Source organism: Pseudomonas sp. PA15(2017) (genome assembly GCF_001945395.1).
In the GTDB taxonomy this organism is placed as follows: domain Bacteria; phylum Pseudomonadota; class Gammaproteobacteria; order Pseudomonadales; family Pseudomonadaceae; genus Aquipseudomonas.
In genome coordinates this window covers 48,085-103,953 of sequence record NZ_MSXV01000032.1, presented here as the reverse complement: position 1 = coordinate 103,953, position 55,869 = coordinate 48,085, and the positions used below count along the sequence as shown (strand labels likewise).

Sequence of the window (55,869 nt, the reverse complement as noted above, 5' to 3'; positions counted from 1 at the left end):
CGTCTGGCTGGGCCCGGCCATCGGCCCCCAGGCATTCGAAGTCGGCGCCGAGGTGCGTGAGGCATTCGTCGATCAGCACGCCCAGGCTGCTGGCGCCTTCATGCCGAGCCACAACGCCGGGCGCTTCATGGCCGACATTTATCAGTTGGCGCGCATCCGCCTGGCGGCTCGTGGTGTTACCGCGGTGTATGGCGGCGGCTTCTGCACCGTCAACGATGCGCGCTTCTACTCCTATCGCCGCGCCGCGCAGACCGGGCGCTTCGCCTCGCTGATCTGGCTGGCTGATCGCTGAGCTCTGTCCTGAGTCGTGGGTAGCGATGCCGCGACTCATTGTGGGAGTCGCGGCCCGCGGCGAATCGTGATGGCGCTCCTGATCACCGTCTAACCCACTGCGCTTGAAACCCGCACAATCGGCCTCATCTATTCTCCATCTCGGCAGGTTCTAATCTCAGGCGCATGCACCGCGCCGGCCTGCCTCTAGAAGGAAGGATGACGCCATGCGAATCGACCGTTTGACCAGCAAGCTGCAACTTGCCCTTTCCGATGCCCAGTCCCTGGCCGTCGGCCACGACCATTCTGCCATCGAGCCGCTGCACCTGATGCAGGCGCTGCTCGACCAGCAGGGCGGTTCCATTCGCCCGTTGCTGATGCAGGTGGGCTTCGATGTGAACAGCCTGCGCCAGGCGTTGAGCAAAGAACTCGACCAACTGGCCAAGATCCAGAACCCTACCGGCGACGTCAGTCTGTCTCAGGATCTGGCGCGCCTGCTCAACCAGGCCGACCGCCTGTCGCAGCAGAAGGGTGACCAGTTCATTTCCAGTGAGCTGGTGCTGCTCGCCGCCATGGACGAGAACACCAAGCTCGGCAAACTGTTGCTTGCCCAGGGCGTGAGCCGCAAGGCGCTGGAAAACGCGGTGAACAACCTGCGTGGCGGCGATGCGGTCAACGACCCCAACATCGAGGAGTCGCGCCAGGCGCTCGACAAGTACACCGTCGACCTGACCAAGCGCGCCGAAGAGGGCAAGCTCGACCCGGTGATCGGCCGTGACGACGAGATCCGCCGCACCATTCAGGTCCTGCAACGCCGTACCAAGAACAATCCGGTACTGATCGGCGAGCCCGGCGTCGGCAAGACCGCCATAGCCGAGGGCCTGGCTCAGCGCATCGTCAACGGCGAAGTGCCGGACGGCCTCAAGGACAAGCGGCTTTTGTCATTGGACATGGGCGCGTTGATCGCCGGTGCCAAGTTCCGCGGCGAGTTCGAGGAGCGCCTCAAGGCGGTGCTCAATGAGCTGTCCAAGCAGGAAGGCCGGATCATTCTGTTCATCGACGAGCTGCACACCATGGTCGGCGCCGGCAAGGCCGAGGGTGCCATGGACGCGGGCAACATGCTCAAGCCGTCCCTGGCCCGCGGCGAGCTGCACTGCGTAGGCGCCACCACGCTGAACGAATACCGCCAGTTCATCGAAAAGGACGCCGCCCTGGAGCGCCGCTTCCAGAAGGTACTGGTCGACGAGCCGAGCGAGGAAGACACCATCGCCATCCTGCGCGGCCTGAAAGAGCGCTACGAGGTGCACCATAAGGTGGCCATCACCGATGGCGCGATCATCGCCGCGGCCAAGCTCAGCCACCGTTACATCACCGACCGCCAGTTGCCGGACAAGGCCATCGACCTGATCGACGAGGCCGCCAGCCGTATTCGCATGGAGATCGATTCCAAGCCCGAAGTGCTCGATCGCCTGGATCGCCGGTTGATTCAGCTCAAGGTCGAAGCCCAGGCGTTGAAGAAGGAGGAGGACGAGGCGGCCAAGAAGCGCTTCGTCAAACTGCAGGAAGACATCGCCAAGCTGGAGAAGGAATACGCCGACCTGGAAGAGATCTGGAAGTCGGAAAAAGCCGAAGTCCAGGGTTCGGCACAGATTCAGCAGCGTATCGAGCAGGCCAAGACCGAGCTCGAAGCGGCGCGCCGTAAAGGCGATCTCAACCGCATGGCCGAGCTGCAGTACGGGGTGATTCCCGACCTGGAGCGCAGCCTGCAGATGGTCGACCAGCACGGCACCACGGAAAACCAGTTGCTGCGCAGCAAGGTCACCGAAGAGGAAATCGCCGAGGTGGTTTCCAAGTGGACCGGTATTCCGGTGTCGAAGATGCTCGAGGGCGAGCGCGACAAGCTGCTGAAGATGGAAGGCCTGCTGCACCAGCGGGTGATCGGTCAGGACGAAGCCGTGGTGGCGGTCGCCAATGCCGTGCGCCGTTCGCGTGCCGGCCTGGCCGATCCGAATCGGCCGAGTGGCTCGTTCCTGTTCCTCGGCCCGACCGGCGTGGGCAAGACCGAACTGTGCAAGGCGCTGGCCGAGTTCCTGTTCGATACCGAAGACGCGCTGGTGCGCATCGACATGTCCGAGTTCATGGAGAAGCACTCGGTGGCCCGGTTGATCGGTGCACCGCCCGGTTACGTCGGCTACGAGGAGGGCGGTTACCTGACCGAGGCGGTGCGCCGCAAACCCTACTCGGTGGTATTGATGGACGAAGTTGAAAAGGCCCACCCGGACGTGTTCAACGTGCTGCTGCAGGTGCTCGAAGATGGTCGCCTGACCGACAGCCATGGCCGCACCGTGGACTTCAAGAACACCGTGATCGTGATGACCTCCAACCTAGGCTCGGCGCAGATTCAGGAACTGGTCGGCGACCGCGACGCGCAGCGCGCCGCGGTGATGGATGCAGTGAGTAACCACTTCCGTCCGGAGTTCGTGAACCGTATCGACGAAGTGGTGGTGTTCGAGCCCCTGGCCCGTGAGCAGATCGCCGGCATCGCGCGCATCCAGCTTTCGCGCCTGCTGCAGCGCCTGGCCGAGCGCGAGCTGAGCCTGGAGCTGTCCGACGAGGCGATGGACAAGCTGATCGCTGTCGGCTACGACCCTGTGTATGGCGCGCGCCCGTTGAAGCGAGCCATTCAGCGCTGGATCGAGAACCCGTTGGCGCAGTTGATTCTGTCCGGGCAGTTCAACCCGGGCAGTACGGTGACCGGTAAGGTCGAGAACGACGAGATCGTCTTCGCCTGACGCCCGCAACTGCAGCAAAACAAGCGGCCGGTGTGAGCGATCACACCGGCCGTTTTTATAGTGTTGTGCAGGCGCCATTTGCTGGAGTGCGATAGCAGGACGTAGCAGGGCACTGGCGAGTGCGGGTGGGGATGCCCGAGACTTTTTCGCGGGCATGGCCCGCTCCCACATTAGGGCGCTGAATGGCTGCTATTGAGCAGGGCGGACGACGTTTCGTACGTCCACCTACTGGTAGCCGCCGCGGTGGATGAAAACAGCGTCATCCACCCGACATGGCTGAAAGATCACACCGAGTCCATGCCCGTGATTTTCTTCGCGGGCATGGCCCGCTCCCACAGTAAGGTGCTGAATGGCTTCTAGCACCTGAAGACAAGCCGCCCTAATCAGGGCTTGCTGCTATCCGACGTATTACGCTGGCCTTCTTTCACCACCCAATCCATCAGTTGCCGTGAAAGCTGGTCGTTGGCGGTGCCGAAGGTCTTGACCACCGATTCCACCGCCGTGTCGCCGGCAACCTGGCGGACTTCGAAGCGGCGGCTGGCGAGGATGCGCTGGTTGCCGGCCTGTACCAGGCGCGCGTCGAGGAGGATATGCACTTCGGGCCGGCCGTTGCGGTACTCGCTCTGGAAGGCGCGCAGGTCGCTGCTCAGCTCCAGATCGGCCTGTAGCCGGCTGTCGTCGCTGCTGACGGCGCCGATGCGGCCGTCATCGAGAAAGGCGCCGATCAGCCGGTCGCGAAACAGTGCCGGCGCGCGGTCGCTCCAGCGGGCACCCTGGTAGGCGCTGATGCGGTCGCCTTGCGGCAGCACGACGATGCGCGGGCTGTCCAGCAACTGGCTGCTCTGCGGACGGTTGACCCGCAGCGACCAGCTTTCCCGTGGCGCATCGGCCGTGCGCACCGGCATATTGCTCGGCAGCAGGTACACGTCGAGAGCCTCACCCTGGGGAAGGATCGAGCAGGCGCTGAGCAGGCTGGTCAGTAGCAGGGCACCGGCAGTGGCGAATGCTTTCATGGTTGAAACTCCTTGATGCTGTCGCTGCGCAGCAGATAGCCGGCCGGGTCTTCCTCCAGACGCCGCGAGAACGAGCGCAGAGAACCCAGGGTGTCACGCAGCTCGTTGATGGCCGGGCCGAGCTCGCCGATGCCCTGCATGCCACCGTCGAGGGCGGCGCGGTTGTCCTGTAGCAGTTGTTCGATGTTGCTGCTGCTGCGCTCCAGCGAAGCGGCCAGGCGCTCGGCGCTCTGCAGGGTGTTCTGCGCCGGGCCGCTGAACAGCTTGTTGGCGTTGTTCATCAAAGCACTGGCCTCACGCCCAGCGGTGGACATTTGCGCGAGGGCCTCGCGCAGCTCCTCGCGCTGTTCGGAAACACTGGCGGTGATGTGTTCCAGGTTACGCAGGGTCTTGGCGATGTTCTCGGTGTTCTCGCGGGAGAACATGGCATTGGCGCGATCGAGCAGGCGGGTCACGCTGATCATCAGGTCTTCGCCATTGGCCATCAACTGCGACAGCGGCGAGCGATCGGCAACGATCACTGGCGTATGACCGTCTCTGGCTTTCAGTGCCGGGCTCTCGGGCGAGCCGCCGTGCAGCTGAATCACCGCACCACCGGTGATGCTGGTGACGGTCAGGCGCGCGCGGGTGTCTTCCTTGATCGGCGTGGTGCCGTTGATGCGGATAGTGGCGTGTACCTTGCGCGGATCTTGCGGGTCGAGGGTCAGGCTGATGACGTCGCCGACCCGGATGCCGCTGTACTGCACAGCGCTACCTTGGGACAGGCCGTTGACCGCTTCGGTGAAGATCACCTCGTAGTAGTTGAACTGCTTGTCGGCGCTGGTCTTGCCCAGCCACAGGGCGAACACCAGGATGGCGCTGACGATCGCCACCGTGAACATGCCGATCAAGACGTGATGGGCGCGTGGTTCCATTCAGCTAATCCTCGTTGCAGCCTGTTCGGCCGCGCGTCCGCGCGGGCCATGGAAATAGTCCTGTATCCAGGGATCGTCGGTGGCGGCGACCACGTCCAGGGTGTCAGCCACCAGCACCCGCTTCTGTGACAGCACGGCCACGCGGTCGCACAGGGTGTAAAGCGTATCCAGGTCGTGGGTGACCAGAAACACGCTGAGCCCGAGGGCGTCGCGCAGGGTGCGGATCAACTGGTCGAAGGCCGCCGCGCCGATCGGGTCTAGACCTGCGGTTGGCTCGTCGAGAAACAGGATGTCCGGCTCCAGCGCCATGGCGCGGGCCAAGGCGGCGCGCTTGACCATGCCGCCAGAAAGCTCGCTCGGATACTTGTTGCCGGCGTGGGGCGGCAGGCCGACCAGTGCCACTTTGGACTCGGCCAGGTGCTCGGCCTGGGAACGCGTCAGCCCGGCATGCTCGATCAGCGGCAGGGCGATGTTCTCCACCACGGTGAGCGACGAAAACAGCGCGCCGCGCTGGTAGAGCACGCCGAAGCGCCGCTCCAGCTCGGAACGCTGCTGCGAGGACAGCGTCAGCAAATCCTCGCCGAACACCCGCACCTTACCGGCGCTGGGCTCGCGCAGGCCGACGATGGTGCGCAGCAGCACCGATTTGCCGGTGCCCGAGCCGCCCACCACGCCGAGCACTTCGCCGCGATACAGATCCAGGTCCAGATGCTGGTGCACCACCTGGGGGCCGAACTGGTTGGTCAGGTCACGAACCTGAATGATCGCTTCGCCACTCACCAGCCCATCTCCATCAGAAACAGTGCCGCCACGGCGTCGACCACGATGACCACGAAGATCGACTGCACCACGGCGGAAGTGGTGCGTTCGCCGACTGACTGCGCGCTGCCGGTGACCTTGAAGCCTTCCAGGCAGCCGATTACCGCGATGAGAAAGGCAAAGATCGGTGCTTTGCCCATGCCGACCAGAAAATGGTTGAGCGGGATATTTTCCTGCAGCAGATACAGAAACATCGACGGCGAGATATCCAGTGTCAGCACGCACACCACGGCACCACCGAGCATGCCGCAGAGCATGGCGACAAAGGTCAGCAGTGGCAGGGCGATCAGCATGGCGAATACCCGCGGCAGCACCAGCAGCTCCATGGGATTGAGCCCCAGGGTGCGGATCGCGTCGATTTCCTCGTTGGCCTTCATCGAACCGATCTGCGCGGTAAAGGCGCTGGCGGTACGGCCGGCCATCAGGATGGCGGTGAGCAGCACCCCGAACTCGCGCAGGAACGAGAATGCCACCAGGTCGACCGTGTAGATGGTCGCGCCGAAGTCGCTGAGAATGGTCGCGCCGAGAAAAGCCACCACGGCACCGACCAGAAAAGTCAGCAGCGCAATGATCGGCACGGCGTTCAGGCCGATCTGTTCGAGGTGCGAGGCCAGCGACGTCAGCCGCCAGCGGCGTGGGTTGAGCAGAATCAGCAACAGGGTGCCGAGGGTAAGGCCGACGAAGCCCAACAAGCCGACCACCTTGTGCCAGATGCCTTCCACGACCTCGCCGATATGTCCGAAAAACTCGCGGTAGGTTGAGCGGCTTGGAGGCTCGCTCACCAGTTGTTGCTGCTGCATGGCCGTGGCAACGGTGTGCAGTAGAGCGCGGCGCTCATCACTGAGGCTGTCATCGGACAGCAAGGCGATCAGTCGCTGCGCACCGAGTAGTTCGACCAGCAGGCTCGCGCCTGCGGTGTCCAGTGCGTTCAGCTCGCTGAAATCGGCGCGGCTGTTTTCATCCAGTGCCGGTCTTGCCTCAGCGACCTGGGGCAGCAGCGCGCCGTAGTGGGCGAGTGTCCAGTCTCCACCTACCTTGAGCGCAGCGGCGTCGGCAGAGGACGTGGCGATGTAGGGCGAATTGGTCATGGGTAATAGCTTAACCCTCGAACGTTCGTTTGGAATAGCCTTGTTAGAGCCTCCAGTGTGTCTTCTGAGCCTTTATCGTTGCAAGAGGCGTCCGGTCTAGCAGCCCGTCAATGGCCGAGCATGAGCTCTGGCGAGACGGTTAGCCTTACCGGGCTGCGCTTCGAATAAATCGTTGCAGACGATGAATCGAATCGTAAAGGTCCCATGGTTTTGCCGGAGTGGCTTGTCTAGCATTGCAGCGAATCCTTCCATTGCCATCATCAGGAGCCAGCCCCATGCATGTTCACGAAGCCATCCGCACCCGCCGCGCCGTCAAAGGTTATGACGCCGGTTTCACCTTGAGCGCCGAAGAAAAGAACGAGTTGCTGCAACTGGCGCTGCTCGCGCCCACGGCCTTCAACCTGCAGCACGTTCGCTTGGTGGAAGTCAGCGACCCGGCGCTGCGTCAGCAGATTCGCGAGGTTGGCTGGGGGCAGGCGCAGATGACCGACGCCTCGATGTTGGTGGTGGTCTGTGCCCAGGTCGACAGCTGGGAAAAGAACGTCGGCCGCGTGTGGGATGGCGCGCCAGTCGAAGTGCAGCAGTTCATGGCGGGCGCCATCGATAACTACTACCGCGACAAACCACAGGTACAGCGCGACGAAACCATGCGCAGCTGCGGCCTGGTGGCGCAAACCCTTATGCTCGCCGCGCGCGGCAAGGGCCTGGATTCCTGCCCCATGGATGGCTTCGATTTCGACGCCGTGGCCAAGCTGATCAACCTGCCGGACAACCATGTGATCGCTCTGATGGTCGCCGTAGGCAAGAAAGCCATCGACGCCAAGCCTCGTATCGGCAAACTGCCATTCGATGAAGTGGTGATCCGCGACCGCTTCTGACGCGGTCTCGCTCGCCGCCGCCTTAATCGCCGGCGGCAGCGGCAATCAACAGGAACCTAGTCTCGCCCGATCGCCTCCAAGCTCCTAGACCCGTCGAAAGCGAGGAAGACCATGCAAGTTCATGTGAACAGCAACCATATCGAAGGCAGCGCACGGCTACAGGAATGGGTGAGCGGATCCGTGGCGGATCGTCTGGAGCGTTACGAGGAGTTCCTGTCGCGAGTGGAAGTGCATATCAGCGACGAGAACGGCGGCAAGAGCGGCGCGGACGACAAGCGCTGCCAGATCGAGGCTCGCCCCAAGGGCCATCAGCCGCTGTCCGTTACTCACAAGGCTGAATCGCTGGAGCAGGCCATCGACGGCGCCGCCGAGAAAATGCGTCATGCTCTGGAACACCTAGTGGGCAAGTTGGAAAGCAAGCCGGTTGGTACTGGTCATCTGCATCAGCAGTTGGAAGGTGACGAGGAAAATGCCGATGCGTTGCTGCAGGAAGAGTTTCTGCAACGCCAGGAGGCATTGGGCAAGGAGTGAAAGCGGAGGCGCTCACCTTGTGTAGTGGCGCTTTTTAAAACTCTCCGTTGAACAAGAGGCGGGCCCTGCATCAGATCATCGATCTGATGCAGGGCCCGCTTTTTTGCGGCTATTTCAGCGCCGGTCAGGCGACCAGGCTACGACCGATGAAGTCCGGGGACGCCGTTTGGCGATAAGCCGAAATGGCTTCAGCCGCCAAACGCGGACTCACCTGCGCAGCATCAGCTGCCGGCGGAGTAATTTCACTCTGTACCCGCTGCCTGGCAAGGCTTTCTGCGGACAGTGGATTGAGCACTTCCTGGCGTTGCTCCTGAAGTGTCTCAAGCCGCTGCTCGCGTAGCTGCTCGTCCAGCTCCTGGGCTGCATCCTGACGTTGCTGGCGCACCTGAAGGGCACGTTCTTGTTGCTGCTCCTGCTGCGCGATACGCTCTTCACGTGTCTCTTGCAGGCGATCCTGACGTTCCTGATCGATACGCCGACGTTCCAGCAACTGCTCTTGTGCATCGTTCAGACGCTGCGCCGCAGGCGTCGCGCGATCCAGAGCGTTGGTCTGCAGCCCATTGTTGGTAGTGCCAATTGGCCGATAGCTGTACTGGCCGATATTCATGCCGTCGATGGAAAGGGGCATGAGTCACCTCCGTCTTTCGATTCGATAAATTCAGTCTAAGTCGAGCGAGCGGAAGGCTTTAGGCAGATATGTCATAACCCCAAGAACTGGATGGACTAGCACTTTTTTTGTAGGCAATTGTCGGCTTCAGCGGCGATCCTCGTGGTTTCGAACGAAAGACGCGTGGTTACTGGGCTGGGTTGGAATCGCCTGGATACGGCGCCTGGCAGGCACACTGGGCGTGCCAGGCGCTAATCGTTGGTCAACTCAGCCAGTTAATCGACGAACGGCTGCCTTCGCGCGCTTTCCCGGGCGGATTCCGGCTCACGACCTACTATGAACAGAGGCCTTGCCGGGATGCTGCGATCTTTGCGTGACAGGGGCATGGTCTTTCGCGCGATATCGCGCTGCACAGAACGAGGAAAGCGCCATGCAGCCATTCAGCTTCGCTACAGCCGCCCATCTCATCTGCGAGCCCGGAGCCGTCCAGCGGCTTGTGCCGTTATGCCAGGCTTGGGGCGCGCGCTCCATAGCGCTGGTGACCGATGCCGGTGTTGCCCGGCAGGATTTCTTCGAAGATGTACGCAGCGCCTTTGCCAAGGGCGGCGTCGCGCTGCACGTGTTCGACGGGGTGCTGGCGGGTGCGCCGGAAGCCGTGGTCGGCAATGCCACACAGTTCGCCAAGGACGCCCAGGCCGAGCTGGTGATCGGCTTTGGCGGCGGCAGCTCGTTGGATGTAGCCAAGTTGGTCGCGCAGCTGGCGCATCCCGATTGCCGGCAGACGCTGGGCGATCTTTACGGCATCGACAAAGCAGCGGGGCATCGCTTGCCGCTGATTCAGGTGCCGACCACGGCTGGTAGCGGCTCCGAAGTGACGCCCATCGCCGTGATGACCACCCAGCATGCTACCCGGGTCGCGGTGGTGTCGGCGCGCCTGTTGCCGGACCTGGCACTGCTCGATGCCGAACTCACCCTGCAGTTGCCGGCGCCGGTCACCGCGGCCTGCGGCATGTTGGCCATGGGACACGCCGTCGAGGCCTATACCGGCGCGCGGCGCAAGAATCCGCTGTCCGACATGCTGGCGCGCGAAGCGCTGAGCCTGCTCGGTGCCAACCTGGACGAGGCCGTACACAATGGCGGCAATCGTGAGGCCCGCCAGGCCATGCTGCTGGGCGCCTGCCTGGCCGGGCAGGCTTATGCCAACGCGCCGCTGGCGGCGGTGCATGCGTTGGCTTATCCGCTGGGCGGACATTGCCAGGTGCCCCATGGTGTCAGCACGGCGGTGCTGCTGCCCCATGTGCTGGGCTTCAACGCCTCGGTGGCCGCGCCGCTCTACGAGGAATTGGCACCGCTGTTGTTAGGCGAGCGCCTGCGCAGCGGCGATGCCACGGATCACACCGAGCAATTCATCATCGAGCTGGCCGACCTTAGCGAGCGCAGCGGTTTACCCGCGCGCCTACGTGATATAGGCGTCGAGCAGGATTTGCTGCCGCGTCTGGCCGCCGACGCCATGCTGCATGACCGTCTGCTGGTCAACAATCCGCGAGAAATGACTCAGGCCCAAGCGCTGGCCATCTATCAGGTCGCATATTAACCGGGCGCAGTTGTCACTTTGGCAGGAGGCCGGCACCATGCCGGCTTGCGTTCTCATGCGAGGTGGCAACCCATGCAACAGTCGCAGCACCTGCGCGAGCATTATCTTCACTTCCAGCCGATCACCACGCGGTGGCACGACAACGACCTGTATGGCCACGTCAACAATGTCACCTACTACAGCTATTTCGACACGGCGGTGAATACCTATCTGATCGAATCAGGTGGTTTGGATATCCATCGCGGCGAGGTCGTGGGCTTCGTGGTGAGTTCAAGCTGCGATTACTTCGAGTCGATCGCTTTCCCCGAGCGCGTGGAGGTCGGCCTGCGGGTTGGCAAACTGGGCAACAGTTCGGTGCGGTATGAGCTCGCGGTGTTTCGCGAAGGGCAGATGCAGGCCTGCGCGGCGGGGCGTTTCGTGCATGTCTTCGTGGATCGCCAGAGCAACCAGCCGGTGTCGATTCCCCATGCATTGCGCCAGGCGATGGAGGTTTTGCTGGTGGCCTGAACGATCAAGGGCGCCGAGGCGCCCTTGATGCTGACTGGATGATCAACGGTGACGATGTTTGTGATGGCGCTTGTGGTGCTTTTTGCCGTGCCGATGGCCGTTGTCGCGATAGCGGGATTCATGGCGGTTGCTGTCCGCCACTTCGTTGGCCAAGGCACCACCGGCAGCGCCGCCCAGGCCGGCGCCAATGGTCGAGCCGGTACTGCCGCCGAACTGATTGCCCAACACCGAGCCGCCTGCTGCGCCCAGGCCACCGCCCAGCGCTGCCTCGGTCTTGTTGCGTGAGCTGATGGCACCACCGGCGGCGCCACCCAGGCCCGCGCCTATTGCAGCGCCCGTGCTACCTCCCAGTTGCTGGCCGACGATATTGCCCAGCGCGCCGCCGACTCCGCTGCCAATGGCAGTCTTGGTGGTATCGGCATAGGCCAGGGGAGAAATCATTGCACTGAAGGCCAGTGCGCTAAGGAATGTACGCATCGCGTAACCCTCGAAGATGACCCTTGCGGGCGTAGCCCATGGCTCTGCCATGGTTCCAGCGGCCACCGTGCAGTGCCGGTGACATCTCCTTAGAGCGGGCGCGCAGAGGAAATTCCCGAGAGGGGAATTAAAGATACGAGTATGAATGTATCAAGATGTGTTTTCGAGCGTTGCACTGATGCGTGCTGTTGTCCGGAAAGTGCCTAGAACAGCGATCTCGACGCCTTGATCGAGAACCAGCCCTCACACTCGGTGTTGTGCCCCGAATAGGCCGAGCAGGCCTCTCCACTCAGGCTCGAATCCGAGTACGAGAAATCGAAGTCGATACCTTTCCACGGGCGTGAGAGGCTCAGCGACCAGTCGTTGAACGAGCTGACCGTACCGCCGCCGGAAATCTGTTTGGGGTTGTCGAGCAGATGGTTGCCGTAACGCACGATTACCGCCATGCCCAGTAACTTCACGCGGCCGAGGTCGGCCAGCACGGTGCTGTTGAAACGGTTCGGGTCGTTGCTGAAGGAGAAACCGAAGCGGCGCGCGTCGTAGGTCAGGCCCGCGTACAGGTCCTGGCTGTCGAGGTGCGTATAGCCCGGGTGGCTGTAGCGGATGGTGCCGACTTCATAGCCGAGCGAGTCGACGAAGTGCCGGCGATAGCCCACGTAGCTGTTGAGTTCCATGCGGCTGCCCGGGCTGATACCCAGGTTGGGCGACCATTGGCCAAGGTACCAGCCACTGGGGTGGCTCAGGTCGAGCCCGCCGTGAAAGGCACCGCCACTCTCGGGCTTGACCAGCCCCTGCGCCATGCTGCGGCTTGGCGTGGTGCCCAGATTGAGTTCGTAGTCGCCCAGCTCACGCTCCATGATCGCTGCCTGGGCGTGGATGCTCAACAGAGCCGCCCCTAGCAGGACGACAGATGGAAACCGCATGGTATTCCCTCCCGTTGCAGGCCGATGACAGCGGAGCCAGGCGGCTTTTTCAGAAGCCTGGTAGTCAGTGGCACGGTTGTCGCTCGTTTGGCAGAAACCCGAAGGGCCACATCGTGGCTTGGGCGCAACTACGCGCTTCGATTGAGCGCTTCTGGACACGTTAACCGAGGCGGATAACGGCAAAGGGACATCAGAGGGTGATTTGAGGCGATAAGTGCCGTATTTCCGACGAACTGCAGTCTGATCGTTGGCGGGCGGGGAGATGCCCTGCCGCCTCGGGCGAGGTACCCGAGGCGGCAGGGCAATGGCGTCCTTAGAGCCTGTTCAAAGCCTTATCTGCGCATGAAGCGGCAACTACGAGGCAGAAGCGGACATCGTTGCTTCACCTGTGGGAACGGGCCATGCCCGTGATTTTTCGCGGGCATGGCCCGCTCCCACAGATAATCACCAGTCCATCCTACGAAACCGATCGGCCGCTCCCGCCCCACTTAGCCGCCAAAGTCGCCGAACCTGAGCTTAAAGATTATGAACAGGCTCTTAGACGATGCGCGCGGTTTGCTGCGCAGCGTGCAGGCGAATGGCGACGAACTTGGAGGTCGGCGTGTGGCTGCCCAGGCCGACGCTCTGCAGCGGCACCAGCGGGTTGGCTTCCGGGTAGTAGGCGGCCGCCTGGCCGGCCGGAATATCGAAGGCCAGCAGGGTGAAGCCGACTACCTTGCGCTCGACGCCGTCGTCCCACAGCGAAGTGATGTCCACTTTCTGCCCCGGCTTGTAGCCCAGGCGGGTGATATCGGCTTCGTTGACGAACAGCACGTCACGTTGGCCACGAACGCCGCGGTAACGGTCATCGAGGCCATAGATGGTGGTGTTGTACTGGTCGTGGGAACGCATGGTCTGCAGGATCAGGTCCGGCGTCTGGCCGCTATTGCGCACTTGGGGTGGCAGCAGATCGGCCATCAACGCGTTGGATTTGAAGTTGGCCTTGCCGGTGGTGGTCTTCCACTGGCGCGCGCCAGCCGAGTTGCCCAGGTAGAAACCGCCTGGGTGCTGCACGCGGGTGTTGAAGTCCTGGAAGCCGGGAATGGTGTCGGCGATCAGATCGCGGATGCGGTCGTAGTCGGCGATCATCGCATCCCAATCGACGGGGTGGTTGCCCAGGGTGGCCTTGGCGATGCCGGCGACGATGGCCGGCTCCGAGCGCATGTCCTTGGACAGCGGGTCCAGCTGGCCGTTGGACGCGTGGATCATGCTGAACGAGTCTTCCACGGTGATCGCTTGCGGGCCGGTGGCCTGGATGTCGATATCGGTACGGCCCAGGCAAGGCAGAATCAGCGCATCCTTACCGGTGGTGAGATGGCTGCGGTTGAGCTTGGTGCTGATCTGCACGGTCAGGTCGCAATTCTGCAGCGCCTGGTGGGTACGCGGGCTGTCCGGCGTGGCCTGGGCGAAGTTGCCGCCCAGGGCGATGAACACCTTGGCCTGGCCATCGACCATGGCGTTGATCGCTTCCACAGTGTTGTGGCCGTTGTCGCGCGGCACCTTGAACTGGAAGCGCTTCTCGATATTGTCGAGCAGCAGCACCGGCGGGCGATCGTTGATGCCCATGGTACGGTCGCCCTGCACGTTGCTGTGACCGCGAACCGGGCACAGGCCGGCGCCGGAACGACCGAGGTTGCCGCGCAGCAGTTGCAGGTTGACGATTTCCTGGATGGTGGCCACCGAGTGGATGTGCTGGGTGATGCCCATCGCCCAGCACATGATCACTTTCTCGGCGCGGCGGTACATCAGCGCCGCCTGCTCGATTTCGTCGAGGGTCAGGCCGGACTGCTCGACCAGCGACTCCCACGAGGTTTCGTCGAGTACGGCGAGGTAGGCATCGACACCATCGGTGTGTTCGGCGATGAAGGCATGGTCGAAGACCGGCTTCTCGCCCTTGGCGACGGCTTCGCGCTCCCACTGCAACAGGAACTTGGCAATGCCACGCAGCGCCGCCATGTCGCCACCCAGAGCCGGGCGGAAGAAGGCGGTGTTGAGCGGCTCGGAACCATTGGTGAGCATTTCCAGGGCGTGCTGCGGATGCTGGAAGCGCTCCAGGCCACGCTCCTTGAGCGGGTTGAAGGCGACGACCTGAGCGCCGCGCTTGACCGCCTCACGCAGCGGCTCGAGCATACGCGGGTGGTTGGTGCCCGGGTTCTGGCCGAGCACGAAGATCGCGTCGGCATGTTCGAAGTCGGCGAAGGTCACGCTGCCTTTGCCGATGCCGACGCTCTGGATCAGCGCCACGCCGCTGGCTTCGTGGCACATGTTCGAGCAATCGGGGAAGTTGTTGGTGCCATAGGCGCGCACGAACAGCTGGTAAAGGAACGCAGCTTCGTTGCTGGCGCGACCCGAGGTGTAGAACTCGGCCTGGTTGGGGGTCTCGAGGTTCTTCAGGTGCTTGGCGATGAGGCTGAAGGCGTCATCCCAGGAGGTCGGCACGTAGCGGTCAGTGGCCGCGTCGTAACGCATCGGCTCGGTCAGGCGGCCCTGATATTCCAGCCAGTAGTCGCTTTGCTCGCGCAACTGGCTGACGGAGTACTTGGAAAAGAACTTGGCGTCGACCCGGCGCTTGGTGGCTTCCCAGTTCACCGCCTTGGCGCCGTTCTCGCAGAACTTGATGCGACCGTCTTCCGGCGAGTCGCCCCACGCGCAGCCGGGGCAGTCGAAGCCACCGTTCTGGTTGGTCTTGAGCAGTGCGCGTAGGTTCTTGAATGGCTGTTTGCTGTCCAGCCAGAACTGGGTGACGCTGATCAGCGCACCCCAACCGGCGGCAGCGCCTTTGTAAGGTTTGTAACGCGGGTTAACGGGTTGCAGGCTCATGGCTGTTCTTCTCTTGCAGGCGGCGCGGGGCTGTAGACCCGTGGCGCACTGTGGTGGGGCAAATGAATCAGGTTGAGATTGTGCCGGCGCGCCCATTGCACGGTCAGGGCGGTCGGGGCCGACAGGCTGACCAGGTTGCCGATGCCGGCTCTGACCGCCTTGTGAATCAACTCCAGGCTGCAGCGGCTGGTCACCACCGCGAAGCCCCGGCGCACATCGTGCTTCTCGCGCAGCAGGGCGCCGATCAGCTTGTCCAGCGCATTGTGCCGACCGATGTCTTCCCGGCAGGCGCGGATCTCTCCGCTGGCGTCGACATATAGCGCGGCGTGCAGGGCGCCGCTGCGGCGAGCCAGATCCTGTACGGCGGCGATACGTTCGCGCAGATCGATAAGATGCGTGGCCTCGGGCAGCTCGGCCTGGTCCAGGGTCGCCAGCTGCGGCAGTGCCTGGTCGAGCGCTTCCACGCCGCACAGGCCGCAACCGCTGGTGCCAGCCAGTTGCCTGCGCTGCTGCTTCATCGCCCAGAAGGCGCGGCTGCTGATCTCTACCTCGGCGCTGATGGCTGGGCCGAAATGCTGCACTCGAATGTCATAAATATCGTCGATGGAGTCGACGACGGCGCTGCTCAGGCTGAACCCGACGATGAAATCTTCAACAGCGGTTGGCGACACCATCATCACGGCATGGCTGATGCCGTTGTAACTGATAGCCAGCGCACTCTCCTGGGCCAATACGGCTGAGCCCTCGGCTGCAGGATTGCCCAGCTCGGCATAGGCGTAGCCTTCCGCCTCCTGGGCGACAGGCTGGGTACGGCTGGCAACGGCGGAAATCTCGGCTGACCGGGGCACGGCAAGCTCCCCTGCGGCGGATTGACACAGAGAAGCCTAGGCGTTTGCCAGGAAAGCGTCTAATCGCTGTTGTCAATGCCGTGATCGATGCTGTTTATCGGTTGTGCTGGAAATGCTCTGTGACCCGGTTTGCAGCGCAGCCAGCCGCTCACCCCTCGCCCTGCAAATGCTCAAGAATCGTCTGCAGCTTCTGCATATTGAGCGCGTCTATGTCGATGATGTGATAACCCGCCCAGGACGGCTGGCCGATTGCACCCTCACGACTCCACAAACAGTCGGCGGTAAAACGCACCTCGTCCATGTCTTCGCCGACCAGTTTGCATTCCACCAGCGTATCGGCAGATTGCGGGGCCATGCTGCACAGCATGAAGCCTTCGCTGGACAGGTCGGCGATTCGACCCAGATACGATTCGCTTTGCTGATCATGGACCTCGAGCCGCGAAGTCGACTGATAACGAGGATGCTGGCGACGATCTTCCATTGGTGGCCCTCAGAACCTGTTCAACGTCTCGTGTGCGCATGAAGCGGCAACGACGATGCGATAGCAACCGTTTGCCGCTCCCACAAATACTCCACCGCTGGTCGCTCCCGCCGCTTCACAGTCGAAGTCGACGAACCTGGGCTCGAAGATTATGAACGAGTCCTCAGGTGGTTCGTCCGGTCAGTTGCTGGAGCACACGATAGACGGCGTGTAGCGCGCGGTCGACCATCGGCGCCGAGCGGTCGGGTTTGCTGCGGCGTGCGGTGCCCTGCTGCATTTCCTCGGCGAGCTGATCCATCGACTTGACCGCGGCCCTTTGGCCGTTACGGTCCACGAACATGTAGTTGTGGGTCGTGGGGCTGTACCAGGACAGCTTCAGGGTCTGCCGCTTGCCACCCAGGATGAAATCGAACCAGGTGCCGAACTCGAGTTTCTCCAGCTCGCTAACCAGGCTTGGGTCGGCGTGGCGCTGAGCTTTGCGTGACGTGGCGAGCAGCGCTGCTTCGTCGCTCAGCAGGGCGCCCAGTGGATTGGGGCTCGGCGGCAAGCTCAGCTTCGAGGCAAGCTGGGGTTGCCCGGCCTGTACGGCGTGCTGGCAGGCGACCAGGTCTTGCAGCAGGCGGCGTACGTCGTCTTCGTGGTAGCCGCCGAGCAGCATCAGGCCATTGCGCAACTCATCGAGCATATCGACGCGCAGGCGCTGCAGGCGATCACGCTGCGCGGCGTCTAGCGCAGTGGCGCTCCAGGCCAGGCTCTCTGCTGTTTCGCAGGCGCGCTGCCATTCCTGGCTGGAGGCGCCGTGGCGCAGTTGGATGAACACCAGGACGTCGATCCAGGTGCGCTCGAGAAACTGCCGGATGATTGGCGGTGGCGAGCGCTTGGCCAGCGCCTGGGCGATCGCCTGGGCGGCACTGTGACGAGCCCCTAGCAGCTTGTCGCGACCCTTGGCCGTCTCCACGGCGCGGCGCTCCTGAAGCTCTACGCGCTGGGTTATACCGCGGGTAAACTCTTCGAACTCGCCGAGCAGCATCTCGAACAGGCGCAAGTCGCCGCTGAAATGCTGGACGACCTGGCGCACCACCCATTGCACCTTGGCCAACAAACCATAGGTGTCATCCTGGGCACCGTACAACACGCCGGCCTGGGCCATGGCGTTGATCAGCCGGCGCGCCGGGTGATGGGGCTGGCTGAACAGTGCGCGATCGAGCAGCGCCACCTTCAGGCAGGGCGTATGCAGGTGGGAGAGGGCGACCTTGTAGGGTTGCGGCAGGTTTTCGTCATCGAGGATGAAGTCGAAGATCATTCCTACCAGATCGATGATGTCGGTTTCCTGGCCGCCCACGCGGTGTTGCTGGGGCGCTTCATTATGACTGGCCAGTTGGCGATGCAGGTCGGTCTTCAGGTCGGTGACGTGCAGTGGGCGACCCGGATGCTGGGTGAGTTCGACGGCGGAGGCCTGTTGCAGCCTATTCAGTGCTTCGAGCAGTTCGCCCGCTTCATAGGTGCGCTTGGCGTCCTGCGGCGCGAAACTGGCCATGCTCGGCGAGCCATTGAGCGGGCCGATGGCGTGTTGCTGTTTACGGTATTCGGCCAGCAACCTGTCGAGCCCGGCGGCCAGGTGCTCGGCATCGACGGGCGGGCTCGCGGTCAGGTCGATCGGTCCCGGCGAGCGGCGAGTCTCGGTGAAGCTGCTCGCGGATGGGCTGCTGGGTGACGGCTGCGCAGTACGTGCAGGGGCGAATTTCAGATTGGGCAGCACGCCGGCTTCGATCAGGCGGGTATTGAGTGCCTCATAGAGTGCGTCCAGCCCCTGCATCAATTGCTTGTCGAACAGGCCATAGAGCACCAGTTTGATTCGCAGCGGCAATTCGCTCGGTTGCAGGGCCGTCAGCAAGGCCTGAGCAATCGTCTTCGGGGAAAGCGGATTGATCTCCGCCGGCACGGGCTGGCCGTTGTTGAGCAGGGCCAGGCGCTTGTTCAGGGCGAACAGGGCTGGCGCGCAGCGCGTCTGGACTCGCTGCGCCATGTTGGTGACCTGCAACGCTTCCTCGTAGGCCTCGTTGTCGATCAGCGCCAGGTCTTCGGCTGGAACGTCCGTGGGCTGGCTGGCGACCAGTTTGCCGTCGAGGAAATCGGCGATGCCTTTGGAAATGCTCAGGTGATAGTGGCGTTCGATCTGCGGCCGCAGCCTGCGCACTTCGCGCATGCTGTCGAAGAACATGGCCTGGACCTGATTGTTCTCCGCCTGCTCGGCACATTGAAAGAGGGTGTCGTCGACCTGGGCGAAGGTGCGTGTCAGATGATCCGCCAGGTGATTGAGCACTAGCTTTCGACAGCTCTGCCCCAGCTCGCCGAAGCGCGGCTGAATGCCTCTGCTCGCCAATGTGCTCGGCGTGCTGGCGGAAGAAGGCGGCTTGCCCTGAATGCTCATCTGAGATCCTGAATAAGGCCCGGTGCGGTGCGCCAGGCTGTGCAGGTGTGCCTCGAAGTTAAATCAAATGACTACCTGTTCGCAAAGCATTGTCATAAAAGCAATTTAGGGGGTTGACAGCGGTTTGCGAAACCGTAAAATGGCGCGCCTCTGCAGCGGCAACGCAAACAGAGAAAAGAAAGAGCATAGTTCCGCGATAGCTCAGTCGGTAGAGCAAATGACTGTTAATCATTGGGTCCCTGGTTCGAGTCCAGGTCGCGGAGCCAATCTTTCCTCGGGGTGTAGCGCAGTCCGGTAGCGCGCCTGCTTTGGGAGCAGGATGTCAGGAGTTCGAATCCCCTCACCCCGACCATATTCGGGTCGTTAGCTCAGTTGGTAGAGCAGTTGGCTTTTAACCAATTGGTCGTAGGTTCGAATCCTACACGACCCACCATTTCAAGCACTGCTTGAGTAAAGAACCCGCCAAAAGGCGGGTTTTTTGCTTTCCGGGCTCTGGTTTGTATTTTCCGCGCACCACTGCGGAGCTCCGCTGGCGGTGGTTTTCACCCACGCGGCCTGACAGTCCCTGCGTGGTAGGAGGGGGCGGCGTGCCTCTGTGGGAGCGCGCCAGGCGCGCGAGATCGCGGGCGTGGCCCGCTCCCACAAGTTTGCAGTTGTTGGGCGGCGCAGGTGAAAGCCATCAATCACCGACGCCTTCGCCGCGTGGCTCGATCAGCAGCGTGCCATTCTCTCCGTCAGGGCGCCGAGCTGCTCCTCGGCAGCCTCCCGAGTTAATGCAGCTTCAGGCGCGGGTCGGTGCTGCGACCGATGCGGTCGCTGAGCATCAGCAGCAGCGTGCGGAAGGGGCCGTACAGGGCCATCTGGTGCATGCGATACAGCGAGATGTAGAACATCCGCGCCAACCAGCCCTCCAGTTTCACGCTGCCCATCAGGTTGCCCATTAGATTGCCGACGGCGCTGAAGCTCGACAGCGAAATGAGCGAGCCGTAATCCTTGTAGGTGTAGTTCGGCAGCGGCTGGTCCTGCAGGCGCAGGGCAAGCGATTTGACCAGCAGCGAAGCCTGCTGGTGTGCGGCCTGGGCGCGCGGTGGCACGTTACGCTCGCTGCCGTCACCCATCGGGCAGGCGGCGCAGTCACCAAAGGCGAAGATGTTTTCGTCGCGCGTGGTCTGCAAGGTGCCGGTGACGACCAGCTGATTGATGCGGTTGCTCTCCAGGCCATCCAGATCCTTGAGAAAGGCTGGCGCGCGAATACCGGCTGCCCAGACCTTGAGGCTGGCAGGGATGGTTTCGCCGTTGGCCAGCACCAGCCCCTCGGCGGTGACCTCTTTCACCGCCGCTCCAGTCATCACGTTCACGCCGAGTTTTTGCAGGGTCTTGTGCACGGGCGCGCTGATGCGTTCCGGCAGGGCAGGCAGCACCCGCGGCCCGGCTTCGACCAGGCTGATGCGCATGTTTTCCGGGCGGATACGATCCAGGCCGTAAGCCGCCAGTTCACGTGCGGCATGGTGCAGCTCGGCTGCCAGTTCGACGCCGGTGGCGCCGGCGCCGACAATGGCGACGCTGACCTGATCGTTGTCGCCGTTGCCCGCGTGCGCGCGCAGGTAGTGGCTGAGCAGTTTGCGATGGAAGCGCTCGGCCTGCTCGCGGGTGTCGAGGAAGATGCAATGGTTGGCCGCGCCCTCGGTGCCGAAGTCGTTGGTGGTACTGCCCACCGCGATCACCAGTGTGTCGTAGGGTAATTCACGGGCGGGCACCAATTCACGGTTGTCCTCGTCCAGGGTGGCGGCCAGCTGAATGGTCTTGCGTTCGCGATCCAGTCCGCTCATGCGCCCGAGCTGGAATTCGAAGTGGTTCCACTTGGCCTGGGCCACATAGTTCAGCTCGTTCTCCGTGGAGTTCAGCGAACCAGCGGCCACTTCATGCAGCAGCGGCTTCCAGATGTGGGTGAGGTTGGCATCGGCCAGGGTGATCTGCGCCTTACCGCGCTTACCGAGCTTTTGGCCCAGGCGGGTAGCCAACTCCAGGCCGCCGGCGCCGCCGCCGACAATGACGATTCGATGGGTCATGGTGAGTCTCACAAGGCTAGGAAATCGGTGGCGAGTCCGGGCGAGCGGTGCTCCAGCGCCGGGCGACTCATGTGCCAATCCGCTCAGGCGGGTGCCTGCGCGTCGGAAATCGGGTTGTGCTGCATCGAGGCTGCGTGCGTTGCGTCAACTCATCGACAGAAAGCCTGCCGCCTGGGTTCAATTCGTCGGCGACAGGTTGCATGCATTCTAACAGCGTGCTGCGCAATCAGCGTGCGACGGCATTACTATTCGAAGTGTTCCAGCGGTTCGACCTCGAGCCTGTCGTTCAGGCGAATGATGCCGCTATGGATCACCCGTGCGGTGATCCCGCCATGGCCGCGCACGGCTTGAAAGGTACCAAGGCCCAGACGCTGTTCCAGCTTGGCGCAGGGCTGGCACCAGCCGGTGGTCTCCAGGACCGCCTGGCCGATGCGAAAGCGTCGGCCCTTGAGGCTGAACAGATTGATGCCGCTGATGGCGATATTGCGCCTGAGATCCTCGGGCTTTATCGCGTGCTCAGCGTCGCGGCCGAGCAGAGCGCTGATCACGGCCAGGTGCTCCCACTGGATCAGCGTGACCTGGCGTGCATTGCGCGGGCCGGGGCGCGCATGATCGCCGGTCAGGCCCGCTTCGCGACGCGCCTCGACCGCGTCGAGAATCTGCATGTCGGCGAGCCGTTCGGGCCGTACGCCGATCCAGCGCACTTGGCCCTGCTGCGGCACGGCAGCGATAAGTGCCTGGAGCGGGCTGGCTGGGTGGGCGTCAGGCCTCAAGGTGTGGTTCCGCCGTCACGCTGGACAAGGAGCGGCGGCTCAGTGCCGGCTGGGCGGCAGGTCATCGGAGAACAGATCGTCCTCGAGCGGATTGCCGGGAATCGCGTGCTCTTCCGATGCCCAGGCGCCCAGGTCGATCAGCTTGCAGCGCTCGGAGCAGAAAGGCCGGCTCGGGCTCTGTGGGCCCCATTCCACGGGGGCAGCGCAGGTGGGGCAGGCGACGAGAGTAGGTGTGGTCATGGTTGGCCTCCTTTCAAGGTCAGGTAAAAGGCGTGCAGGCGTTCGACCTCCTGTTCGACCCAGGCCAGGTCGCGGTCGTTGACCAGTATGTCATCGGCATGGCTCAGGCGTGTCTGGCGGGTAGCCTGGGCCGCCATGATGGCTTGCACCTGTTCGGCAGACAACCGATCACGCTGCATGGTGCGCTCGATCTGCAACCGCTCGGGCACATCGACCACCAGAACGCGCTGCGCCAGTTTGTACTGGCCGGATTCGATCAGCAGGGGCGAGACCGTGATGGCGTAGGGTGACTTGGCGTTGGCCAGGAACTGTGCGGTTTCTGCGGCGATCATTGGATGCAGCAATCTTTCCAGCCAACTGCGCTCGGCGGGTGATTGAAATATCAGCTCGCGCAGCGCCGAGCGGTTCAATTGCCCGTCTGCTTGCAGCACCTGGTTGCCAAAGTGCTCGGCAATGGCCGCCAGGGCAGGGCGGTCCGGCTCGACGACCCAGCGAGCGGCCTGGTCCGAGTCGATCAAATCGACGCCCAGCGCGGCAAATTGCGCGGCAACGGCACTTTTGCCACTGCCGATACCGCCGGTAAGCCCGAGCGTCCAGGGTTTCATGGTCAGTTGCCCCTCAGAAAATCAGGGGCGGATTGTAAAGGAGCCAAGAGAGTGTGGCGAATCAGTCGGTGGTAGCCTGGGTTGAACGAAGCGATACCCGGGGCAGTTGGGACGCCTTAGTTGAAACCGGCGAATTGCAAGTAACCCTCGGTAATCTGCTTGCCCCAGAGCAGCGCAATAAAGCCTGCAATGGCCAGGTAAGGGCCAAAGGGAATCGGCGTGCTGGTGCTGGCATCACGCAGGCGCAGCATGATCACCCCGAGCACGGCGCCGACCACCGAAGACAGCAGAATGGTCAACGGCAGAATCTGCCAGCCACCCCAGGCGCCGAGCATTGCCAGCAGCTTGAAGTCGCCATAACCCATGCCTTCTTTGCCGGTCACCAGCTTGAACAGCCAGAACACCGACCAGAGGCTCAGGTAGCCCGCAACGGCGCCCCACAAGGCGTCTTCCTGGCTGGTGAACAGCCCAAAATTATTGGCGATCAAACCCAGCCACAGCAGCGGCAATACCAGCGCGTCCGGCAGCAACTGATGGTCGGCATCGATCAGGCTCATCGCCAACAGCCCCCAGGCCAACACGAGCATGCCGGCTGCTTGCCAGCCAAAGCCGAAGTGCCAAGCGACGTAGGCTGAAATCAGGCCGCAGGCGAGTTCGACCAGCGGATAGCGCAGACTGATCTTAGTCTTGCAGCCGGCGCACTTGCCGCGCAGGAACAGGTAGCTGATGACGGGGATGTTTTCCCACGGGCGAATTTCATGCTGGCAGTGCGGGCAACTGGAGTGGGGGAGTACCAGATTGTAGGTTTCCCCGGCAGGCTCAGGGGGTAGTTCCAGCACTTCCCGGGCCTGGATTCGCCAGTCGCGCAGCATCATTTTTGGCAAGCGGTGGATCACTACGTTTAGGAAGCTGCCGACCAGCAGGCCGATGATCAGCGCGCAGAAAACAAAGGCCGGCGTATTGCCGGCCAGGAAGTCGATTACGGTCATGGGTTAGACGACGGAGCCCAGTTGGAAGATTGGCAGGTACATGGCGATGATCAGGCCACCGACCAATACACCCAGTACGGACATGATCAGCGGCTCCATTAGCGCCGTCAGGCCGTCTACGGCGTTATCCACTTCGGCCTCGTAATAGCTGGCCACCTTATCGAGCATGGAGTCCAGCGCACCGGACTCCTCACCAATCGCGGTCATTTGAACGGCCATGGCTGGGAAGGCATTGGTCGAGCGCATGGAAAAGTTCAATTGCATGCCGCTGGTGACATCCTGCTTGACCTTGGCCACGGCATTGCGGAACACCACGTTGCCGGTCGCGCCAGCAACCGAGTCCAGTGCCTCGACCAGCGGCACGCCCGCGGCGAAGGTCGTTGATAGTGTGCGCGCATAACGGGCAACGGCAGCCTTGTAAACGATGTTGCCAACGATAGGGGTCTTGAGGATGGTGCGATCCAGCGTATCTCGGAATTTCTCCGAACGTTTTTGAGCCTGCGTGAAAGCGTAGCCCGCGCCTACCATTGCAATGAGGAAAATAAACCACCATTCCTGCAGACCTTCGGATATGCCAATAACAAACAGCGTAAAGGCCGGTAGTTCGGCACCAAAGTTAGCAAAAACCTCCTTGAACTGCGGCACTACCTTGATAAGCAAGATGCACGACACGATGACCGCCACCGCGATGACGGCAATCGGGTAGTTCATGGCTTTCTTGATCTTGGCCTTGAGTGCTTCCGTTTTCTCTTTATAAGTGGCGACCCGGTCAAGCAGGTTCTCCAGTGCACCGGATTGCTCGCCGGCGTCAACCAGGTTGCAGAACAAATCGTCGAAATACTGGGGTTTGGTACGCAGCGCGGCAGCAAAGCTGTTACCTGCCGCCACATGCTGCTTGAGCTCGTCTACCAGCTTGCGCATAGCGGGCTTTTCCACACCGTCGGCAATGATGTCGAACGACTGCAGCAGCGGCACGCCGGCCTTCATCATGGTAGCCATCTGGCGAGCGAACAGAGCGATATCCAGCGGCTTGATCTTCTTACCTGTGCCGCTCAGGCTCATGCCCTTCTTGCGCACCTTGGTCGGGTTGATGCCTTGCTTGCGCAAATGCGCCTTGACCAGCGCTGGATTCTGGCCGTTGAGCTCGCCTTTGACGATGCTGCCCTTGCGATCCTTGCCTTCCCACACGAAGGTGCTGGTCTTGGGCGCTTTTGCTGCTGCTGCCATGGTTAATCCTTGGTCACGCGGTTGACTTCCTCAAGGCTGGTCACGCCTTGCATGGCCTTCACAAGGGCCGAGGTGCGCAGGTCGTTAAAGCCGTCTTTGCGCATTTGCGCGGCAATATCGATGGAATTGCCTTCCTCCATGATAATCCGCTGCAGGCTCGGCGTGTTTTTAACCACTTCATAAATACCGACACGGCCTTTGTAACCGTTCTTGCAATTTTCACAGCCAACCGGGCCGTAGATCTTGAAGCTGCCGATCTTGTCTTCCGGGAAGCCTTCCTCTAGCAATGCTTCGCGCGGGATATCGACTTCCTTTTTGCAGGACGAACACAGCTTGCGCGCCAGGCGCTGGGCAATGATCAGGTTCACCGAGGTGGCGATGTTGAAGGACGGTACGCCCATATTACGCAAGCGGGTCAGGGTCTCCGCGGCGCTATTGGTGTGCAGGGTCGACATCACCATATGGCCGGTCTGCGCGGCCTTGATGGCAATGGACGCAGTATCCAGGTCGCGAATCTCACCGACCATGATGATGTCCGGATCCTGACGCAGAAACGCCCGTAGCGCCTGGGTAAAGTCCATGCCCTGCTTGGGATTGACGTTGACCTGGTTGATGCCTTCCAGGTTGATTTCCACCGGGTCTTCGGCCGTGGAAATATTTACGTCGGGCGTATTAAGGATATTAAGGCCGGTATAAAGAGATACCGTCTTGCCCGAGCCCGTCGGGCCGGTTACCAAGATCATCCCCTGAGGCTGCTTGAGGGCGTTGAGGTACAACTCCTTCTGATCTTCCTCATAACCCAGGGCGTCGATACCCATTTGCGCACTGGAAGAATCGAGGATACGCATCACGATCTTTTCGCCCCACAGCGTTGGCAGGGTGTTGACGCGGAAATCGATGGATTTGCTCTTGGAAATCTTCATTTTGATGCGGCCGTCCTGCGGCTTGCGCCGCTCGGAGATATCCAGGCCGGCCATGACCTTCAAACGCGCGGAAATGCGAGGTGCTAGCTGGATGGGCGGACGCGCCGTCTCGTGCAGGATGCCATCGGTACGGAAACGTACGCGGTATGCTCGCTCATAGGGTTCGAAGTGCAAATCCGAGGAGCCGCCCTTAATGGCGTCGAGCAGCATCTTGTTAACGAAGCGCACCACCGGGGCGTCATCGGCATCCTGACCGCCGTCCGGCTTCTTGTCGTCGTCGACGCTTTCGGTTTCCAGGCCGTCCAGGTCTACATCGCCCATGTCCTCTAGTCCGGTATGCCCGGTATCGAAAAACTTCTCGATGGCGTCGCCAAGCTTGTCGTCCTCGACCAGAAGCGCTTCGGTAGAAAGGCCGGTGCTGAACTGAATATCAGTGACCACTTGGTGGTTAGAGGGGTCTGAAATCCCCACGAACAGCTTGTTACCTCGGCGCCACAGCGGCAGCGCGCGGTGCTGACGCACAAGCTTTTCGCTGACCAGGTCTTTCGGCTGGCTTTCCTTGTCCAAGGCGCTCAGATCGAAATAGGCAATGCCGAACTGATCCGCGGTCAGCTCTGCTAGGGCGCGGCTCTTAACCAGTTTGTTCTGTGCTAGGTAATGCACTAAGGAAAGTTTGTTGCGCTTGGCTTGCACCTGAGCCTGTTGAGCGGCCTTTTCATCCAGCAGCTCGGCCAGCACCACCTGCTTGGCCAGGCCGGAAAGGGGAATGTTTTCGCTCATGGGCACCTCAGCATCAATAGATGGGGGCGTTATAGCGTAGATGTTTGTAGCTGCCAAATTGCGAGTAACGAGGTGACAAAAAATGTCACAAGGTGCGCATCAATGTGTTCGGCTGAGGGCGTGCTTTAGGAGGTGCCCGGTGATTCTGTGAGGATGTTGGCAGTAAGTGAGGTAGAAGGCAGGAATTCTGTATTTGGCACGGCTTCTGCTTGGTGATGGACAGGCTTGTCTGCCTGAACTTAACTACTGGAGAGTCCCATGAAAGCTCAAATGCAAAAAGGCTTTACGCTGATCGAACTGATGATCGTTGTTGCGATCATCGGCATCTTGGCTGCTATCGCTATCCCGCAATATCAGAACTATACCGCTCGCTCCCAAGCCGCTGAAGCTGTGACACTCTTGGGTGGGCTCAAAACGCCGGTGGTTGAGGGGATAAGCAACTCTGGAATCAGCTCCTGTAGTACTGCAGCTGCTAGCGGTACCGGCGCTAACGCCACGCCTGCTGGTGCGCTGAATGGTCTGACGCTCACTGGCCAGTATGTCAACACCGTTGTTGCTTCAACCGTTAACAGCACAAACTGCCAACTTGAAGCCACTTTCAAGACCACTAATGTTAATTCGCTGATTAGTGGCAAGAAAGTACTCTTCACTTATGCGCCGGCCACCGGTGCTTGGACCTGCACCAGCGACCTTGATGACAAGGTTCGCCCTAGCAACTGCGCAAAAATCTAATTGTTTGTGACGTATGGCAGGTACCCATAATCCGTATCGCGGTACTGCGGATTGAATTTGATTCGCAGACGGATCAGATGAAGTCGTAATCCCTCGTTTGCCGCGAACCTGCTGTATCGTGAGCTTTAACTGAACGCCCCGCCTCGCGCGGGGCGTTTTACTGTCTGGATTTCTCGGTGCTTCCGTCATGGCGACGGACTACGCCTTGCGGTTTTTGCTACACACGATATGGCTGCTCATTCAGATGAATTGTGGGTTCATCAAATACCTCGAGTCTGCCATAGCAACTGCAGCAGCTAAGCTTCGCCAAACCACGCCAGAAAAAAACTGAACCAAAAAAACCTCCCCCTTTCCACTGGCTATTGCTGAATAGATGTTTCAAAAGGCTTCGCTTTAGCTGGCTGTAATGAACTGGGTGGAGAGTTCCCGCATGACTATGGAAGACGGCCGTCGGCCCCTACTTATTAATCTGACTGCACTGGTGGTGCTACTATTTGGGCTGGTGATTGCCGGCGGGGGCGGGTATCTCGCGACACTGGGCGGGTCGTGGTACTACCTCGTGGCCGGCATCGGCCTGATTATCGTGGCGGGCCTGCTGTTTGCACAGCGGCGAATGGCTGTTGGTATCTACGGCCTCCTCCTTCTAGGCACCCTCACCTGGACCCTCTACGAAGTCCGCTTCGACTGGTGGCAACTGGCGCCGCGGATCGATCTGTGGTGCATCCTTGGCCTCTGGCTGTTCCTGCCTTTCGTCAATCGGCACGTCGGCCGCAACGGTGTCTGGCGTGACGGCGCGACCGGGGTTCTGGGCGTGGGGCTTTTGGCCGGTGCGGCGATGGCCGGTTATTCGCTGACCCAGGATTACCATTCCATCGATGGCGAATTCAGCGACGCGCAGATGCAGGGCGAGGCGGCTGGTGGTGTTGTGCAGCGCTCGTCGAGCGAGTGGCCGGCCTATGGGGGCTCCAAGCAGAGCGATCGTTACTCGAGCGCTGATCTGGTCACCCCCGAGAATGCCGGCAAGCTGGAGAAGGTCTGGGAGTTTCATACCGGGGATCTGCCGGGTGAGGGCGATCCTCATGAGCTGACCAATCAGGTCACTCCGCTGAAGGTCGGTAATACGCTGTTCATCTGTACGCCCCACAGCGTGGCGATCGCGCTGGATGCGGACACGGGCGAGGAGCGCTGGCGGTTCGATCCGAGCATCAATCGCGATGCCGAGTACTACCAGCATATGACCTGCCGTGGTCTGGCCTATCACGATGGTGCCGCTGCCGCGGCTGTCGCCAATGCGGCAGAACAACCCGATCAGCCCGCCGCCCGCTGTGAAAAGCGCCTGTTCCTGCCGACCAACGACGGCACCCTGATGGCGCTGAATGTCGAGGACGGTCAGCCGTGCGAAGACTTCGGCGATGCCGGCACGGTGGATCTCAAGGCCGGGCTGGGTGAGGGCGCACTGGGCGTCTTTCTGCCGACCTCGCCGCCTGTTGTGACCAGCAAGCTGGTGATCCAGGGCGGGTCGATAACCGATAACGGTTCGGTGGATTCTCCCGGCGGCGTGATTCGCGCTTATGACGCGAAGACCGGCGAGCTGGTGTGGAATTTCGATCCGGGCAGCCCGGACGCCACCGAGCCTTTGGCGCCAGGCAAGACCTATGTACGCAGCACGCCCAACGTCTGGACGATTCCCACCGCCGACGAGGCGTTGGGGCTGGTGTATTTGCCGATGGGCAACCAGACCCCCGATCAGTGGTCCATCCCTCGTGGCGAACTGGCCGAACGCTTCACGGCCACCCTGGTTGCGCTGGATCTGGCGACCGGCAAGGTGCGCTGGGAGTTTCAGACCGTGCACCACGATCTCTGGGACCGCGATCTGCCATCGCAGCCGACCCTGGTGGATATCGACGGCGCGCAGGGCAAGGTGCCGGCCATCATCCAGGCGACCAAACGGGGTGATCTGTACGTGCTCGACCGGCGTACCGGCGAGCCCATCGTGCCGGTCAACGAAATGCCGGTGCCGCAAGGCACCGACTACGGCGACACCACTGCAGCCACTCAGCCAACTTCGGCGCTGAGCTACGCGCCCCAGGAGCCGCTGCGTGAGCGCGATATGTGGGGCGGTACGCCGATCGACCAGATGCTCTGCCGCATCCAGTTTCGCAAGCTGCGCTACGAGGGCGATTTCACCCCGCCGTCGCAACAAGGCTCATTGATCTATCCAGGTAACGTCGGCGTGTTCAACTGGCCTTCAGTGGCGGTGGATCCGAACCGCCAGTTGCTATTCGGCGCGCCGAACTATCTGGCGTTCATCTCGCAGATGGTCAAGCGCACCGAGGTCGAGTCCGAGGAGCGTCGCGGTGGCGGTGAAACCGGCTTGCAGCCCAATCTGGGAGCGCCTTACATGGTGCGCCTGGAACCGTTCCTGTCGGTGCTCGGTTTGCCATGCCAGTCACCGCCCTGGGGCTATGTGACGGCCGTCGATCTGCGCACCATGAAAAAGGTATGGATGCACAAGAACGGCACCAGCCGTGACAGCGCGCCGCTGGGCCTGCCGTTTCCGGTCGGTACGCCAGCACTTGGCGGGCCGATCGTTACCGCTGGTGGGGTGGCCTTCATGAGCGGCACGCTGGACTACTACCTGCGCGCCTATGATCTGAAGACCGGCAAAGAGTTGTGGAAAGGTCGCTTGCCGGCGGGCGGCCAGGCCACGCCGATGACCTACGTGTCGGAGAAGACCGGCAGGCAGTACGTGGTGCAGATGGCCGGCGGGCACGGTTCGTTCGGCACCAAGATCGGCGATTCGGTGACGGCCTGGGCGCTGCCTGAGGAGAAGCTGTAAGTGAAGGCAGCGCGCTATGGCGGATTCGGTTCGATCCATAGCCTGGGTTAGCTGAGGGCTTAAAGCGGGGCAAAGCCCGTAGCTCGCTGTTTACCGCGAACCCGCGGTATCAGGTACCACATCGAACGCCCCGCCTTGCGCGGGGCGTTTTGCTTTCTGGGATTCGTGTTGTGGATTATGCGGGGATTACGCCTTCGGCTAATACGTCCTAAGATTTATGAAATCTATTGAGCCAGTACTGCGGACGCCTCCGCTCATGTGCGATAGCCAGGATTTGAACGTTGCCAGTCTGTTCACGATAGATAATGGACAAAGGAAAACGCTGGAGCGGAGCCTTGCGAATATCTGGCGTAAGTTCCACTTGCCATGCTCTCGGGGCGTCACTGATCAACCGGGCAAGTGTTTCGAATTCACGTATCAAGGTGCCGCCAAGTCCTGCAACCCTAGATTCGTAGTAACCCACCGACTCCAGGAGTTCGGCCTCCGCCGCAGGGTGAAACGAATAGCTCATCCGAGCAGTGCTCGAGCTTTTCTCATGACTTCTTCACTTGGCACCGCCCGAGCCGAGCCATTGTCCAGCTCTTTGGCTCTGAGCTGCGCCTCTGCCAGCCAGTCTGCCCGCAGTTCTTCCTCCGTGGGCGTGTCGAGACTGAGCACCAGGCGCTGGATCAGATCGGCCCGCTCCTTTCTAGAAAGGTGCAGAGCTTCGTTTTCAATTTTCTGGATGTCCATGGGGCAGTCCTGCTCTTGCGTGACGTTGGGATTCTGGCATGGAAGACAGGTGTGTGCCATGACTGCACGCTGATCGTGTGCTGCTGAAACACCAGCGCGCTATGGCCGATTCAATTCGATCCGTAACCCGGATTAGCCAAAGGCCTAATCCGGCGAAAAGCTCGTAGTCAGCCGTCTACCGCAAGCCCGCTGTATCGAGAGCTAGCACTGAACGCCCCGCCTCGTGCGAGGCGTTTTGCTGCCTGGGTTTGGGGATGTTGCGAGTAGTACGGCGGTTGACGCCCTCGACTGATACGCCCGCCAAGGCTGGGTTACACTTGCTTGCTCAGCAGGAGGGCATATGAACCAACAGGCCGTGATTGATTTGCTATGTGCACGACTCGAGGGTGTATTGGCTATTTATGCGTTCGGCAGCCGCATTCGAGGCGAGGCGAATGAGCATAGCGATCTGGATCTCGCCGTATTGGTAGAAGGATACGCAGAGCCTGTGGCGCTATGGCGCCTGGCTGGGGAGCTTGAGGACGTTGTGGGTTGCCCCGTGGACCTGTTGGATTTACGCAAGGCTTCGACGGTGATGCAGCAGCAGGTGATCGTGCATGGCGAGCGTTGGTGGGCCAGGGACGAGCGGGCAGGTTTGTTCGAGTGTGCCATGCTCAGCGAGAAGCTGGATTTGGATGCAGCCAGAGCGCCGCTGTTGCGCATTATCGAGCAGGAGGGGCGGGTATGTGGCCGATGATGTTTTGCTCAACAAGGCGGCAAGTATCGAGCGATGTGTCAGGCGGGCACGCGAGGAGTACGAACGTGACCCTTCTACTTTCGGTACGGACGTTACCCGTCAGGACGCTGCCATTCTGAATATTCAGCGTGCCTGTGAGGCTGCGCTGGACATGGGCCAGCATCTGATTCGTCGTGAGCGCTTGGGCATACCGCAGAGCGCCCGAGATGTGTTCGGCTTATTGGCCGAGCATGGTTGGATTGCTGTGGCGCTCGCCGATGCGCTGAAGAGGATGGTCGGATATCGCAATATTGCGGTGCATGAATATCAGGCGTTGCAGTTGCCAATTACCATCGCGGTGATTACTGGTCACCTGGATGAATTCCTGGACTACTCCCAGGCAATTCTTCTGCGCGACGCCGCTCGTTGATCTAAGAACCTGTTCATGATCTTTCGGCCCAGGTTCGCCAATTTTGGCCGCTAAGTGGTGGGGGCGGCCGTTCACTGATCCACTGTGGGAGCGCGCCATGCGCGCGAAAAATCGGGGGCATGGACTGGGCGTCCCCGCCCGCTCCCACAGATACTGCGCTGATGAGCGCTCCCGCCTTGTAGTTGCCGCTTCAGGCGCATGAAGATCGTGAACAGGTTCTAAAGCCGTGTGGTTATCGCGGCATGCCTCACTTCAAGCCTGATCAAGGCATGACGGATAACCCGTAGGATGGATTAGCCGAAGGCGTAATCCGTCGTTTACCGCGAACCACAATACCCGCTGCAGTACTGAACGCCCTGCCTCGCGCAGGGTGTTTTGATTTTAAGGGCGGCTCTGCATCGTGCGGCGCATCAAGCTTCGGCTAATGCGCCCTACAGTCTGCTGAGCACCTGATCAGTGATGTTCGCGCGTCGCGCGGAATTTCACGTCCGGCCAGCGTTCTTCCATCAGGCTCAGGTTGACGCGGGTCGGCGCCAGGTAGGTGAGGTGACCGCCGCCGTCGAGGGCAAGGTTTTCCACGGCCTTGTTGGAGAATTCCTCGAGCTTCTTCTTGTCGTCGCACTCGATCCAGCGTGCCGACCACACGGTGATCGGCTCATAGCCGCACTCGACCTTGTATTCCTCTTTCAGGCGGCTGGCGACCACGTCGAACTGCAGCACACCGACCGCGCCGAGGATGATGTCGTTGCTGCGCTCGGGGAAGAACACCTGGGTGGCGCCTTCTTCGGCGAGCTGCTGCAGGCCCTGACGCAGCTGCTTGGATTTCAGCGGGTCCTTCAGGCGTACACGGCGGAACAGCTCCGGCGCGAAGTGCGGGATGCCGGTGAAGCCCAGCGCTTCGCCTTCGCTGAAGGTGTCGCCGATCTGGATGGTGCCGTGGTTGTGCAGGCCGATGATGTCGCCGGCCCAGGCTTCCTCGAGCATTTCCCGTTCGCTGGAAAAGAAGGTCAGGGCGTCGCCGATGCGCACGTCCTTGCCGGTGCGCACGTGGCGCATCTTCATGCCTTTCTCGTACCTGCCCGAACAGATGCGCATGAAGGCCACGCGGTCGCGGTGCTTGGGGTCCATGTTCGCCTGGATCTTGAACACGAAACCGGAGAATTTCTCCTCGGTCGGCTCCACCGGGCGCTCGTGGGCCACGCGGGCCAGTGGGCGCGGCGCCCAGTCGACCACGGCGTCGAGCACGTGGTCGACGCCGAAGTTGCCCAGTGCGGTGCCGAAGAACACCGGGGTCAGCTGGCCATTGTCGAACTCGTCCTGGTCGAACGGGTGGCAGGCGACCTGCACCAGCTCCAACTGCTCGACGAAGCGCTCGTACTCGTCGCCCAGGTGGGCACGGGCTTCGTCGGAGTCGAGCTTCTCGATGATCTTGGTTTCGGTGCGCTCGTGGCCATGGCCGGCGGTGTAGACGATGATGTAGTCGCCGGCCAGGTGGTACACGCCCTTGAAGTCGCGGTAGCAGCCGATCGGCCAGGTGATCGGCGCCGCCTTGATCTTCAGCACCGCCTCGATCTCATCGAGCAGTTCGATGGGGTCGCGGATGTCGCGGTCGAGCTTGTTGACGAAGCTGACGATGGGCGTGTCGCGCAGGCGGCACACGTCCATCAGCGCGATGGTGCGTGGCTCGACGCCCTTACCGCCGTCGAGCACCATCAGCGCGCTGTCCACCGCGGTCAGGGTGCGGTAGGTGTCTTCCGAGAAGTCTTCGTGGCCGGGGGTGTCGAGCAGGTTGATCATGTGCTCGCGGTAAGGGAACTGCATCACCGAGGTGGTGATGGAGATACCGCGCTGCTTCTCCATTTCCATCCAGTCGGATGTCGCGTGGCGGTCGGATTTACGCGACTTCACCGTGCCGGCCACCTCGATCGCCTTGCCCATCAGCAGCAGCTTTTCGGTGATCGTGGTTTTACCGGCGTCGGGGTGGGAGATGATCGCGAACGTGCGGCGCTTGGCGACTTCGGCGGCCTGAGTGGTCATGGATGCGTGCCTGCTTGAAAGCGTGAGCGGGCCAGGGCGGCCCGGAAAAATGCGCGATTATAGCGGTAAATGCTGGCCTGCTGGGGCATCCGCGCATTCGTCCGTAGCAAAGCAAATGGCGTAGGATCGGCACTCCACTCACGGCCCTGGATCGTTGATGAAGCATTCGGCCATTTTGCTCACCGCCCTGGCGCTCGCCTCGAACGCCGCCCGGGCGCAACTGCCCGAGTGCCAGGTTGCATTCCCGGCCGGGCAGACTCGCGACCTGCCACTCGCGTTCACCCCCGAAGCGCGCACCCAGGGGCTTTCCGGTCGTGACGAGGTAGGTAGCGGCATGCTCTTCGCCTGGCCCCAGGAAGGGCTGCGCGAGCTGTGGATGAAGGACACCCGCGTCGCGTTGTCGGCCGCCTTCATCGATAACGCCGGCATAGTGCGCAAGGTGGTCGACATGCGTCCCTTCAGTCTGCAGCGCCATGGCGCCGATGAGCCGGTGCGCTACATCATCGAGGTCGCCAAGGGCGAGTTCGCGGCCCTTGGCGTGGTGGTCGGCAGCCGCGTGAGCATCGATTGTGAGGAGGCCGAGGGCTGAGTCGGCCCTCGATCCTTTTGATCGGTAATTCGGCTGACGCGGCTCTTGGCGCTGCTGTTACACTATCACCCCTCGCAAATTCGCATCCCTTTCCGCTACCAGGAGCATCCGGTGCCTGTCGTTTTCGTCGCCGCCTCCCAACTGCCGACTCCGTTCGGTGTGTTCACCATGCATGGCTTTCTCGAAGAGGCCACGGGCAAGGAACATGTTGCGCTGACCTTCGGCACTGTGGCCGATGGCGAGCCGGTGCTGGGGCGCCTGCATTCCGAGTGCCTCACTGGTGATGCGCTGTTCAGCCTGCGCTGCGATTGCGGCTTCCAGCTCGAGGGCGCCCTGCGTGCCATCGCCGAGGAGGGCCGTGGCGTGCTGCTGTACCTGCGCCAGGAAGGTCGTGGTATCGGCCTGCTCAACAAGATCCGCGCCTACGAATTGCAGGATGGTGGCGCCGACACCGTCGAAGCCAACGAGCGCCTGGGCTTCGGTGCCGACATGCGCGACTACGCGATCTGCCTGCCGATGCTCAAGCACCTGGGCATCTCCTCGCTCAAGCTGATGACCAACAACCCGCGCAAGGTCAAGGCGCTCGGCGACATGGGCATTCCGGTGGCCCACCGCGTGCCGCTGCAACTGGGTCACAACCCGCACAACAGCAAGTACCTGGCCACCAAGGCCGGCAAGCTCGGGCACATGCTCGGCAAGCTGCACCAGGGTGAGGTGGAGCGGCCTTGACCCGCGCCGCGGTCAAGCGCCGGTTGGCCCTGCTCTGGTGGCGGCAATTGGCACTGACCCTGGCTCCGCTGTTTGTGATCAACGTGCTGTTCGGTACCGGGCGTCAGCCGGGTGTGCTGGCCATGCCATTGTTCATCGCCGGGTTGGCCTCGCTGTTCGTCAGCCTGCCCTTGTTCAGCGCCTACAAGCGCGCCTTGTTCGCCACTGCGAAAGCCCTGAATACCGCCGACGAGCCCGCCGCCTGGCTGACCCTGGCCGAGCGCCGCCGACCGGCATTGCTGGGCGCCGGGCTGCCGGCCTGGATCGCCGCCCTGGCGGTGTTCGCCGGGCTGGAAGCGGTGCCGCAGATCCTGCTGGCACTGGCCAGCGTCGTGCTGCTCTACCTCTACCGCATTCCCCGGCAGGTCTGATGCGCGGCGTGCTGCTTGCGCTGTTGTTGCTGCAGGCGACCTCGCTGCTGGCTGCCGAGCGGGTGGTGAGCCTGGCACCCTCGCTGAGCGAAATCGTCCTCGAACTGGGTGCCGTCGACCGGCTGGTTGGCGTGCTCGATGGTGGCGATCGTCCCCAGGCGCTGGCCCATGTGCGGTCCGTTGGGCGCTACGGACAACTCGAGATGGAAACCTTGCTGGCGCTGCAGCCGGATCTGCTCCTGGTCTGGCCGGGCAGCATCAGCGCCGCCCAGCGCCAGCAATTGCAGGCGTTCGATATTCCCATGCTGGTGCTCGAGCCCCATTCGCTGGGCGAACTGGCCAGGCAATTCCTGCTGATCGGCGAGCACCTCGGTCGACCGCAAGCGGGGCAGCGCCTGCATGATGCATTCATCGATGGCCTGCAACTGCTGCGCACCCGTTATCGGCGTGACGAGCCGTTGCCGGTGTTCTATCAGGTGTGGGACGCGCCGCTATATACCCTGGGCGGCGGGCAGATCGTCACTGATGCCCTGCAGGTGTGCGGCGCGCGCAACGTGTTCGCCGACCTCAGGCTGCCCGCGCCGCAGGTCAGCACCGAGGCGGTGCTGCAGCGCGATCCGGCGCTGATTCTTGCCGCTGATGCGCGCCAATTACAGGCCTGGACCCGCTGGCCGCAGCTGCGCGCCGTGCGCCTCGAGCAACTGCGCGTGCTGCCGGACAAAGGCCTGGAGCGGCCAAGTTTCCAGATGCTCGCCGCCACGGCTCGGCTTTGCGAGGTGCTGGCGCCAGCCAGGTGATCGCCGTCAACGCTTGCGCTCGGGGCGTGCGATGACGCTGGTAAAGCGCGCCGTCAACTGGCAGATTGGTCGCCTTCCGGTTCATTGCAGACGTTATGAAAGCCCCCGTATCCCCTTGGTTTTTCCCCGCCAGCGCCTTGATCGTCGGCGCCGCGCTCCTGCTGGTCTTCCCTCTCAAACTGCTGCCCAGCCTGCTGGCCGGCTTGCTGGCCGGCTTGCTGGTGTTCGAGCTGGTCAACCGCCTGGCGCGGCCCATGCAGCGTCTGCTGGCGGGCCATATGGGGCGCGTGCTGGCCGTTGGCGTGCTGAGCGTGCTGGTGATCGCCGTGCTCGGGCTGCTCTTCGCTGGCGCCTTCTCATTGCTGATGCACGAGCTCAACAACCCGGGGCGGATGATGGGCAAGCTGCTGGGCGTGGTCGACCGCGCCCGCGAGCAGTTGCCCGAAGCGTTGGTGGCCTACCTGCCGGCCAACGTCGACGACATTCGCGTGGCGCTGCACGACTGGCTGCGTGGGCACATCAGCGAGCTGCAACTGCTTGGCAAGGGTGCCGTGCACATGTTCGTCACCGTGCTGATCGGCATGATCCTCGGCGCGGTGATCGCCCTGCAAAGCGTGCCCGAGCCGGGTCAGCTCAAGCCTCTGGCCGGCGCCTTGCTGACCCGCGTGCAGCGTTTCGTCGAGGCATTTCGCAATATCGTCTTCGCGCAGATCAAGATCTCGCTGCTCAACACCACCTTCACCGGCATCTTCCTGATGGGCGTGCTGCCGCTGTTCGACGTGCACCTGCCACTGACCAAGACACTGATCGTGATCACCTTCGTGGCCGGCCTGCTGCCGGTGGTCGGCAACCTGATCTCCAACACCGCGATCTTCGTGGTCGGGCTGTCGCTGTCGATCTGGGTGGCGCTGGGGGCGCTGGCCTACCTGATCGTCATTCACAAGGTCGAATACTTCCTCAACGCGCGCATCGTTGGCGGGCAGATCAAGGCGCGGGCCTGGGAGCTGCTGCTGGTCATGCTGGTGTTCGAGGCCGCCTTCGGCATCGCCGGCCTGGTGGCGGCGCCGGTCTACTACGCCTACGTGAAAAGCGAACTCAAGGCGCAGGGCTGGGTGTAGAGGCGAGGAAGCAAGGCACGCTTGTCCGAGACCAGGCTTGGTCGGATGAGGGTGCAGCGTGGTGCGACCTGCCGCTCGTAGAGCGTCAGGCCGAATCTTAGAACCTGTTCATGATCTTTCAGCCCAGGTTCGCCGATTTTGGCCGTTAGTTGAAAGAACGGACATGGGTGCAGTGCTTGTGGGAGCGGGCGGGGACGCCTAGGTCGTGCCCGCGATTTTTCGCGCGCATGGCGCGCTCCCACAGTCGATCCGTGAACTGCCTTGTAGTTGCCGCTTCAGGCGCATAAAAACCGTGAACAGGCTCTTAGGCGCGTCGTTGTACCAGACGAGCGCGGATCGCCGCTTCGATGCCCGCTTCGTCCAGGCCGCACTCGGCGAGCATCTGGTCAGGACGGGCATGCTCGACGTAGCTGTCGGGCAGGCCCAGGTGCAGCATCGGCTTGAGCGTGCCCTGGCCGGCGAGAAATTCGCTGACGGCGCTGCCGGCGCCGCCCATCACGCTGTTTTCCTCGATGGTCACCAGCAGGTCGTGGCAGGCGGCCAGTTCGCTGACCAGCGCGTCGTCGAGGGGCTTGACGAAGCGCATGTCGACCACGGTGGCGTCCAGGGTTTCGCCGACGCGCAGAGCTTCTGCCAGCTGCACGCCGAACACCAGCAGAGCCACGCCCTTGCCCTGGCGACGTACCAAGCCCTTGCCGATCGGCAGCGGCGTCAGCTCGCGGTCGATCGGCGCGTTGGGGCCGCTGCCGCGCGGGTAGCGCACCGCTGCCGGGCCGGTGAACTGGTAACCGGTGGTGAGCATATGGTGCAGCTCGTTTTCATCGCTCGGCGTCATGATCAGCATGCCGGGGATGCAACGCAGGTAGGAGAGGTCGAAGCTGCCCGCGTGAGTCGGGCCGTCTTCGCCGACCAAGCCGGCGCGGTCGATGGCGAACAGCACGTCGAGGTTCTGTACCGCGACGTCGTGGATCAGCTGGTCATAGGCGCGCTGCAGGAAGGTCGAATAGATCGCCACCACCGGCTTGGCGCCTTCGCAGGCCATGCCGGCGGCGAGCGTCACCGCGTGCTGTTCGGCGATGGCCACATCGAAGTAACGATCCGGGTGGCGTTCGCTGAAGGCCACCAGGTCCGAGCCTTCCTTCATGGCCGGGGTGACCGCCATCAGGCGTTCGTCATGGGCGGCCATTTCGCACAGCCACTGACCGAACACGCTGGAGTATTTCGGGCCAGACGGCTTCTTCACCTTGGCCGGCGCGTTGATCGGCTCCAGCTTGGTGATGGCGTGGTAGACGATCGGGTCGACTTCGGCCGGTGCGAAACCCTTGCCCTTCTTGGTGACCACGTGGAGGAACTGCAAACCCTCCAGGTCGCGCATGTTGCGCAGGGTGGCCAGCAGGGTCGGCAGGTCGTGGCCGTCGATGGGGCCGATGTAGTTCCAACCCAGTTCTTCGAACAGGGTGCCCGAGACCAGCATACCCTTGGCATGCTCCTCGGTCTTGCGGGCGATTTCCCAGGCACCGGGCAGTTTGGACAGCACCTTCTTGCTGCCTTCGCGCACGTTGGCGTAGGTGCGGCTGGAGAGAATCTTGGCCAGGTAGTTGGACAGGCCGCCGACGTTCTTGGAGATCGACATGTCGTTGTCGTTGAGCACCACGAGCATGTTGGCCTTCACGTCCGCTGCGTGATTGAGTGCTTCGAAAGCCATGCCGGCGGTCAGTGCGCCGTCGCCGATCACCGCCACCGACTTGCGCTTGCTGCCCTGGCGCTGGGCGGCGATGGCCATGCCCAATGCGGCGCTGATCGAGGTGCTGGAATGGCCGACGCCAAAGGTGTCGTACTCGCTTTCCGAGCGGCGCGGGAAGGCGGCGATGCCGTCCTTCTGGCGCAGGCTGCCCATGCGCTCGCGGCGGCCGGTGAGAATCTTGTGCGGGTAGGCCTGATGGCCGACGTCCCATACCAGGCGGTCGTCGGGCGTATCGAAGACGTAGTGCAGGGCGACCGTCAATTCGATCACCCCGAGGCCGGCACCGAAATGCCCCCCGGTCTGGCCGACTGTGTAGAGCAGGTACTGGCGCAGTTCATCCGCCAGGGTTTCCAGCTCGGCCTCGCCGAGGCGGCGCAACTCATCCGGCGTATTGGCGCGGTCGAGCAGCGGCGTCAGCGGGCGTTCGCGGGGAATCTCGTGGAAAGTCGTCGGCATCAGGCGAGTCGTTATAGGAATTCAAAATAGTGGGGCAGTCTACCTGATGCGATGACCCTAGCCCAAGGGAGGACTTGGGCGCGGTTGCCGCAGCAGCGATGTCAGATAGACAGCGGTTCAGTTGCGCCGTTCGACGATATAACGAGCCAGTTCGCGCAGTGGCTCGGCGGCCTCGCCGAACGGTTGCAGCGCTTGCAGCGCCTGGTCGCGCAGCTCCAGGGCGTAGGCCTTGGCGGCGGCCATGCCGAGCAGCGCCGGGTAGGTGGGCTTGTCGTTCGCCTGGTCCTTGCCCTGGGTCTTGCCCAGGGTCGCGGTATCGCTTTCCACGTCGAGGATGTCGTCCTGCACCTGGAACGCCAGGCCGACGGCGCGGGCGTAGGTGCTCAGCGCCGCCAGGGCTTGCTCGTCAGCGCGGCCGCTGGCCAGGGCGCCAAGGCGCACGCTGGCTTCGATCAGCGCACCGGTCTTGTGGCGGTGCATGATTTCCAGTGCCGGTTGCTGTAATTGCTGGCCCACCGAGCCGAGGTCGATGGCCTGGCCACCGACCATGCCGGCCGGGCCGGCCGCATCGGCCAGGGCGGCGAACATGCTCAGGCGGATCTCGGCGCTTTGCGGGTTGTGCCGCTCGCTGGCGAGCACGGCGAAGGCCAGGCTCTGCAGGCCGTCACCGGCAAGAATCGCGGTGGCTTCGTCGAAGGCGATGTGGGTGGTCGGCTGGCCGCGGCGCAGGTCGTCGTCGTCCATGGCTGGCAGGTCGTCGTGCACCAGGGAGTAGGCGTGGATCAGCTCCACTGCACAGGCGGCGCCATCGGCCTGTTGCGCGCTGCCGCCGAGGGCTTCGCAGGCGGCATAGGCGAGCAGTGGGCGCACGCGCTTGCCGCCGTTGAACACGCTGTAGCGCATGGCGGCGTAGAGGCGTTCGAGTTCGGCCCGTGGCGCACTGAACAGCGGCTCGAGGGCGGCGTCGACCTGCTTCTGGCAGCGCGCCTGGTAGGCGGCGATCATAGCGGCTCGTCCGTTTCGAACGGCGCCGCTTCCAGGGCGCCGTCGCGCTCCAGGAGGATCTGCACTTTCTGCTCGGCCTGGGTCAGGGCGGCCTGGCATTCGCGGGTCAGGCCGATGCCTTGCTCGAAGGCGCTCAGCGACTCCTCCAGCGACAACTCGCCATTCTCCAGGCGCTCGACGAGGGTTTGCAGCTCGGTGAGGGATTGCTCGAAATCGAGCGCGGCTTTCTTACGGGCCATGGTCAGCAGGTCTCAGGCGGGGTTCGCGGTCGCCGCGACACTAGCAGAGGGCTCTGTCGCGAGCAAATCGACCCAGGCGGGCGATTTGTATGGATATACAGTATTCTGTCGGGCGTTCATCTCATGTGGCAGTACCCGATGCGCCTGTTTCTCTGCGAAAAGCCGTCCCAAGCCAAAGACATCGCCAGCGTGCTCGGCGCCACGCGGCGCGGTGACGGCTGCTGGCTGGGCAACGGCGTGACGGTCACCTGGTGCATCGGCCATTTGCTCGAAACCGCGCCGCCGGATGTCTACGACGCACGCTACAAGCGCTGGGTGCTGGACGACCTACCCATCGTCCCGCAGCAGTGGAAGATGCGCGTCAAAGCCAAGACCGCCGCCCAGTTCAAGGCCATCAAGCGCCTGCTGGGCGAGGCTGGCGAACTGGTGATCGCCACCGACGCGGACCGTGAAGGCGAGATGATCGCCCGCGAGCTGCTCGAGCATTGCCGCTACCGCGGGCCGATCCAGCGCCTGTGGCTGTCGGCGCTGGACGACACCTCGATCCGCAAGGCCCTGGCGGCCCTCAAGCCGGGCGCCAGCACCTACAACCTCTATCAGTCGGCGCTCGGTCGCTCGCGGGCTGACTGGCTGATCGGCATGAACATGAGCCGCCTGTTCACCCTGCTGGGGCGCAAGTCCGGTTATCAGGGCGTATTGCCGGTCGGCCGCGTGCAGACGCCGACGCTGCGCCTGGTGGTGGACCGCGACCGCAGCATCGCCGACTTCGTGCCGGTGCCGTTCTGGGCCATCGACGTCACCCTCGATGGCAAGGGCGCGCCTTTCACCACTGTATGGCGCGCGCCTCAGGACGACTGCGACGAGCAGGGCCGCTGCCTCAAGCAGGCGGTCGCCCAGCGCGCCGCCGAGACCATGCAGGGCGCCGAACATGCCGTGCTGAAAAAGTTGAGGACCGAACGCATGCGTGAAGCGCCGCCGTTGCTGTTCGATCTCGGTACGCTGCAACAGGTGTGCTCGAAGAAGCTCGGCCTGGGCGCCCAGGAAACCCTGGACATCGCCCAGAAACTCTACGAGACCGACAAGTTGATCACCTATCCGCGCAGCGATTGCGGCTACCTGCCGCTCAGCCAGCATGCCGAAGCGCCGGCCATTCTCGCCGCACTGGGGAAAGCCGATCCGGGCCTGCGCGAGGTGCTGGCGCATACCCAGGCGCAGCGCTGCTCGCGAGCCTGGAACGATGCCAAGGTCAGCGCGCACCACGGCATCATCCCGACTCTGGCAGCCGGCGGCCTTGCCCGCTTGAGCGGCCGCCCGCGCGCCGTCTATGAGCTGATCCGCGCCCGCTACCTGGCGCAGTTCCTGCCCAACCACGAATACGACCGCACCCAGGCCGATTTCGACTGCGCCGGCCATGACCTGCGCGCGGTCGGCAAACAGGTCGTCGAGCCGGGCTGGAAGCGCGCGCTGCCCGAAGCCCTGGCGCCGAGCAAGGGCCGTGAGGCGCCTGCGCCCCAGGCCTTGCCCGCGCTCTATGAAGGCCAGTCGTGCGCAGTGCGTGAGGTGACGCTGAAGGATCAATTCACCCAGCCGCCCAAGCCGTTCACCGAGGGCGACCTGATCCAGGCCATGAAGAACGTCGCGCGGCTGGTCGAGGACCCGCGCCTCAAGCAGAAACTCAAGGACACCACCGGCATCGGCACCGAAGCCACCCGCGCCGGCATCATCCAGGGCCTGCTCGATCGTGGTTACCTGACCAAGCAGGGCAAGACCCTGGCCGCCACCCCGGCAGCCTTCGGGCTGATCGACGCGGTGCCACGCGCCATTGCCGACCCCGGCACTACGGCGATCTGGGAGCAGGCGCTGGACATGGTGCAGAGCGGTGAGATGCCGCTGGAAGAGTTCGTCGCCAAGCAGTCGGCCTGGATGAGCAAGCAGATCGAGCGCTGCCGCGGGCTGCAACTGAACATCAGCGGTCCACCACCCGGTGGCAAGCCGGCGTGGCGAGGTAAACGCAAGGGGGGAGCTGGCAAGGGCGGTCGATCATCGCGCAAGGCACCGCGCGCGACGAAGTAGAAGCTTGAGTGACATCCCGGGGCTGATTGCGACGTGGTTAATCTCGGCCCAGACACTTCTAGTTCACCCATTCACTGAGCAACCGGTGACCTTCTTGAGTCACCTCCACCATCGCTGAGAACACCACCGCTTCCTTACCGTCCTGAGTAAAAGCCTCTTGGAAATTGTGTGTATCGAACCGTATGCCCCGGGCGCCCGGCTTGGCTGGGACCAGAACGTTGAGAATTTGGCCCACCTGAAGGCGCTCGTTCTTCGAGTAATTATTCCGGTAGCAGAAAATCAAGGGTGACTGCATACGATCCTTGCCCATCCCATGGCCTGAATATTCGATGACAGGCTGCAGGTCATGGGCATCGAGCACCTCGGCTATTGCTTCGCCAATAGCGTCTACACGTTCTCCTGGCCGAATGCAGGCTACGCCGGCCTTGAGCGCCTGGCGTCCTGTCTCGAGCAGTGCGAGCTGCTTTGCATCAGCTTTCGCTCCTGCAAAGGTCCAGCTTTGTGCCAGGTAGGCAGTGCTTGAGGCTGCAACCAGCTCTATGGTCACTAGAGCGTTGTCGGGTAGCGGATTGGCTGTCGGAAAGCCGTTCAGAACGGCCTTGCCAATCGAAATCGGCACGGCCGCGGGATAATCCTTGTACCCCACCAGCATGGGCTGCCAGCCCAGGCGCTCGAACTCCTGAACAATCTGGTCCTGCAGGGCAAGCCCGTTGCTTTGCGGACCAATGAGCGGTGCCAGGTCGCGTAGCAACCTGGAGACTGCTGGCGCTTGTTCGCGAATCGAAGCGAGCCGTTCGCGGTCTGGCAGCAGCGCAATGCGCGCTGCCAACTGCTGATTCTTGATCTGGTAGCGCTCGATGAGTGTGGCCGCTGACTCAGGCTGACGGCCAAACCGGCGACCAAGCTGGTGCAGGGCTTTATCGAGAAATGCGGGCATGAAGACGTCCTTGTTGAGGTCTGGCACAGACATCGAGTTGTCGCCGATCTGAAGTGCTAAGCACACAGGCTGTTCATGCTCTCAGAGCTGGACCGATGAGGCAAACCAGGCTCGGATAACACCAGCGTTGACTGCCGCCCATCCGCCCGCTGCATGCGCGGAGTATTCCCAAATGGAAATTTTCCGTTACCATCCGGCGCGTTGAATTTAACGAACGGGTTTCAGTTGCTTGTTCGTTCGTGCCGTGGAGCCTTTCCATGGCTTGTTTTAAAGGGTCTCGCGGTGCCTTCAGGGGCCTGGTTCGATGGCGGAATGCACTGGCAGGGCGCCGGTAGTTTGCACCGATATGTGGAGTAAAACGAACATTCAACTCGGTGTACCCGCGCTTTTTCGGGCAGCACCGCTGCGGTAGATGGCTCGGCAGTCACGGTGTTGACAGGGTCTTTTCTGATTCAACCGGATGGATTTCGGCAAGGAACTGTTGCCCGAGACCGGCTTGCCGGATCCGGAAACGCTCACATGGACAGCGATCACACAGCGAAGCCTGCTGGCGCGCCGCATGGCGTGGTGCTCAGCGGCCTGGCTTCAACTGTTTCCAGCAAAATCAATAAGAGGTAGTCCTTCTATGGATGCGGTATCAGCCGAACAGGCAAAGCAGGAGCCTGAGAGCAAGCTCAGTGCGTCATTGAAGCCCCGGCACCTCACCATGATGTCCATCGCCGGTGTGATCGGCGGGGCGTTGTTCGTCGGTTCCGGCAGCGTGATTCACAGCGCCGGGCCGGCAGCGGTACTGGCCTACCTGGCGGGCGGCATTCTTGTCGTGCTGATCATGCGCATGCTCGGTGAAATGGCCACCTCCTCGCCAGACACCGGCTCGTTCTCCACCTACGCCGAACGCGCCATCGGCCGCTGGGCCGGTTTCACCATCGGCTGGTTGTACTGGTGGTTCTGGGTCATCCTCATGGCCTGGGAAGCCTACGTGGCGGGCACCATCCTCAATGGCTGGTTTCCGGAGGTGAGCGTCAACGTCTTCGTGCTGGCCGCCACTCTGGTGCTGATCAGCATCAACTTCTTCAACGTCAAGCACTACGGCGAGTTCGAGTTCTGGTTCGCGCTGATCAAGGTGGTGGCGATCATCTGCTTCCTGGCGGTCTGCACCCTGGCCGTGCTCAGCCTGTGGCCGACCGGCGAGACGCGCGGCTTCAGCAACCTGACCGCCCAGGGGTTCATGCCCAACGGTATCGAGTCGGTGGTGGTGGCCATCCTCGGTGTGATGTTCGCCTTCCTCGGCGCCGAGATCGTCACCATCGCCGCCTCGGAAGCCAAGGACCCGGCCAACCAGATCGTCAAGGCGACCAACTCGGTGGTCTGGCGCGTGTGCCTGTTCTACATCGGCTCGATCTTCCTGATCGTCTGCCTGGTGCCCTGGAACGACCCGCAGATGGCCCAGTCCGGCTACGGTTCCTACCGCCGCACCCTGGAGCTGCTGGGCATTCCCTACGCCGAGCTGGTGATGAACTTCGTGGTACTGACCTCGGTGAGCAGCTGCATGATCTCGGCGCACTACACCGCCTCGCGCATGCTGTTCTCGCTGTCCACCCGTGGCGACGCGCCGCGCTTCCTGAAAATCACCCGTACCGGGACCGGCGTGCCGGTGTTCGCGATCATCGCCTCCTGCTCGGTGGCCATCTTCGTGGCGCTGATCAACTTCAGCGAAACGCTGCGCCCCAAGGACGTGCTCGACACCCTGATGAACACCACCGGCATGATCGCCCTGCTGGTGTACCTGGTGATCGCCTTCTCGCAACTGAAGATGCGCCGCAAGCTGGAAGCCGAGGGCAAGGACATCCGCCTGAAAATGTGGCTGTTCCCCTGGCTGACCTACCTGGTGATCCTGTTCATCGTCGGCTCCCTGGTGACCATGGCATTCGTCGAGGAGTACCAGGTGCTGGTCATCTCCACCGGCGCGGCCGCGGCAGTCGTCGTGGCGCTGGGTGTGCTGGTGCACAGGCGCGCGGCGAAGCAGCTGGCGAGCTGATCGCCTCGCTATGAGCGAAGAAGGGCGCCCTCGCGAGAGGGCGCCCTTCTTCATTTCTGTTGCAGAGCGGTCAGCGCGCGGCCCAGGCGTTGAAGCGTTCCTCCAGTTCCTCGCCATGGTCGATCCAGAACTCGGCGTTGACCAGTTGCGCACCAGCCATGTTGGCCTCGGCGGTCGGCAGTTGCGCCTGCACATCGGCCGGCAGTTGCGGCAGCGTTTCTTTGTGCACCGGGCCATAGGGGATCTGGCTGGAGAACACTTTCTGGGTGTCGGCCTGGCTGGCGAACTTGATGAAGCGCTCGGCCAGCGCCTTGTTCGGGCTGCCCTTGACGATGGCCCAGTGTTCGGGATCGTACAGGCTGCCATTCCAGGAGATCTTCAGGTTGGCGCCTTCCTTCTGGGCCACGCCGATACGGCCGTTGTAGGCAGCGGACAGGGTCACGTCACCGGCCAGCAGCCACTGCGGCGGTTGCGCGCCGGCTTCCCACCACTGGATCGAACCCTTGATGGCATCCAGCTTCTTGAAGGCGCGGTCGACGCCTTCCTTGGTGCCTAGAATCTTGTACAGCTCGTCGCGGCTCACGCCGTCGGCCAGCAGGGCGGCTTCCAGGGTGTACTTGGCGCTCTTGCGCAGGCCGCGCTTGCCGGGGAATTTCTCCAGGTCCCAGAAATCCGCCCAGGAAGTGGGCGCGGTTTTCAGCTTGTCGCCGTTGTAGGCCATTACCATCGACCATACGTAGGTGGCCACGCCGCATTCGCTCACGGTGCCGGGAATGTACTGGTTGGCATCGCCGAGAATGGCCGGGTCGATGCGCTCGAACAGCCCTTCTTCGCAGCCGCGTTGCAGCTCGGGGCTTTCCACCTCGACCACGTCCCAGGTCACCTGGCCGACATCGACCATGGCTTTGACCTTGGACAGCTCGCCGTTGTACTCGCCGGCCACCACGCGGGCGGCGCCGCTCTGCTCGAAGGGTTTGAAGTAGGCGGCGGTCTGCGCGACCTTGGTAGCGCCACCGAAGGAGATCACCGTAAGGCTGTCGGCGGCCAGTGCCGCGCTGCTGGCGGTCAACAGGGACAGGCCGATGGCGGCGCGGATGGATGGACGCAAGTGCTTGAACATGGAAACTCCCTCGCTGTTTTTTCGTTGTAGTGAGAACAGGGGCAGTAGGGCCGAAGCGGCGAAGCTGCGCGTTGTGTCACGCGTCAGCAGAATCTTTGTTGTTGTGCCGCCCGGTGTGCATGCAGGGCGGGAACTGTCGTTCAGGTGAGGGCCATGGTGCGTCAGTCCGGCGCGAAGGAAAATTAGTAAAAATATGCTCGGGACCTACGAAAAACCTTTGCAAGGCAGCGACCCGCCAAGGCGCGTTGTTGGAGTAAGGTGCAGGCAACCATCGCGCTGAGATCGGACACGTGGCTTCCTATACCTTGCGGCAACTAAAGTACTTCGTCACCACGGTGGAAGCGGGCAGCGTGGCCGAGGCGTCGCGCCAGCTGTACATCGCCCAGCCGTCCATCTCCACGGCGATCAAGGGGCTGGAAGAAAGCTTCGGCGTGCAACTGTTCATCCGCCATCACGCCCAGGGCGTGTCGCTGACGCCCAGCGGCGCGCGCTTCTACGAGAAGGCCCAGCAACTGCTGCGCATGGCCCGCGAGTTCGAGCAGAACGCCCTGGCCGACAACGATATCGTTGCCGGGCAGATCGATATCGGCTGCTTCGAAACCGTCGCGCCGCTGTACTTGCCGCAACTGATCGCCGGTTTTCGCGAGCGCTACCCAGGCGTGGACATCCGCATTCGCGATGGCGAGCAGCAGGAGCTGGTGCAGGGCCTGACCGCCGGCTCGTTCGACCTGGCGTTTCTTTACGAGCACGACCTCGACGGCACCATCGCCACCGAGCCGCTGATGCCACCGCAGAAGCCCTACGTGCTCTTGCCCGAGCAGCACCGTTTCGCCGGCCAGGCCCAGGTTTCGCTGCGCGACCTGTGCCTGGAGCCGATGATCCTGCTCGACGTGCAGCCCAGCCGCACCTACTTCGTCAGCCTGTTCCACGAACTGGGGCTGGCGCCCAATATCGTCTTCAGCTCACCGTCCATCGAAATGGTGCGCGGTATGGTCGGCCAGGGCTTCGGCTTCTCGCTGCTGGTCACCCGCCCGCATTCGGAATGCACCTACGACGGCAAGCGCGTGGTCACCGTGGACATCGCCGAGCCGGTAGCCACCTCCGGGCTGGTGGCGGCGCGCCTCAAGCGCAGCCAACTGACCAAGCCGGCGCAATTGTTCGTGGATTTTTGCCGGGAACGCTTGGGGCAATTGAGCGCGCAAGCTACGCGATAGGGCGGTGCTCAGGTAGCCCGGGTCGAGCGCAGCGACACCCGGGAAATTGCCCTGGGTATCGCGTAGCTCAACCCAGGCTACGGGGCTGCTCAGCCGTAGGATGGGGCCGGCTGAGATAGCGCTGATATCAGCATTTAAACCTGTGGGAGCGGGCGGGGACGCCTAGTTCATGCCTGCGTTTTTTTCGCGCGCATGGCGCGCTCCCACATTGAGCATGGCCCGGGTCGAGCGCAGCGCGTAGGGCGGACTCAGGAGCGAAGCGAGCAGTCCGTCAAACAATGGCGAACCTGACAAAACGCAACGGCGTACTGCTTCGCGAGTACGCCCTACCGTGCTGACCAAGCCGGCGCAGTTGTTCGTGGATTTTTGCCGGGAACGGTTGGGGGAGTTGAGTGGGCGGGGTGGGGCGTAGGAGGGGCGGACCGCGTAGGTGCAACCCATCGTGCGTTGATGGGTTTCACCTCCGCGGCCCGACCCATCCTACAAGCTATCGGCGCAATTTTTGTGGGAGCGGGCCATGCCCGCGATTTTTTTCGCGCGCATGGCGCGCTCCCACATTCTTGATCGCAGTCCAGTCGAGTGCAGCGACACCCGGGAGAGCTCCCTGGGTATCGCGCTGCTCGACCCAGGCTACGGCTGAGATCGCGCTGATATGAGTATCTACACCTGTGGGAGCGGGCCATGCCCGCGAAATCAAAAAATCACACCGGCTCGCACAGATAGTCCGCCAACCGCTGCAGCATCGCATCACAGCCCTGCAACTGTTCCAGGCTGACGAACTCGTCGGGCTTGTGGCCCTGGTCCATGCTGCCGGGGCCGCAGACTACGGTGGGGATGCCGGTGCCGTCGAACAGGCCGCCTTCGGTGCCGAAGGCCACGGTGCTGAAATCGTTCGAGCCGCAGAGCCTGGCCAGTAATCGCGCCGCTTCGCTGTCAGGCGGTGTGGCGAGGCCCGGGTAGGCGCTTAGCGGTCGCAGGTGGATACCGCTGGCGGCGCTCACCGCCTGCATCTTCGGCAGCAGTTGCTCGGTGGCGTAGCTTTGCAGCTCGTCCGCCACGCGCTGCGCGTCGAAGCCTGGCAGTGCGCGCACCTCGAAATCGAACTCGCACTCGGCTGGCACAATGTTCAGGGCGCGACCGCCCTTGATCACGCCGGCCTGCACGGTGGAGAAGGGCGGGTCGAAGCGCGGGTCGTGGTGCTCGGGCTGGGCCAGCCGTGCGCCGATATCGCCAAGGTGGCCGATCAGCCGCGCTGCGTATTCGATGGCATTCACACCGTAGGGCGCGTAGGCCGAGTGACAGGCCGCGCCGTGCACTTCGCAGCGCATCGCCAGCTTGCCCTTGTGGCCGAGCACGGGCTTCAGTTCGGTGGGTTCGCCGATCAGGCACAGGGTCGGTTTGTGCGGGCGTTTTTCCAGTTCGGCGAGCATCGAGCGCACGCCCAGGCAGCCGACTTCCTCGTCATAGGAAAACGCCAAGTGCACCGGCACCTGCAGCGGCCGTTGCACTAGGCTCGGCACCGCAGCCAGTACGCAGGCGATGAAGCCTTTCATGTCCGCGGTGCCGCGTCCGTACAGGCGCCCGTCACGTTCGCTCAGCTGGAACGGCGCGACCGTCCAGGCCTGGCCGTCGACCGGCACCACGTCGGTATGGCCGGACAGCACCACACCGCCGCGATCCTGCGGGCCGATGGTGGCGAACAGGTTGGCCTTGGTGCCTTCGACGTTATGGAACAGCTCGCTGTTCACGCCAAAGCCCGCCAGGTACTCACGGATGAAGTCGATCAGCTCCAGGTTGGAATCACGGCTGACCGTGGCAAAGCCGATCAGCCGCTCGAGCAGGGCGCGGCTGACTGGCTCATTCATCGCCCGGTACTCCGTAGCTGGGCGCCGCCGTCGGGTCGAGGGCGCGGGTCAGGTAATCCTGCATCTGCGGCCGGTAAGCTTGCCACAGACCGTCAAGCTGGCCGATGGGGTCTTCGTCCGCCCAGTCGACACGCAGGTCGATGATCGGCCACACCAGGTCGCCCACCACCTTGAGCGCCGCCGAGTGTACCGGGCCGGCCTCGCCGCCGGCGGCCATCGCCCCATGCATGGCGGCAAGCAGGCGGTCGGCCAATTGCCCGCTGGCGTTCTCGAAGGCCTCGACCATGGCCTGGATCACCGCCTCGCTCGCCAGCAGATTGCCGGCTGCCACGCACTGCTCGCCGGCCACCGCGTTGTACAGCCCCAGCGCTTCCTTACCGCTGAACAAGGCGGTGCGACCCTGGCTGTCGATCACCGTCACCTGGCGATACTGGCTCCAGCCATTGGCGTCGAGGGCGCGCTGCAAGGCGTCATCTGGCTCCAATGCCTGCTGCTCGAGCAGGTCGAGAATCTGCGGGCCAAGGGCGGGCAGGGTAACGTTCTGGGTGGCCACCGCGCCGACGCCGGCCCGTAGCCAGGGGCAGCGGGCGCCGACGGCGATGCTCGACGAGCTGATGGCGATGCCCAGCTGACCGGTTTCCGGGCAGCGCCCGACGATGGAAAAGGTCATGCGCGCCTCCTTATTTGGCCTGCCAGTCGTCCGGGATCACCGCGATCACGTCGATCTCCATCAACCACTGCGGCTGGCCGAGGGCCGATACCACCAGCCCGGTGGAAATCGGGAACACGCCCTTGAGCCATTTGCCGACCTCCTTGTACACCGGCTCGCGGTAGCGCGGGTCGATGATGTAGGTGGTGGTCTTGACGATATGGGACAGGTCGCTGCCGGCTTCTTCGAGCAACTGCTTGAGGTTCTTCATCGCCTGCTCGGTCTGCGCCTGCGGGTCGCCGAGGCCGACCAGGTTGCCGTCGAAGTCGGTGCCGACCTGGCCGCGCACGTACACCGTGTTGCCGGCGCGCACGGCCTGGCAGAGGTCGTTGTCCAGGGTTTGGTTGGGGTAGGTGTCCTTGGTGTTGAACATGCGGATACGGGTATGGGTGGGCATCACTTGACTCCCTGCAGGCGGGTGACGGGGGCGGCGGCCTGGCGCTGTTCGGCATCGCGATAGGCGCTGTACTTGCGCTGCGTGGCGATATGGTCGGCGACGTGCTTGGCGTCGTGCCACACCCCCCAGATGAACGATGAACCACGGCGCGACAGCCACGGCAGGCCGAGGAAATAGATGCCCGGCTCACGGGACACGCCGCGCTGGTGCTGGGGCTTGCCGTTGGCATCGAAGGTGTCGGCTTCCAGCCAGCTGAAGTCGGTGGCGAAACCGGTCGCCCAGATGATCGACGTCACGCCGGCCGTGATCAGATCCAGCTCGCGCAGCGGCTCGTACATGCACGCGGGATCGGCCGGGATGATGCGCGCTTCGGGTTCCTCCGGCAGGTCGAGGCCGTTGCGTTTCACGTAGGCGTCCGCCGCATCGAGCAGCGCCAGATAGTTCTCGTCGCCGCGGCGGATGTTGTCGGCCAGGTCGTCGGCGAACTGCACCACGCCGTCGTCGAACGAGCGGGTCAGGCCGACCAGCGTCATGCCCTGGTGAGCCAGGCGACGAAAGTCGATGGTCTTGCCGCCATAGGCGCCGCTGACCGCGATGGTCACGTGTTCGCGGCCGGCCTTCGGCGTCTCCTGGTCCCACTCGCCGAGCACGCCCAGCCACCAGCAAAAGTCCCGGTTGCGGTAGCTGCGCGGCGGTCGGTCATGGGCGCCGACGGAGAGGTAAACCTGACGGCCGGCCTGCATCAGCTCATCGGCGATCTGCGTGCCCGACGAGCCAGCGCCCACCACCAGCACGGCACCGGCGGGCAGTTGCTGCGGGTTGCGGTAGTTGGCGGAATGGATCTGCGTGAGGCGTTCGTCCTGCGGCGCGATGGCCGGAATCACCGGACGCTGGAAGGGGCCGGTGGCGGCCACCACGCGATCGGCTTCGATCACGCCTTCGGAGGTTTCCACGGTAAAACCGGGGCGATTGGCGTTGCGGCGAACCTTGTGCACTTCCACGCCGGTGCGGATCGGTGCGTCGAAGCTGCGCGCATAGGCTTCGAAGTAAGCGGCCACCTGCTCCTTGCCAGGAAAGGCGTCATCGTCGATGTCGAATGCCAGGCCGGGAAAGCGGTCATGCCAGGCCGGGCCGTTGGCCACCAGCGAATCCCAGCGCATGGTGCGCCAGCGCTCGGCGATGCGCTCGCGTTCCAGCACCAGGTGCGGCACGCCGAGTTTGGTCAGGTGCTCGCTCATCGCCACGCCGGCCTGGCCGGCGCCCACCACCAGGGTGTCTGTTCGGGTTGTTTCGACAGCCATCGTTGCGTCCCTCTGAAGGAGGCTCGGCGCCCTTGCACAGGGATGGCCCTGGCCGGAGCGCACGAGCCGTTCGTGCGTTGAGGCCATTGTGTTCAGAGGTGGGGGATAGCGAAATTAGCGTTTTTGTAGTCGTTGCCCAGCAAAAAGCTGGGCATCGCCGCGAGGGCGGATCAGCCGGGCCGTTCGCTCAACGCCACGCGGTTGCGGCCTGCGCTCTTGGCGGCGTACAGGGCGACATCGGCGGCGGCGACCAGGTCGGCAGGCGCCTGCATCGTCTGCCCCGGAATGCAGGAGGCGACGCCGATGCTCAGGGTCAGGTTGGCGTAGGGCGAGCCCTGATGGGCGATCGCCAATGCCTCGACATCGGCGCGGATGCGCTCGGCCACCGCCATGGCCGAGGCGCTTTCGGCCGCCGGCAGAATCAGCGCCAGCTCCTCGCCGCCATAGCGCGCGGTGGTGTCCGCGCTGCGCCGGGCATGGCGCTTGAGCACCGCGGCCACCTGTTTGAGCGCTTCGTCGCCAGCCGGGTGGCCGTACTGGTCGTTGAAGCGCTTGAAGTAGTCCACGTCCAGCAGCACGAACGACAGCGGCTGGCGCTGAGCGGCAGCGGACTGGAAGGCGACGCCCAGCGCTTCGTCCAGGCGTCGGCGATTGGCCAGGCCGGTCAGGGCATCCTCACCGGCGATGATCTCCAGCGCGTGGTTGGCCAGCGCCAGGTCGCGGTGCATGCTCTGCAGGCGCGCCTCCATGCGCCCCTGGCGGCCCAGGGCACGCCAGATCAGCCAGCCCATGGAGAGCAGGATGACCAGCACGCCGCCGCTCAGTGACCAGGTCTGCAGGGCGCGGCTGCGCCAGGCGGCCATCGCCTGCTCTTCGCCCAGGGAGGCGGCCACCAGGATCGGGTATTCGTCGCTGGTGTCGAAGCCATAGACGCGCTTCACCCCATCGATCATCGCTGTGAGCACCATGCTGCCGTGTCTCACTCCGTCTTCATTCACTGCGCGCAGTACAGGGCTCCTGGACAGGTTCAGACCTGCGTTCTCGGTCGACTGCTGCGACCTGACCAACAAGGTGCCGTCGCGCTTGACCATACCGATCACCCCCTGGCTGCCCAGATCGATGGTCTGGTAAAAATCCACGAAATGCTGGACCAGCAGCGTGGCCAGTACCACGCCACGAAACTCGCCGTTGGCATCGCTCAGGCGTAGCGTCAGGGAGATCACCCAGTCGCCGCTCATGCGGCTCTGGATGGGCGCGCCGATATGCAGCCCAGTGACCTGATTGGTGCTGTGTACTGCGAAATAGTCGCGATCCAGCGCCGTGTAGTTGGTGGTGGCGTTGGGCACAGTGGTCAGCAGTGGATGGCCGTTTGCGTCGAGCACGGTAAAGCCTTCCACATCAGCCAGGATCGCCGATTGAGCGCGCGCCACCTCGAGCACTTCGCTCAGGTTCGCTGCGCCATACCCGGAGATCTGCAGCTTGCGCTCAATGCCGATCAACACCGTATGCGCATCGCGAATGGTCGACTCGGCCTGCCGGGTCAGCGCCGCCGACAGGTTCTCCATATCGGCCACGTTCTGGCGCAGCGCCTCGCGCCTGTCCCACTCCACCTGCAGGTAGGTGAGCAGCAACACGGCCACACCCACCACACTGGTCATGATCGCGACCAGGCGTCTTAGGTGAGCGATCTTGGAGGTCTGACTCGTCAAGGTACGGGCCTGGCTAGGCTGATTGGACCCGTATCGTCAGCGTGAACGGGCACGGCGGGATAGGAACGTCGTGCAAATTATGAACAAAGCGACGGGGGGATTGCACGTGGTTTTGCTGCGCGCTGGCACGCAATCGTTTGCCACCGGCAGGCTCCTTTGCGCCCCGCGAACAAGCCGCGGCGCATCGGATTGGCACTCGGCAGAGTGCATCGGTATACTCCGCCAGCCTTCTGGGGGCCTATAGCTCAGTTGGTTAGAGCAGAGGACTCATAATCCTTTGGTCCACGGTTCGAGTCCGTGTGGGCCCACCACCTTCAAAGCCGCGCGCCGCGCGGCTTTTGCGTTTCTGGCATATGGGCTTCGGCGCATCTTGCCTCGGCCTGCTGACCACAAAGTGTCCATACCGCTGTACTGCTCTTTAGACAGTGAGCCGAATAGCCGGCATTATCGGCTCATCATATGAGCCGAATAGAGTCGCTAATCGGCTCACGGACGAGTAATGCGCATGAATGCATCTCTCTGGATCTGGCAGCAGCCCGACTGGCCTCACTTCACCTGGCAGACTGAACAACTCGCTCCGTTGCTGCGCGCCTGCGTTCATGCACAGGCGCGTCTGCTGGGCATGTTGAGCGCAGTTGGAAGTGATACAGAGGTTCAGAGCAGTCTGGATGCCATGCTGCAGAACATTGTCACGTCGTCAGCAATCGAAGGCTAGCAACTAAATGTCGGCTCGGTGCGTTCCTCCTTAGCCAGGCGCCTCGGCTTGGATGAGGATGGCCGCACCACGCCACGCTCAGAAGGCTTGGCACAGCTGTTGATAGACGCTACCCGCGAATGTCATTCGCCGCTGGATCTGCCACGTCTGCTCAACTGGCATCACTGGCTGTTTCCTGCCGATGAGAGCCTATCGACTCGCCCCCTACGCATTGGTGAACTGCGTGGTGAGGAGCCGATACAAGTCGTTTCTGGCCGACTGGATCGGCCAACCGTTCACTTCGAAGCACCACCGCGGGACGGGCTGGATCAGCAGTTAACGGACTTCCTCACCTGGTTCGAAAGCAGCCGCGATGGTACAGGCTTCGATCCACTGCTCCGAGCCGGCATTGCCCATTTCTGGTTCGTCACCTTGCATCCGTTCGACGATGGCAACGGCCGACTTACGCGGGCCATCACCGATATGGCCTTGGCACAGAGTGAGCAGCAGGCCATCCGCTTCTACGCCATGTCGGCGAGCATCTTGGATGATCGAGCTGGCTATTACCGCATCCTCGAGGCCAACCAGAAAGGTGACCTAGA

The 55,869-nt window shown here is 62.8% G+C and carries 50 protein-coding genes, 4 tRNA genes and 1 pseudogene (1 of these 55 only partly in view); 24 read left to right on the top strand and 31 right to left on the bottom strand.

Annotated elements, in window-relative coordinates:
- Together pgeF and clpB are read left to right on the top strand one after the other, a co-directional pair.
- Positions 1–292: the end of a peptidoglycan editing factor PgeF gene (gene pgeF, locus BVH03_RS10735; RefSeq protein WP_075961139.1), read on the top strand. It extends 449 nt beyond the left edge of the window; 292 of the gene's 741 nt are visible here — the last part of the coding sequence; its start codon lies beyond the left edge, outside the window; its stop codon occupies positions 290–292.
- Positions 293–497: 205 nt separating this feature from the next.
- On the top strand, positions 498–3,062 hold the full coding sequence (gene clpB, locus BVH03_RS10730; RefSeq protein ID WP_075961138.1) for an ATP-dependent chaperone ClpB: 2,565 nt from the start codon (positions 498–500) through the stop codon (positions 3,060–3,062).
- A gap of 383 nt (positions 3,063–3,445) precedes the next feature.
- Here clpB and BVH03_RS10725 read toward each other — a convergent pair whose 3' ends face one another.
- The 4 genes from BVH03_RS10725 to BVH03_RS10710 are packed head-to-tail and all read right to left on the bottom strand — an operon-like array spanning position 3,446 to position 6,896.
- Positions 3,446–4,075 carry an ABC-type transport auxiliary lipoprotein family protein gene (locus BVH03_RS10725; RefSeq protein WP_075961137.1) on the bottom strand — a complete coding sequence of 210 codons (630 nt, stop codon included), beginning with the start codon at positions 4,073–4,075 and terminating at the stop codon, positions 3,446–3,448.
- Positions 4,072–4,989, bottom strand: coding sequence for an MlaD family protein (locus tag BVH03_RS10720; protein WP_075961136.1), 918 nt, complete (start codon positions 4,987–4,989; stop codon positions 4,072–4,074). Before BVH03_RS10720 ends, BVH03_RS10725 begins: the two co-directional genes overlap by 4 nt.
- Complete coding sequence (locus tag BVH03_RS10715) at positions 4,990–5,769, bottom strand: ABC transporter ATP-binding protein (RefSeq protein ID WP_075961135.1); 780 nt, start codon at positions 5,767–5,769, stop codon at positions 4,990–4,992.
- Complete coding sequence (locus BVH03_RS10710; protein ID WP_075961134.1) at positions 5,766–6,896, bottom strand: ABC transporter permease; 1,131 nt, start codon at positions 6,894–6,896, stop codon at positions 5,766–5,768. The genes BVH03_RS10715 and BVH03_RS10710 overlap by 4 nt, the downstream gene beginning before the upstream one ends.
- Positions 6,897–7,171: 275 nt before the next feature.
- Here BVH03_RS10710 and BVH03_RS10705 point away from each other — a divergent pair, with 275 nt between their 5' ends.
- Both BVH03_RS10705 and BVH03_RS10700 read left to right on the top strand, forming a co-directional pair.
- Entirely contained in the window at positions 7,172–7,774 is a 603-nt protein-coding gene (locus BVH03_RS10705; protein ID WP_075961133.1) for a nitroreductase family protein, read from the top strand.
- 111 nt (positions 7,775–7,885) lie between these two features.
- Entirely contained in the window at positions 7,886–8,305 is a 420-nt protein-coding gene (locus tag BVH03_RS10700) for an HPF/RaiA family ribosome-associated protein (protein WP_075961132.1), read from the top strand.
- Between the two features lie 124 nt (positions 8,306–8,429).
- Here BVH03_RS10700 and BVH03_RS10695 read toward each other — a convergent pair whose 3' ends face one another.
- A complete protein-coding gene (locus tag BVH03_RS10695) occupies positions 8,430–8,933 on the bottom strand; it encodes a hypothetical protein (RefSeq protein WP_075961131.1) in 504 nt (167 codons plus the stop codon).
- A 409-nt stretch (positions 8,934–9,342) separates the two neighbouring features.
- Between BVH03_RS10695 and BVH03_RS10690 the strand changes: the two genes are divergently transcribed.
- Both BVH03_RS10690 and BVH03_RS10685 read left to right on the top strand, forming a co-directional pair.
- Positions 9,343–10,506, top strand: coding sequence for an iron-containing alcohol dehydrogenase (locus tag BVH03_RS10690; RefSeq protein WP_075961130.1), 1,164 nt, complete (start codon positions 9,343–9,345; stop codon positions 10,504–10,506).
- Positions 10,507–10,578: 72 nt separating this feature from the next.
- A complete protein-coding gene (locus BVH03_RS10685; RefSeq protein ID WP_075961129.1) occupies positions 10,579–11,013 on the top strand; it encodes a thioesterase family protein in 435 nt (144 codons plus the stop codon).
- A 42-nt stretch (positions 11,014–11,055) separates the two neighbouring features.
- Here BVH03_RS10685 and BVH03_RS10680 read toward each other — a convergent pair whose 3' ends face one another.
- The 6 genes from BVH03_RS10680 to BVH03_RS10655 all read right to left on the bottom strand — a co-directional run bounded on the left by BVH03_RS10680 (position 11,056) and on the right by BVH03_RS10655 (position 19,032).
- Positions 11,056–11,490 (bottom strand): glycine zipper domain-containing protein, encoded by a 435-nt coding sequence (locus BVH03_RS10680; RefSeq protein ID WP_075928745.1) that lies wholly within the window; start codon positions 11,488–11,490, stop codon positions 11,056–11,058.
- Positions 11,491–11,693: 203 nt separating this feature from the next.
- Positions 11,694–12,413: a TorF family putative porin gene (locus BVH03_RS10675; RefSeq protein WP_075961128.1), complete on the bottom strand. Its 720-nt coding sequence runs from the start codon at positions 12,411–12,413 to the stop codon at positions 11,694–11,696.
- A gap of 537 nt (positions 12,414–12,950) precedes the next feature.
- Positions 12,951–15,272 (bottom strand): FdhF/YdeP family oxidoreductase, encoded by a 2,322-nt coding sequence (locus BVH03_RS10670; protein ID WP_075961127.1) that lies wholly within the window; start codon positions 15,270–15,272, stop codon positions 12,951–12,953.
- Entirely contained in the window at positions 15,269–16,120 is an 852-nt protein-coding gene (gene fdhD, locus BVH03_RS10665; protein WP_256574673.1) for a formate dehydrogenase accessory sulfurtransferase FdhD, read from the bottom strand. Before fdhD ends, BVH03_RS10670 begins: the two co-directional genes overlap by 4 nt.
- A gap of 148 nt (positions 16,121–16,268) precedes the next feature.
- Positions 16,269–16,601, bottom strand: coding sequence for a PilZ domain-containing protein (locus BVH03_RS10660; RefSeq protein ID WP_075961126.1), 333 nt, complete (start codon positions 16,599–16,601; stop codon positions 16,269–16,271).
- 163 nt (positions 16,602–16,764) lie between these two features.
- Positions 16,765–19,032 carry a DUF1631 domain-containing protein gene (locus tag BVH03_RS10655; RefSeq protein WP_075961125.1) on the bottom strand — a complete coding sequence of 756 codons (2,268 nt, stop codon included), beginning with the start codon at positions 19,030–19,032 and terminating at the stop codon, positions 16,765–16,767.
- Positions 19,033–19,222: 190 nt separating this feature from the next.
- Here BVH03_RS10655 and BVH03_RS10650 point away from each other — a divergent pair.
- From BVH03_RS10650 to BVH03_RS10640, 3 genes are all read left to right on the top strand, one after another.
- Positions 19,223–19,298: transfer RNA gene (locus tag BVH03_RS10650), tRNA-Asn, on the top strand.
- A gap of 9 nt (positions 19,299–19,307) precedes the next feature.
- Positions 19,308–19,384 (top strand) — tRNA-Pro (locus BVH03_RS10645).
- A 5-nt stretch (positions 19,385–19,389) separates the two neighbouring features.
- A tRNA-Lys gene (locus BVH03_RS10640) sits at positions 19,390–19,465 on the top strand.
- A 337-nt stretch (positions 19,466–19,802) separates the two neighbouring features.
- Here the strand turns inward: BVH03_RS10640 and BVH03_RS10635 are convergent.
- The 7 genes from BVH03_RS10635 to pilB all read right to left on the bottom strand — a co-directional run bounded on the left by BVH03_RS10635 (position 19,803) and on the right by pilB (position 26,638).
- The gene (locus tag BVH03_RS10635) at positions 19,803–21,101 is read right to left on the bottom strand and encodes an NAD(P)/FAD-dependent oxidoreductase (RefSeq protein WP_075961124.1); all 1,299 of its coding nucleotides are present in this window, start codon (positions 21,099–21,101) and stop codon (positions 19,803–19,805) included.
- Between the two features lie 245 nt (positions 21,102–21,346).
- A complete protein-coding gene (locus tag BVH03_RS10630; RefSeq protein WP_075961123.1) occupies positions 21,347–21,874 on the bottom strand; it encodes an MOSC domain-containing protein in 528 nt (175 codons plus the stop codon).
- Positions 21,875–21,913: 39 nt separating this feature from the next.
- Positions 21,914–22,114, bottom strand: coding sequence for a DNA gyrase inhibitor YacG (yacG, locus tag BVH03_RS10625; RefSeq protein WP_070884463.1), 201 nt, complete (start codon positions 22,112–22,114; stop codon positions 21,914–21,916).
- Positions 22,111–22,719, bottom strand: a complete 609-nt coding sequence (gene coaE / locus BVH03_RS10620; protein ID WP_075961122.1) for a dephospho-CoA kinase — start codon at positions 22,717–22,719, stop codon at positions 22,111–22,113. The genes yacG and coaE overlap by 4 nt, the downstream gene beginning before the upstream one ends.
- 116 nt (positions 22,720–22,835) lie before the next feature.
- Entirely contained in the window at positions 22,836–23,708 is an 873-nt protein-coding gene (locus BVH03_RS10615) for an A24 family peptidase (RefSeq protein WP_075961121.1), read from the bottom strand.
- 3 nt (positions 23,709–23,711) lie between these two features.
- Complete coding sequence (locus BVH03_RS10610) at positions 23,712–24,935, bottom strand: type II secretion system F family protein (RefSeq protein ID WP_075961120.1); 1,224 nt, start codon at positions 24,933–24,935, stop codon at positions 23,712–23,714.
- A gap of 2 nt (positions 24,936–24,937) precedes the next feature.
- Positions 24,938–26,638 carry a type IV-A pilus assembly ATPase PilB gene (gene pilB / locus BVH03_RS10605; protein ID WP_075961119.1) on the bottom strand — a complete coding sequence of 567 codons (1,701 nt, stop codon included), beginning with the start codon at positions 26,636–26,638 and terminating at the stop codon, positions 24,938–24,940.
- A 258-nt stretch (positions 26,639–26,896) separates the two neighbouring features.
- Between pilB and BVH03_RS10600 the strand changes: the two genes are divergently transcribed.
- Both BVH03_RS10600 and BVH03_RS10595 read left to right on the top strand, forming a co-directional pair.
- Entirely contained in the window at positions 26,897–27,370 is a 474-nt protein-coding gene (locus BVH03_RS10600) for a pilin (RefSeq protein WP_075961118.1), read from the top strand.
- A gap of 430 nt (positions 27,371–27,800) precedes the next feature.
- On the top strand, positions 27,801–30,209 hold the full coding sequence (locus BVH03_RS10595; RefSeq protein WP_075961117.1) for a membrane-bound PQQ-dependent dehydrogenase, glucose/quinate/shikimate family: 2,409 nt from the start codon (positions 27,801–27,803) through the stop codon (positions 30,207–30,209).
- A gap of 208 nt (positions 30,210–30,417) precedes the next feature.
- Here BVH03_RS10595 and BVH03_RS27210 read toward each other — a convergent pair whose 3' ends face one another.
- Together BVH03_RS27210 and BVH03_RS10585 are read right to left on the bottom strand one after the other, a co-directional pair.
- The gene (locus tag BVH03_RS27210) at positions 30,418–30,720 is read right to left on the bottom strand and encodes a type II toxin-antitoxin system RelE/ParE family toxin (RefSeq protein WP_075961116.1); all 303 of its coding nucleotides are present in this window, start codon (positions 30,718–30,720) and stop codon (positions 30,418–30,420) included.
- The gene (locus BVH03_RS10585; RefSeq protein WP_075961115.1) at positions 30,717–30,941 is read right to left on the bottom strand and encodes an addiction module protein; all 225 of its coding nucleotides are present in this window, start codon (positions 30,939–30,941) and stop codon (positions 30,717–30,719) included. Before BVH03_RS10585 ends, BVH03_RS27210 begins: the two co-directional genes overlap by 4 nt.
- A gap of 340 nt (positions 30,942–31,281) precedes the next feature.
- On the opposite strand from BVH03_RS10585, the gene BVH03_RS10580 reads away from it, so the two are divergent.
- Positions 31,282–31,677 (top strand): nucleotidyltransferase domain-containing protein, encoded by a 396-nt coding sequence (locus tag BVH03_RS10580; protein ID WP_075961114.1) that lies wholly within the window; start codon positions 31,282–31,284, stop codon positions 31,675–31,677.
- Complete coding sequence (locus tag BVH03_RS10575; RefSeq protein ID WP_075961113.1) at positions 31,667–32,086, top strand: DUF86 domain-containing protein; 420 nt, start codon at positions 31,667–31,669, stop codon at positions 32,084–32,086. Before BVH03_RS10580 ends, BVH03_RS10575 begins: the two co-directional genes overlap by 11 nt.
- 453 nt (positions 32,087–32,539) lie before the next feature.
- Here the strand turns inward: BVH03_RS10575 and BVH03_RS10570 are convergent, their stop codons facing one another.
- Positions 32,540–34,123 (bottom strand): peptide chain release factor 3, encoded by a 1,584-nt coding sequence (locus BVH03_RS10570; protein WP_075961112.1) that lies wholly within the window; start codon positions 34,121–34,123, stop codon positions 32,540–32,542.
- A 157-nt stretch (positions 34,124–34,280) separates the two neighbouring features.
- On the opposite strand from BVH03_RS10570, the gene BVH03_RS10565 reads away from it, so the two are divergent.
- The 5 genes from BVH03_RS10565 to BVH03_RS10545 all read left to right on the top strand — a co-directional run bounded on the left by BVH03_RS10565 (position 34,281) and on the right by BVH03_RS10545 (position 37,766).
- Positions 34,281–34,712, top strand: coding sequence for a DUF192 domain-containing protein (locus BVH03_RS10565; protein ID WP_075961111.1), 432 nt, complete (start codon positions 34,281–34,283; stop codon positions 34,710–34,712).
- A gap of 111 nt (positions 34,713–34,823) precedes the next feature.
- Positions 34,824–35,441, top strand: a complete 618-nt coding sequence (gene ribA, locus BVH03_RS10560) for a GTP cyclohydrolase II (protein WP_075935025.1) — start codon at positions 34,824–34,826, stop codon at positions 35,439–35,441.
- Positions 35,438–35,851: an MFS transporter gene (locus BVH03_RS10555; protein WP_075961110.1), complete on the top strand. Its 414-nt coding sequence runs from the start codon at positions 35,438–35,440 to the stop codon at positions 35,849–35,851. The genes ribA and BVH03_RS10555 overlap by 4 nt, the downstream gene beginning before the upstream one ends.
- Entirely contained in the window at positions 35,851–36,648 is a 798-nt protein-coding gene (locus BVH03_RS10550; protein WP_075961109.1) for a helical backbone metal receptor, read from the top strand. The genes BVH03_RS10555 and BVH03_RS10550 overlap by 1 nt, the downstream gene beginning before the upstream one ends.
- A gap of 95 nt (positions 36,649–36,743) precedes the next feature.
- The gene (locus BVH03_RS10545; protein WP_075961108.1) at positions 36,744–37,766 is read left to right on the top strand and encodes an AI-2E family transporter; all 1,023 of its coding nucleotides are present in this window, start codon (positions 36,744–36,746) and stop codon (positions 37,764–37,766) included.
- 304 nt (positions 37,767–38,070) lie between these two features.
- On the opposite strand, the gene dxs is transcribed toward BVH03_RS10545, so the two are convergent.
- From dxs to BVH03_RS10530, 3 genes are all read right to left on the bottom strand, one after another.
- The gene (gene dxs / locus BVH03_RS10540; protein ID WP_075961107.1) at positions 38,071–39,966 is read right to left on the bottom strand and encodes a 1-deoxy-D-xylulose-5-phosphate synthase; all 1,896 of its coding nucleotides are present in this window, start codon (positions 39,964–39,966) and stop codon (positions 38,071–38,073) included.
- A 117-nt stretch (positions 39,967–40,083) separates the two neighbouring features.
- The gene (ispA, locus tag BVH03_RS10535) at positions 40,084–40,971 is read right to left on the bottom strand and encodes a (2E,6E)-farnesyl diphosphate synthase (RefSeq protein ID WP_075961106.1); all 888 of its coding nucleotides are present in this window, start codon (positions 40,969–40,971) and stop codon (positions 40,084–40,086) included.
- On the bottom strand, positions 40,968–41,210 hold the full coding sequence (locus BVH03_RS10530) for an exodeoxyribonuclease VII small subunit (protein ID WP_027903060.1): 243 nt from the start codon (positions 41,208–41,210) through the stop codon (positions 40,968–40,970). The genes ispA and BVH03_RS10530 overlap by 4 nt, the downstream gene beginning before the upstream one ends.
- Before the next feature lie 138 nt (positions 41,211–41,348).
- On the opposite strand from BVH03_RS10530, the gene BVH03_RS10525 reads away from it, so the two are divergent.
- A complete protein-coding gene (locus BVH03_RS10525) occupies positions 41,349–43,283 on the top strand; it encodes a DNA topoisomerase III (RefSeq protein WP_075961165.1) in 1,935 nt (644 codons plus the stop codon).
- 58 nt (positions 43,284–43,341) lie between these two features.
- Here BVH03_RS10525 and BVH03_RS10520 read toward each other — a convergent pair whose 3' ends face one another.
- A complete protein-coding gene (locus BVH03_RS10520) occupies positions 43,342–44,220 on the bottom strand; it encodes a M24 family metallopeptidase (RefSeq protein WP_168175611.1) in 879 nt (292 codons plus the stop codon).
- A gap of 625 nt (positions 44,221–44,845) precedes the next feature.
- Between BVH03_RS10520 and BVH03_RS10515 the strand changes: the two genes are divergently transcribed.
- Positions 44,846–46,258, top strand: a complete 1,413-nt coding sequence (locus tag BVH03_RS10515; protein ID WP_075961105.1) for an amino acid permease — start codon at positions 44,846–44,848, stop codon at positions 46,256–46,258.
- Between the two features lie 70 nt (positions 46,259–46,328).
- On the opposite strand, the gene BVH03_RS10510 is transcribed toward BVH03_RS10515, so the two are convergent.
- Complete coding sequence (locus BVH03_RS10510) at positions 46,329–47,378, bottom strand: ABC transporter substrate-binding protein (RefSeq protein ID WP_075961104.1); 1,050 nt, start codon at positions 47,376–47,378, stop codon at positions 46,329–46,331.
- 290 nt (positions 47,379–47,668) lie between these two features.
- Here BVH03_RS10510 and BVH03_RS10505 point away from each other — a divergent pair, with 290 nt between their 5' ends.
- Together BVH03_RS10505 and BVH03_RS26815 are read left to right on the top strand one after the other, a co-directional pair.
- Complete coding sequence (locus BVH03_RS10505; RefSeq protein ID WP_075961103.1) at positions 47,669–48,592, top strand: LysR family transcriptional regulator; 924 nt, start codon at positions 47,669–47,671, stop codon at positions 48,590–48,592.
- A gap of 517 nt (positions 48,593–49,109) precedes the next feature.
- Positions 49,110–49,232: a hypothetical protein gene (locus tag BVH03_RS26815; RefSeq protein WP_256574672.1), complete on the top strand. Its 123-nt coding sequence runs from the start codon at positions 49,110–49,112 to the stop codon at positions 49,230–49,232.
- Between the two features lie 61 nt (positions 49,233–49,293).
- Here BVH03_RS26815 and argE read toward each other — a convergent pair whose 3' ends face one another.
- The 5 genes from argE to BVH03_RS10480 form a co-directional block, all read right to left on the bottom strand.
- Positions 49,294–50,457, bottom strand: a complete 1,164-nt coding sequence (gene argE, locus BVH03_RS10500) for an acetylornithine deacetylase (protein WP_075961102.1) — start codon at positions 50,455–50,457, stop codon at positions 49,294–49,296.
- Complete coding sequence (locus BVH03_RS10495; RefSeq protein ID WP_075961101.1) at positions 50,450–51,127, bottom strand: DUF1028 domain-containing protein; 678 nt, start codon at positions 51,125–51,127, stop codon at positions 50,450–50,452. The genes argE and BVH03_RS10495 overlap by 8 nt, the downstream gene beginning before the upstream one ends.
- Before the next feature lie 10 nt (positions 51,128–51,137).
- Positions 51,138–51,563 carry a RidA family protein gene (locus tag BVH03_RS10490; RefSeq protein ID WP_075961100.1) on the bottom strand — a complete coding sequence of 142 codons (426 nt, stop codon included), beginning with the start codon at positions 51,561–51,563 and terminating at the stop codon, positions 51,138–51,140.
- Positions 51,563–52,864, bottom strand: a complete 1,302-nt coding sequence (locus BVH03_RS10485) for an NAD(P)/FAD-dependent oxidoreductase (RefSeq protein WP_075961099.1) — start codon at positions 52,862–52,864, stop codon at positions 51,563–51,565. The genes BVH03_RS10490 and BVH03_RS10485 overlap by 1 nt, the downstream gene beginning before the upstream one ends.
- Before the next feature lie 170 nt (positions 52,865–53,034).
- Positions 53,035–54,522 (bottom strand): diguanylate cyclase, encoded by a 1,488-nt coding sequence (locus tag BVH03_RS10480; protein ID WP_075961098.1) that lies wholly within the window; start codon positions 54,520–54,522, stop codon positions 53,035–53,037.
- 285 nt (positions 54,523–54,807) lie between these two features.
- Here BVH03_RS10480 and BVH03_RS10475 point away from each other — a divergent pair.
- Together BVH03_RS10475 and BVH03_RS10470 are read left to right on the top strand one after the other, a co-directional pair.
- Positions 54,808–54,884: transfer RNA gene (locus BVH03_RS10475), tRNA-Ile, on the top strand.
- Between the two features lie 194 nt (positions 54,885–55,078).
- A pseudogene (locus BVH03_RS10470) lies at positions 55,079–55,869 on the top strand (Fic family protein); the annotation flags it as partial.

Bases quoted from the DNA above. Each gene is read 5' to 3' on its own strand.
- clpB (WP_075961138.1), top strand. From the start codon at position 498: ATGCGAATCGACCGTTTGACCAGCAAGCTGCAACTTGCCCTTTCCGAT.
- BVH03_RS10725 (WP_075961137.1), bottom strand. From the start codon at position 4,075: ATGAAAGCATTCGCCACTGCCGGTGCCCTGCTACTGACCAGCCTGCTC.
- BVH03_RS10720 (WP_075961136.1), bottom strand. From the start codon at position 4,989: ATGGAACCACGCGCCCATCACGTCTTGATCGGCATGTTCACGGTGGCG.
- BVH03_RS10710 (WP_075961134.1), bottom strand. From the start codon at position 6,896: ATGACCAATTCGCCCTACATCGCCACGTCCTCTGCCGACGCCGCTGCG.
- BVH03_RS10705 (WP_075961133.1), top strand. From the start codon at position 7,172: ATGCATGTTCACGAAGCCATCCGCACCCGCCGCGCCGTCAAAGGTTAT.
- BVH03_RS10700 (WP_075961132.1), top strand. From the start codon at position 7,886: ATGCAAGTTCATGTGAACAGCAACCATATCGAAGGCAGCGCACGGCTA.
- BVH03_RS10695 (WP_075961131.1), bottom strand. From the start codon at position 8,933: ATGCCCCTTTCCATCGACGGCATGAATATCGGCCAGTACAGCTATCGG.
- BVH03_RS10690 (WP_075961130.1), top strand. From the start codon at position 9,343: ATGCAGCCATTCAGCTTCGCTACAGCCGCCCATCTCATCTGCGAGCCC.
- BVH03_RS10685 (WP_075961129.1), top strand. From the start codon at position 10,579: ATGCAACAGTCGCAGCACCTGCGCGAGCATTATCTTCACTTCCAGCCG.
- BVH03_RS10680 (WP_075928745.1), bottom strand. From the start codon at position 11,490: ATGCGTACATTCCTTAGCGCACTGGCCTTCAGTGCAATGATTTCTCCC.
- BVH03_RS10675 (WP_075961128.1), bottom strand. From the start codon at position 12,413: ATGCGGTTTCCATCTGTCGTCCTGCTAGGGGCGGCTCTGTTGAGCATC.
- BVH03_RS10670 (WP_075961127.1), bottom strand. From the start codon at position 15,272: ATGAGCCTGCAACCCGTTAACCCGCGTTACAAACCTTACAAAGGCGCT.
- BVH03_RS10660 (WP_075961126.1), bottom strand. From the start codon at position 16,601: ATGGAAGATCGTCGCCAGCATCCTCGTTATCAGTCGACTTCGCGGCTC.
- BVH03_RS10655 (WP_075961125.1), bottom strand. From the start codon at position 19,032: ATGAGCATTCAGGGCAAGCCGCCTTCTTCCGCCAGCACGCCGAGCACA.
- BVH03_RS10635 (WP_075961124.1), bottom strand. From the start codon at position 21,101: ATGACCCATCGAATCGTCATTGTCGGCGGCGGCGCCGGCGGCCTGGAG.
- yacG (WP_070884463.1), bottom strand. From the start codon at position 22,114: ATGACCACACCTACTCTCGTCGCCTGCCCCACCTGCGCTGCCCCCGTG.
- coaE (WP_075961122.1), bottom strand. From the start codon at position 22,719: ATGAAACCCTGGACGCTCGGGCTTACCGGCGGTATCGGCAGTGGCAAA.
- BVH03_RS10615 (WP_075961121.1), bottom strand. From the start codon at position 23,708: ATGACCGTAATCGACTTCCTGGCCGGCAATACGCCGGCCTTTGTTTTC.
- BVH03_RS10610 (WP_075961120.1), bottom strand. From the start codon at position 24,935: ATGGCAGCAGCAGCAAAAGCGCCCAAGACCAGCACCTTCGTGTGGGAA.
- pilB (WP_075961119.1), bottom strand. From the start codon at position 26,638: ATGAGCGAAAACATTCCCCTTTCCGGCCTGGCCAAGCAGGTGGTGCTG.
- BVH03_RS10600 (WP_075961118.1), top strand. From the start codon at position 26,897: ATGAAAGCTCAAATGCAAAAAGGCTTTACGCTGATCGAACTGATGATC.
- BVH03_RS10595 (WP_075961117.1), top strand. From the start codon at position 27,801: ATGACTATGGAAGACGGCCGTCGGCCCCTACTTATTAATCTGACTGCA.
- BVH03_RS27210 (WP_075961116.1), bottom strand. From the start codon at position 30,720: ATGAGCTATTCGTTTCACCCTGCGGCGGAGGCCGAACTCCTGGAGTCG.
- BVH03_RS10585 (WP_075961115.1), bottom strand. From the start codon at position 30,941: ATGGACATCCAGAAAATTGAAAACGAAGCTCTGCACCTTTCTAGAAAG.
- BVH03_RS10580 (WP_075961114.1), top strand. From the start codon at position 31,282: ATGAACCAACAGGCCGTGATTGATTTGCTATGTGCACGACTCGAGGGT.
- BVH03_RS10570 (WP_075961112.1), bottom strand. From the start codon at position 34,123: ATGACCACTCAGGCCGCCGAAGTCGCCAAGCGCCGCACGTTCGCGATC.
- BVH03_RS10565 (WP_075961111.1), top strand. From the start codon at position 34,281: ATGAAGCATTCGGCCATTTTGCTCACCGCCCTGGCGCTCGCCTCGAAC.
- BVH03_RS10550 (WP_075961109.1), top strand. From the start codon at position 35,851: ATGCGCGGCGTGCTGCTTGCGCTGTTGTTGCTGCAGGCGACCTCGCTG.
- BVH03_RS10545 (WP_075961108.1), top strand. From the start codon at position 36,744: ATGAAAGCCCCCGTATCCCCTTGGTTTTTCCCCGCCAGCGCCTTGATC.
- dxs (WP_075961107.1), bottom strand. From the start codon at position 39,966: ATGCCGACGACTTTCCACGAGATTCCCCGCGAACGCCCGCTGACGCCG.
- ispA (WP_075961106.1), bottom strand. From the start codon at position 40,971: ATGATCGCCGCCTACCAGGCGCGCTGCCAGAAGCAGGTCGACGCCGCC.
- BVH03_RS10530 (WP_027903060.1), bottom strand. From the start codon at position 41,210: ATGGCCCGTAAGAAAGCCGCGCTCGATTTCGAGCAATCCCTCACCGAG.
- BVH03_RS10525 (WP_075961165.1), top strand. From the start codon at position 41,349: ATGCGCCTGTTTCTCTGCGAAAAGCCGTCCCAAGCCAAAGACATCGCC.
- BVH03_RS10520 (WP_168175611.1), bottom strand. From the start codon at position 44,220: ATGCCCGCATTTCTCGATAAAGCCCTGCACCAGCTTGGTCGCCGGTTT.
- BVH03_RS10515 (WP_075961105.1), top strand. From the start codon at position 44,846: ATGGATGCGGTATCAGCCGAACAGGCAAAGCAGGAGCCTGAGAGCAAG.
- BVH03_RS10510 (WP_075961104.1), bottom strand. From the start codon at position 47,378: ATGTTCAAGCACTTGCGTCCATCCATCCGCGCCGCCATCGGCCTGTCC.
- BVH03_RS26815 (WP_256574672.1), top strand. From the start codon at position 49,110: ATGCCCGCGATTTTTTTCGCGCGCATGGCGCGCTCCCACATTCTTGAT.
- argE (WP_075961102.1), bottom strand. From the start codon at position 50,457: ATGAATGAGCCAGTCAGCCGCGCCCTGCTCGAGCGGCTGATCGGCTTT.
- BVH03_RS10495 (WP_075961101.1), bottom strand. From the start codon at position 51,127: ATGACCTTTTCCATCGTCGGGCGCTGCCCGGAAACCGGTCAGCTGGGC.
- BVH03_RS10490 (WP_075961100.1), bottom strand. From the start codon at position 51,563: ATGCCCACCCATACCCGTATCCGCATGTTCAACACCAAGGACACCTAC.
- BVH03_RS10485 (WP_075961099.1), bottom strand. From the start codon at position 52,864: ATGGCTGTCGAAACAACCCGAACAGACACCCTGGTGGTGGGCGCCGGC.
- BVH03_RS10480 (WP_075961098.1), bottom strand. From the start codon at position 54,522: ATGACCAGTGTGGTGGGTGTGGCCGTGTTGCTGCTCACCTACCTGCAG.